Here is a 57,671-nt window from a genome sequence, read left to right as displayed (position 1 = left end):
TTATGATAAGATAGCTCATAATACATTAAAATTGGATTGGAATGAAATGAAAAGATGAAAGTAGTAAAATTTGGAGGTTCATCAGTTGCATCAGCTGAGCAACTGGTGAAAGTGAAAGATATTGTAATTGGTGACGCTGACCGTAAAGTGGTGATTGTTTCCGCGCCTGGTAAACGGGATAAGGATGATATCAAGGTGACCGATTTGTTAATCGACTTGGCTGCTGAAACCTTACACGATAGTGATAATGCATCAGCTACTTTTAATAAAATCGTAGAACGCTTTAGAGATACAGCTGAAGGGTTAGAAATGGATCTAGCCATTATTGATGACATTTCCAACCAATTAAATGAATTAATTAGTTCGGATATCACAGACCAGCCAGCTTATTTTGTGGATGCGATTAAAGCCTTTGGTGAAGACGCAAATGCGCAATTAATCGCCGCTTATTTCTCTGGATTAGGTTATGAGGCCTCTTACTTAAATCCTCAAGATGCAGGCTTGTTCTTATCAGATAATCCTGGTCAAGCGCGGGTCTTACCAGAGTCTTACCAAAATTTATATAAATTACGCGAACGTGATGGTATCATCGTCATCCCTGGTTTCTTCGGTTACACGAAAGATGGGAAATTAGTGACATTCTCTCGCGGGGGGTCTGATATTACTGGTGCGATTGTGGCAAACGGGGTCAAAGCTTCAATGTATGAAAACTTTACCGACGTTTCGTCTATTTATGCCGCAAATCCTGGAGTAGTCCATAATCCTGTCGCGATTGAGCAGCTGACATATTCAGAAATGCGTGAATTATCTTACGCTGGATTCTCCGTTTTCCATGATGAAGCTCTGCAACCAGCATTCATCGCTGATATTCCTGTAGCGGTAAAAAATACTAATGAACCACAAGCACCGGGTACATTTATTACCCGAACACGCCCAAAAAATAACCTAGCGATTTCAGGTATTGCATCAACAAGCGGATTTGCCTCTGTGTACATTAAAAAATATATGATGAATAGGGAGGTTGGCTTCGTTCGTCGCGTCTTATCTGTCCTTGAAAAATATGGCGTTTCATTCGAACATATCGTATCTGGTATCGATGACATCGATGTTATTTTTAAAGAAGATGCCTTATCGAAAAAAGAATTTGATGAAATGGTTGCTGAAATCAAAGCTGAAACAGCTGCGGATTCTATTGAAAAACGCGACAACCTAAGCTTAGTGATGTTAGTAGGGGAAGGTATGATTGAAAATATCGGGAATACTGCCCGTGCAACAAAGGCCTTGTCAGAAGCTGGGATCAACTTGGAGATGATCAACCAAGGTTCATCTGAGATTTCTATTATGTTTGGCATTATTGAAGAAAGGGAAGATGACGCTGTTCGCGCCATCTACAATGAATTTTTCAACTAAAATTCAATACGTACGAAAAAGGAGTGGTCAGGCCACTCCTTTTCATTTGGATGAAAATCCGAATATTATGAATTAAATAGTAAGAAGTACAAGATAACCACAATACCAAGGACAATACGGTACCAACCGAATACTTTGAAGTCATTAGCTTTAATGTATTTCAAGAATAGTTTAATAGTTAAGACTGAAATGACAAATGCTACAACCATACCAACTAGTAATAGCCAGATTTCTGTACCTGTGAATACGAAACCGTCTAAGAAAGCTTTGACTAATTTTAGTGCTGAAGCACCGAACATAATTGGAATACTCATAAAGAATGAGAAGTTGGCTGCTAATGGTCTAGACGTACCAACGATTGTTGCTCCCAAGATGGTTGAACCTGAACGAGATGTACCAGGAACTAGTGACAATACTTGGAACAAACCAATTTTGAAGGCGTCCATATATGTCATTTCTGCCATAGAGTTGATTTTTGCTAGTCTGTTTTTGTTGCGGTTTTCAATCCAGATGAACCAAATACCGTAGACAATTAACATAACTGCAACAACAAACCAATTCATTAAGTTTGCTTCCATCCAGGAGTCTAATAGTAGGCCGGCAATAGCAGCTGGAAGACACCCAACGATTACTTTAAACCAAGTCATCCAAGTTTCCTCTTTTTCTGCTTTGGATTTGCTTGGTGCGAATGGATTTAATTGGTTGAAGTTAATCCATACAACGGCTAAAATTGCGCCTAGCTGGATAACAACCAAGAAGATATCCCAAAATTCTCGGCGTGCATTTAATGTAATGAATTCTTCAAGAAGAATCATGTGTCCAGTTGATGAAATCGGTAACCATTCGGTAATCCCCTCAACGATACCAAATAAAATGACCTTTAATGTATCTAACATTTATCAATTTCCCTTCATTCAAAATAAAATAATTTCTCATTTCATTATAAATGAAAACAAGAAAGAAAACAAAGAACCATCATAACTTTAAAAAGTCTTTATATTTGAAATCTGTGAAATCGCTTCTGGGATAGATTGTCATTATTTTTACGAATGTGATATGATTAAAGTAGTCAGTAAAATGAATACTTAAGGAGCGAGCGATATGTTTGATTTTTTTAAAAAAGATAAGAAGAAGGAAACTACAAAACAACCGAATAGTTCTCAAGTAGCAGAAACTTTATTTGCTCCTGCAACGGGCGAATTTAAATCTATCGATCAAGTAGATGATCCTGTATTTTCACAAAAAATGATGGGTGACGGTTATGCTGTAGAACCTGAAATAGGTGACGTTTATGCACCAGTTGCAGGTACTGTAATGAGTATTTTTCCAACTAAACATGCTATCTATATCAAAACAGATGATGATGTAGAAGTTTTAGTTCATATGGGTATTGATACTGTTGAATTAGATGGTGCACCATTTAATGTCACGGTAGCTGAGGGAGACCAAGTTAGTGCTGGTACCCAAATCGCCATAGTTGATTTAGACCAATTAGCATCTGCAGGTAAAGGAAAATCAATCGTTGTCGTATTCACTAATTTAGAAGACTTTTCTAACTTACAATTAACTGGATCTGGCCAAGTTAAACATAGTGCAGAAGTAGGTTCGGTAACAGCAAACAGCTAGTTTAAATACAAATATTTATTCAAATCAAGGTCGGGGCCTATATGCCTCGGCTTTTTTTGTTATCTGAAAAATAGCGAAAGTACTGTGATAGCAATGTTTTCACAAGTCACTCCAAGATTATTAGAAAAACGTTCGTTTTTGAAACGATTACAACGATACGTTAAAATTGTAAAGTGAGATAAATGAATAAAAATACGAACTATTTTTATAAAAGAACTTTACTTTTTCTTAGTTATAACGTAATATAATTCTTGTAAGAAACGAACATTAAAAACTTTTAAAAATATAACATTCGTTTATTGGAGGAGTAACATGTCTACAAAATTTAAAAACATCGTTTTATTAGCTGGTTCTGTTTTTGCTTTAGCAGCATGTCAAGGGCAAAATGCTGGAACTGATACATCTAGTGAATCAGATTCTCAAGCAACATCTGAAGCTACTGGTGATTACGCTATTGGTATGATCACAGATGAAGGTGGGGTTGATGATCGTTCATTTAACCAATCAGCTTGGGAAGGTATGCAAGCTTGGTCAGAAGAAACTGGCAATAAAGTACAATATTACGAATCAACAGATTCATCTGATTTCGTACCAAACTTCAATACTGCGATTGCAGATGGTTATGACATCATCTTCGGTATGGGCTTCATGTTAGAAGATACTTTTAATGAAGTAGCACCTGCTAATCCAGACCAACAATTTGCCTTTATTGATGGACAAGTAGACCAACCAAACGTTGTATCAATGACTTTTAAAGACCAAGAATCTGCCTTCCTAGCAGGTATCGCAGCAGCAACAACGTCTGAAACTGGAAAAGTCGGCTTTGTAGGTGGAATGAAAACACCGGGTATTGACCGTTTTGAAACTGGTTTTAAAGCTGGTGTTGCTCATGTAGATGATTCAATTGAAGTAGATGCACAGTATGTTGAATCATTCGGTGATGCTGCAACAGGTCAACAAATTGCGAATGCTATGTATACAAGTGGCGCAGATGTCATCTATACTGCTGCTGGTGGTTCAGGTAATGGTGTTTTCACTGAGGCACGTAACCGTCTTGAAGCAGATAGCGAAGCAAATATCTGGGTAATCGGTGTTGACCGTGACCAAACTGAAGAAGGTGAATGGTCAGGTGGTAACTTTACCCTAACTTCTACAATCAAAGATACTGGTTCTGCTATCGTTGCCATTACTGAGCAAACAATGGATACTGAATTCCCAGGTGGCGAGTTGGTAGAATACGGTTTAGCAGATCAAACAGTTGATATCACAAGAGGTAACCTTGATGATGAAACTTGGGCAACAATTGAAGAAGCGAAACAATCAATCATTGATGGTGAAATTGACGTTCCAGAATTCTCTTATTCAGCAGAGTAAGCGAGTATAGAAAAGTAAATTGCGTCAGTCAAATTGGCTGACGCTTTTAATTTGGATAGGCGTCTAAGTTAGAAAAGAGGAAGATAGACATGCAAAATGAAAATGTCATTGAAATGCGTGATATTACAAAAATATTTGGTACATACAAAGCCAACGATAATATCAATTTCAATTTAAAAAAAGGTGAAGTTCATGCCTTACTAGGGGAAAACGGGGCCGGAAAATCGACCTTGATGAATATTTTGTCCGGTTTACTAGCACCAACATCTGGCGAGATTTTGGTGAACGGTCAAGCGGCAGTCATCAGTTCACCTGACCATGCCAATAAATTAGGTATCGGTATGGTTCACCAACATTTCATGTTGATTGATAAATTTACAGTAGCCGAAAATATTATGCTTGGTAAAGAATCTACAAAATTTGGATACCTTGACGAGAATGCAGCGTATACAAAAATCAAAGAGTTATCTAGCCAATACCATTTAGCCGTTGATCCAGATGCTTACGTACAGGATATTTCTGTTGGTCAACAACAAAGAGTTGAAATCATTAAGGCGCTATACCGTGGGGCTGATATTTTAATTTTTGATGAACCGACTGCTGTATTGACCCCTCAAGAAATCGAAGAATTGATGCACATTATGAAAGCTATGACGCTTGAAGGCAAATCCATTATTTTGATTACCCATAAATTAGATGAAATCACCTCAGTTGCTGATCGTTGTACAGTAATTCGTCGCGGTCAAAGTATTGATACGGTTGATGTCGCAAACACCAACAAGCAAGAGTTGGCGGACATGATGGTTGGACGTCATGTGAATTTCAAAGTTGAGAAAAAGCCAGCTGAGACAGGCGAAATTATTTTGCAGGTCAATGATTTAGTGGTCAATGAATCTAGGGGCTTACAGGCAGTGAAATCTGTAGATTTTGGGGTGCGGGCAGGTGAAGTTTTAGGCATTGCTGGAATCGATGGTAACGGACAAACTGAATTAATCCAAGCGATTTCAGGTTTAAGAAAAGTGGTGTCAGGAAAAGTGACTTTAGCTGGTAAAGATGTGACCAACAAGCGTCCACGTAAGATTACAGAAGCTGGATTAGGACATATCCCTGAAGACCGGCAAAAACATGGTTTATTCCTTGAATTATCGATTGCAGAGAATATGGCTATGCAGTCTTATTACCAAAAACCTTTCTCAAAAAATGGGCTCTTAAACCACAATTTCATCAATGACCATGCCAAAATTTTAATCGATGAATTTGACGTGAGAACTGAAAGTGAAGCAACGCTAGCAGGTGCCTTATCTGGTGGTAACCAACAGAAGGCCATTATCGCGCGCGAATTAGACCGAAATCCGGACTTATTAATCGCAGCTCAACCGACTCGTGGGTTGGATGTAGGGGCGATTGAGTTTGTGCACGACAGGTTAGTACAACATAGAGACGCAGGGAAGAGTGTGTTGTTAATGAGTTTTGAACTAGACGAAATTATGGGTGTTGCTGACCGCATTGCAGTGATGCATGACGGTAAAATAAATGCCATCGTCGATGCTGACGATACGAATGAAACGGAATTGGGCCTATTAATGGCGGGTGTAAGCTTAGAAGAAGCACGCGTGCAAAGCGTCTTACATCCAGTCGGTCAAGATACAATAGCGGAAGGGGTTGAACCAGTTGAAAGCATTTAAGACAAATACGCTTGTTGAAAAATTGGCTATTCCAGTGATTTCTATTTTAAGCGGCTTTATTCTAGGCGCCTTAATCATGTTATTTTTCGGCTACAATCCAATTGCTGCCTACGATGCCATGATCATGACCGTTCTATCTAGCCCATACTTCATTGGTGAAGTCTTAAGACAAGCAACAGTGTTAACGTTAACTGGTTTAGCCTTTAATGTCGCTTACCAATCAGGTTTCTTTAATATTGGTTTATCAGGTCAATTATTAGCCGGGTGGTTATCATCAGTAGCTTTCGCCCTGGCCTTTCCAGATTTACCGCAAATGATTATGGTACCTGCAATCCTCCTTATTGGGACCTTATCTGGTGCCTTATACGCCTCAATTGCTGGTGTTTTGCGCGCATACTTAGGGACAAATGAAGTTGTTGTGACGATTATGTTGAACTATATCATCTTGTATACGACCAATTACCTTATTCGTGAGGTGCTAGGGTCAGGGAATATGACTGATAAAGTTGGCGAGAATGCTTCCTTAGCTTTAGGTTTTATCTCAACATTAACAGGTGGGTCTCGTTTAAATATGGGGATTTTTATTGCTATCATCATGGTTATTCTATACGGATTTGTGATGAAACATACAACTATGGGCTTTGAATTAAAGGCCGTTGGATTAAATAAAAATGCAGCGGAATATGCAGGTATTCACGTGGAGAAAAATATCGTCTTAGCCATCTTCTTATCTGGTGGTTTGGCTGGTTTAGCGGGCGTCATCCATGGTATCGGGACTTTTGGTAACTTGTATACACTAACATCTCTACCATCTGAAGGGTTTAACGGAATTGCCGTTGGCTTGCTTGGAATGGGGACGCCAGTCGGGACTTTTCTAGCTTCTATCTTATTCGGTATCTTGAATATTGGGGCTTCATTTATGCCAAACCGTGCCGGTGTACCGGATGAATTGGCGAGTGTTATTACAGCTGCTATCATCTTCTTTATCGGTTCATCTTATATCATTTCATATGCAATAGATAAATTCGGTAAGAGTAAAAAATCGACAGTGGAGGGGGAACAATAATGGACTTTTCTACTATTTTACAATTAATTGTGTCTTCAACATTAATGTACGCAGCACCCCTTATGTTTACCGCAATCGGTGGTGCCTTCTCTGAACGGTCAGGTGTGGTGAACATTGGTTTGGAAGGGATTATGGTAATGGGCGCCTTTGCTTCAGCCGTTTTCAATATCGCCATGTCAGGCACTTTCGGGGCCATGACACCTTGGGTTGGTCTTTTAGTGGGTGGACTAGTCGGCTTGATTTATTCAGGAATCCATGCCGTATCATCTATCAACTTCCGCGCCAATCAAACCATTTCCGGTACAGTATTGAACTTAGCGGCTCCCGGATTATCTGTTTTCTTAGTGAGAGCGATTTATGGAGCGGCGCAAACAGGTCCATTAGCGAAACCTTTTGTGACTTATAATATTTTAGGTTTGAATAATATCCCAATTATTGGACCAATTTTCTTCCAAAATACTTCAGGCCCAGCCTATCTAGGTATCCTGTTCGCTGTAATCGCTTGGTTTGTCTTATTCAAAACTCGTTTTGGTTTACGCCTACGTTCAGTCGGCGAGCACCCAGAAGCAGCGGAAACACTTGGTATTAACGTAAACGCAATGAAATATGCTGGCGTTCTGATTTCTGGACTACTTGGCGGTATCGGTGGAGCAGTTCAAGCGCAGGCCGTACAGAATGAATTTTCTGTAATCACCGTAGCAGGACAAGGATTCATGGCCATGGCGGCAATGGTTTTTGGAAAATGGCATCCAGTCGGTGCACTATTTGCTGCAATATTCTTTGGCTTCGCGCAAAGCTTATCGGTAACAGCAAACTATATCCCCATTATTCAAGATGTACCATCAGTTTACTTAGATATTGCGCCTTACATTTTGACGATCATCGTATTAATTGTATTCATTGGTAGAGCCCAAGCGCCAAAAGCCTTAGGGAAAACCTTTGTTCAATCGAAATAGGAAAAATTATCAAGCATCCATTCAAATTTCAGAATAAACAAAAAAGGATTTGGCCGCTGCCAAATCCTTTTTTTGTTTATTCCGGTCGTTCTAATACATAAGGTTTTGTGATATCCGTATACAAGTTGCCGGCTAATCTGGCAACAGGGTCTAAGGCCTCGTACAAGACGTAGCCTTTTTCCTCGTCATATACCGATTCATCTAAATGATAGTCGGTAATTTCAAGGATGAACATATCGGTGATGATACAGTCCTCGCGGTCACGGATTGGGATATACTGGTAGACTTTTACTTCAAGGCGAATTAAAGCATCGGCCACACCTGGTGGGCTCACAGTCTTAGAATTAACCGTTTGAATGTCTGCTAGGGTCAATTCACTGACGTCTGCTGAAACTTTGGCCGCGGTAGCATTCATTTTATCAATGAAAGACTTGCTGACAATATTCAACACACCTTCAGGATGGTCTAATAAATTGCGGGCGGTATCTTTAATTGAAAAATCTTCTTTCCGAAGAATAGCCATTGAAATCAAGGGCATCTTTTGCCCGGCACCACTAGTAAAAGAAAAGGGCGCCAAATTGATGACACCCGTTTCTTTGTTCTCACTAGTAATCCAACCAATTGGTCGGGGTACAATGGCACCAGATAGCAATTTATATTGTAGCTTTTCATCCATTTGACTGGCTGCTAAATGATACATGAATGGTTAAACTCCTTTAAACTGGTGTAACACAAACAATTTCGTTAATGCTGGTATTATCAACGTAGGTTAATAAGCCACTTGCTTGATCACGGGTAAATAATGAAATTTGTGGTTGGAATTGGTGACCAACGATGACAAATGATTCATCTGCATTGAAATTGAAGTCACGCGGGAAATCGCCTTCAGTTGAAATGTTTTGAATTTCAGTTAAACTTTGACCATCTGCTGAAACCTCAAAAACAGTAATTGAGTTGTGACCACGGTTTGAAATGTATAAGAACTTGTTGTCACTTGATAAACGAATAGCTGCTGATGAGTTGAATTCAGTCCAATCGCTTGGAATCGTGTCATAACGGTTACCAGCAACTAAAGAACCATCTTCTTGAATGTTTAACACTTCAACTGTGTAGTCCAATTCCCCTAAAAGGTAAACGATTGGTTCTGAATGGTGGAAGGCAAGGTGACGTGGTCCAGTACCAGGCGCTGCTTTGTAGACACTCACTTCAGCTAACTTGTTATCGTCAGTAAGTGTATAAGTGTGAACTTCATCAGTTCCTAAATCACAAGAAAGAATGTATTTATGGTCATTTGTTGGATGGATAAAGTGGGCATGGGCAAAGTCTTGGTTTTCATGCGGGCCAACTGGTGAAGTATGTTGAATGACATCCGTTACAGTCAATGTACCATCTTCGTTGACTTTAATCACTGCTAACTCACCTTTTTTGTAGTTAGCGTTATAAAGAACATTTGCTTTTTCATCATATGTTAAGTAACAACCATTTTCGTTAAATACTTTCACACGGTCTTTAAAGGCAAATTGACCATCATTATTTTCGTAGTGGGCAACACCAGGCTCATCACCGTCGCTTAAAGTAAATAGGTGTTTGCCGTCTTTAGATAAAGTAATGTAAGTAGGGTTGTTTTCTTCAATAATCAATTCACTTGCTTCAAAAGCTTTCTTATCAGCATTTAGCGTTAAGGTATGAATACCCTTATTGTCTTCACGTGTATAACCAGATACATAAATCGTTTCCATAATAAAAATCCCTTCTTTCTTAAGTTAAACTCATTATACAAGAAAACGCTCTTATTAACATCAAAAATGGTTATGCTTTGATTGTTTAGGCACATATATATAGGAAGAAATATTTGCTATAATAGACGTATGCATTACAGGAGGGGACGTCATGAACGATAAAATCAATCCAGAAGAAACACCATCAACGAAAAACCAGACAGATTTTTCAAAATCCTGGTTTTTCAAATATATTTTAAATAATCGATATACCAGCGCCTTGATGGTCGGTATTTTAATTGTCATTTTCGTGAGCTTATTTACCCGAGTATCATACCTTTTAGACCCCGCCGTTTCCTTTATCCAATATGTTTCACTACCTATTGTCGTAGCAGCCATTTTCTACTATTTGACAGTACCTTTAGTGAATCAAATCGAAAAAGGGGGACTCAACCGAACTTGGGGGTCAGCAATCGTTTTACTACTGATTGCGGTGGTCGTTACAGGCCTTGTCGCCTTGATCCCAACAGTAGCGGATGAAGGGCGTAATTTGATCAATAACTGGGATACTATTTGGACAGACTATCAAAGTAGCTTACAAACCTTGATTCGTGGGGATTGGTACGACCAAGTGAACATGGTGGTCCAATCATCCATGAATAATGTATTAGACCTGTCATCATTTAATTGGGAGAGTATTGCCAATTCAGCTATCACAAGTGTCTCGTCTATCGTAGGGACAGTGACCAGGGTAACAGTAGCTATTTTTACCGCGCCGATTATCTTATTCTACATGTTACGCGACGGCCACAAATTGCCGACATATTTCGCACAATTTCTGCCTATTAAAATTCGTAAGTCGACTTTACACCTATTAAGCGATATGAACTTACAAATTAGCCAATATATCCGTGGGCAAATTATTGTCGCGATTGGGGTGGCGATTATGTTTGTAGTTGGTTACTCAATTGTTGGACTGCCTTATGGGGTAATTATTGGGGTTGCTGCAGGTTTCCTAAATATCATCCCTTATATAGGGTCATTCATAGCCATGGTGCCAGCCATTATTGTCGCGATTGTAATGGGGCCAATGATGATTGTAAAAGTCTTGATCGTATTCGCTATTGAGCAGACGATTGAAAGTCGTGTGATTTCACCACAAGTTTTGGGGTCTAATATGGCTATTCACCCGGTCACCATCATGCTTTTATTAATCTCAGCCGGATCAATTTTCGGGGTTGCGGGGGTTGTATTCGTCATTCCAATTTACGCTGTCATCAAAGTCATGTTTAGCCACTTCTTTGCTTGGTATAAAAGGGTTTCCGGCTTATATTTAGAAGATGAAGGCATCTTAGAAGACGCCATTTCAGAGGATACACCCGGCAAGTAATTTTTATTTGTGTATTGAGATAAAAGGGCGTATAATGCCCTCTTGAAGCAATATTCGCATTGTTTACATTATAAAACATAAAAGGAGGAATTAGATGTGGCGTTTAATTAAACGAATTCCCTTTTGGGCTATGTTCGGGGCAATTGTCTTTGCCTTAACACAGGCCATTGGGGAATTATTATTGCCAACGCAGACCGCTCGCATTATCGACGAGGGTGTTGCGGCAGGAGACATGCAGGCTATCTATAGGATTGGTGGTCAGATGATCTTGATTACCATCTTAGTCATCATTTCTGCAGGGATTTCAGTATATATTTCTGCCCGTACCAGCCAAAACTTGGGTAGAAAATTGCGTAATGAAATTTATACAAAAGTTTTGCAGTTTTCAAAAGAAAATATGGGGACCTATGGTGAGGCCTCATTGATTACGCGTTCTTCAAACGATATTCAACAGGTTGAAGTGACTGTTATGATGATTATGCGTATGGTCTTGCTTTCGCCAGCCATGCTACTAGCAGCTGTCGTGATGGCCGTATTAGCTAGTCCAGAATTGAGTTTAGTTTATGCAGTCTCAGGTCCAGTATTAGCCTTGTTAATTTTTATTATTTTACGCATTGTGTCACCATATTTTAAATCCATGCAAAATAAGGTTGATGATTTGAACCTTATTTTCCGAGAAGGATTGACAGGTGTACGTGTTGTAAGAGCCTTTAACAAATCAGATTTTGAAGTAGCAAGATTTGCTGAAGCCAATAAAGATTATGCGGATACAGCGATTAAAGCGATGTTCCGGATGTCTTTTTTAATGCCTATCATGACAACAATTTTATCACTAACAAACATTACTTTATCATGGCGCGGTGCCCATTTAGTGGCCGCTCAAAATCTAAGTGTTGGGGTCATCCTCTCATTCGTGAACTATTCATTCATTATCATGTTCTCATTCATGATGTTAGGGATGATTTTCGTGATCTTACCGCGTGCCCAAGTGTCCGCTCAACGGATCAACGAAATTTTGGATACTGAAATCAGTATTCATTCACCTGAAAACCCAGTATCTATTGACCGTCAAGCACCAGGTGAAGTGACATTCGAAGACGTTGCCTTTAGATTTGGTAACGCAGAGCATAATGTAGTGGACGACATCAACTTCCAAGTGAAACCAGGACAAACCTTAGCCATTATTGGGGGTACTGGTTCTGGAAAAACGACGATTGCCAACTTACTCTTACGTTTTTCAGACGTAACTAAGGGTGCTGTTAAAGTCAACGGTACTGATGTGCGCGACTTATTATTGAATAATTTGCGTGATTTGATCGGCTATGTACCGCAAAAAGCCAACTTATTCTCAGGGACCATTCGTGAAAACTTGAAGTATGGTAACGGTGACGCTACCGATGAAGAACTTTGGTATGCATTACGCATTGCCCAATCTGAATCATTCGTTCGAGAATTGCCGGATGGTTTAGATGCCCACGTGGCCCAAGGTGGGAATAACTTCTCAGGTGGACAAAAACAAAGACTTTGTATTGCCCGTGCCATCGTCAAACAAGCAAACATTTATCTTTTCGATGACTCATTCTCAGCCTTAGACTACACCACTGACCGTAATTTAAGAGGGGCTTTAAAAGAAGTGACTGAAAATGCGGCAACAATTATTATTGCGCAACGTGTTTCAACTATTCGTGATGCAGATACGATTGTGGTCCTTGATAAGGGTGAAATTTCAGGTATTGGTAGCCATGATGAATTGATGGCAAATGACATCTACCGAGAAATTGTCGAATCACAAATTAAGGGGGCGAACTAATGGCGAATAAAAGAAAAAAACTAGAAGGACGTCGTCATAAACCAAAAAACTTTTGGTCAACCCTAGGTCGCTTCATCAAATATATGGCTAGTCGGAAATGGACATTCTTATTGATTATTGTCCTGATTATACTAGCAACCACATTCCAAATTGTGTCACCACGTATTTTAGGTCAAGCAACTACTCTGATTACCGATGGGGTAAGTAATGGCTTGCAAAACGTGGATGGACAGCAAATGTACGTCATTGATTATGCTAGGTTAGTAAAAATCTTAACTAAAGTAGTCACTTTCTACTTAATTAGTGCCTTATTTAACTTCTTACAAGGAGCTTTATTAAGCCGTACTGCCCAACGCGTGATTGAAGACTTAAGAAATGATATGCGAGCGAAATTAAACCGTCTGCCGATCTCATTCTTAGATTCAACGCCAAATGGTGAAATCATGTCACGTGCCATTAATGATGTTGAAGCGATTGCTATGTCACTACAACAAACCTTGCAACAGGTCTTGATGTCTAGTACGCAATTTGTCCTAACTATTGTGATGATGACCTTAATCAGTTCAAAAATGACCTTAATTGCAGCAGGAACTATTTTATTATCTACAATTGTTATGCTGTCTATTACACCGGTATCGCAAAGACTATTCGCCACCCAACAAAGGGTGCAAGGGAATATGAATGCCTATATCGAAGAAAACTATTCTGGTCAAATTGAAAATAATGCTTTCAACCAAAATGAAGGTAAAATTGCTCAGTTTGAAGAGAAATCAGCAGAATACTATGCGGTTTCTTGGAAAGCCCAATTCATTTCGGGTATCTTAATGCCGTTGATGAACTTGGCGAAAAACTTTGGTTACGTAGCGGTAGCTATCGTCGGTGGTTTCTCAGTGGCTAACGGTACTATGGTAATTGGTGACGTTCAAGCCATGCTACAATACGCAGGGATCCTATCAGAGCCCCTAAAACAAACGGCCAACATGATAAACCAATTACAACGTATGGTAGCGTCTATCGAACGTATTTTTGAATTCCTTGACGTTGAAGAAATGGAAGAAGTGACTTCTGGTCAACCAGCTATTGAAACAGACTATAAGATGATTTTCGACCACGTCCAATTTGGTTATCAACCAGGCGAAGAGAACCTACTAATGACTGACTTCAACCTAACCGTTGAACCAGGTCAAATGGTGGCAATTGTAGGACCTACAGGGGCCGGTAAATCAACCATAATCAACTTAATCGAACGGTTCTATAATATTTCTGGTGGGTCTATTAAATATGACGGTGTAGATACAAGAGATATTGACCAAGAAGAATTACGTTCACGAATGGGTATGGTTTTACAAGATACTTGGCTATTTAATGGGTCTATTGCAGACAACATTGCTTACGGGTCAAACAATCCAAATGTGACCCGTGATGAAGTGATTCGTGCCGCAAAAGCTGCCCATGTAGATGACTTTGTACGGACCTTGCCAGATGGTTATGACACCATTATCAACCAAGATGGTTCTAATATTTCCCAAGGTCAACGTCAATTAGTGACGATTGCTCGGGCCTTTATGTCTGATCCAGAGATTTTAATCTTGGATGAAGCGACATCGTCAATTGATACGCGTACAGAAAAACTCATTCAAAAAGCCATGAATCAATTACTTGAAGGAAGGACTTCATTTGTTGTTGCCCACCGTTTATCAACCATTCAAGATGCAGATAACATTATTGTATTGAACCATGGTGACGTCATTGAAACAGGTAACCACGAGGAATTACTAGCTCAAGAAGGATTCTACTATAATCTTTATAATTCACAATTTGTGAAAGGTGAATTTGAATAAGCACGTATGTACAACAAAAAAGCGAGTCGTTTTAATCTAAACGGCTCGCTTTTTGAGTACATCTTATTGAAATGTCACGATACTTTTGTGGGTACTAATTGTTGGTGTGTAGGCTTTTGATAATTGAAGGCAAAGTCATCATCTAAAATCCATTTAGCAATATCTGCTTGTGGAATCAAAAGGGGCATCCGGTTGTGGATGGGGCTAACAACTTCATCAGGTTCCGTAGTGATGATAATAGACTCAGCTTGTTTTTGCCCAGTCTTTTTGTCAGGATAAATCCGGTAAAAACCACCCGCATAAATGACCCGACCAGAATCCGAAAAGGTATAAGCTTCCTTATCTTCAGAAAATTCAAAGAAGGCTGACATAGGGAAAACAATCCGTTGACCTTCAAATGGCCCTCTAAAAGTCTTCTTCTCGCGGAGGGTTTCAACCCGGGCGTTAATCATCAATTGACTGGGGTTGAAACCTGTAAATCCCCAACGCGTAATACCAGAAACGATTTCCCCGTCAGGATTAGCGCCAAGCGTCACCACCTGATTAGAAGGAAAGATCGTCCCATCCCTTAAGTCAGTCACATCAACACCGCGACTGGTAATTTCTTCGTAATAATCGACGAGAATTTGCTCATTTTTATCATATAAATAGCGACCACACATAACATAGCTCCTTTACTTTTAAGCAAAAGGGACTTCAAATTTAAGCTGACTGGTTTTCTTTCGCTAATCTGGCTTGCATATTTTTAATGGCTAGACCAACAATTTCATTGGTTAATTGTTCGTTACGTACTAATAAAGGGCCGTGGAAGTATGAACCAAAAGTATTTTTATACATAACACCTTCCGTTTGGTCTTCACCGTTGTTACCAAAACCAGTAACCACTTTACCTAAGGGTTGAGTATTTTCCCCTAAAAAGGTCCGGCCGTTATGGTTTTCATAGCCGTAGTAAGTCTGGCCAAAACGGTCATTTTCAATGACGATATCACCAATAAAGCGGTTATTGTCTTGATTTAATGTGTAGTGGTCTAAGGCACCAATACCTTCTAACCGGTCGCCAGCAGCATTGATGTAGTACTTTCCAAGCAATTGGAATCCACCACAGATACCGATTGTTACACCGTCGTTTTCAATATACTGGGTTAAAGCTTCTTTTTTTGATTGGATGTCACGGGCTACAATTTTTTGTTCATAATCTTGGCCACCACCAAAGAAGACAAGGTCAAATTGGCTAGGGTCAAATTCATCACCGATAGAGACTAATTGGGTTTCAACATTGACCTTTTGTGCTTTCGCTGCATGTTGTAACATCAACAAGTTACCGTTATCACCATATGTATTCATTAAGTTCCCATATAAATGGGCAATTTTTAAAGTTTGTTCCATTAACTCATGCGCTCCTTCACGTAACCTAATTCAGCCAATTCTTTTCTAATAGCAAGCATAGCTGTATAAGTCGCTAGAATATAGACTTTTTCAGTCGGTGCATTTTTCACTGTTTCAATAATGGCTTTAGGATCTTCTAACTGGATTAATTGGTCTTGGTTAAAGCCAGCGACTGCCATACGTTTAGACAAGTCAGCCACACGAATACCTGCCACATAAGAAGCTTCAATATTGTCCATTTCGGCTAGTTTTTCAAAGTTACCATCCCAAATCCAAGATACATCTTGGCCGTCAGCGGGACGGTCATTTAAAACTGAAATCAGGGTATATGGTGCTTTTTCTAAAAGACATAATTCGATGATTTGGTTTAGACCTACAGGGTTTTTGATAAGGTTAATCCGTAAGTCGTGACCTTCCACGTTGATGGCTTCTTGACGCCCGAAAATACGTTTAGCCCCTTGCAATCCTTCAGCGATATCTGCTTGGCTAACACCAAAATACCGGCCTAGTGAATAGGCTGATAAGGCGTTGTAGACATTATATAAACCAGCAACTGGAATACTGTATTGGTAGCCATCAATTGTAAAGCTAGCTGATTCCGGTGTTAGTTCATTAATTTCTTCTACTTGATAAGTTAATTCTGGACGACTCACGCCACAGTTTGGACAGAAATAGTCACCAAGGTTGCTGTAGGTAATGCTATGATAATGTAAAACATGTTCACAGTTCGGACAGATAACACCGTCAGTATTGTTGTCTGCTAGGAAGTCTTTTGACTGGTCTTCTGTGTTGAAACCGAAAAAAACTTGCTTGTTGTCTACTTTACGTGATGAGAAAATTGGCGCATCACCGTTTTGCATTAGAATAGCGTCTTTCGCTTTTGCAGCACCTTGTAGGATAAAGTCATAAGTGGTGTAGATTTCACCATAGCGGTCCATTTGGTCGCGGAAGATGTTGGTGGTTAAAATCACTTCTGGTTTAATATGTTCAGTGATATGACGTAAAGATGCTTCGTCCACTTCAAGAACAGCCACTTTATCCTTGGACTTTGTACCAGAGTCTTCAATGAAGGATGAGGTGATACCTTGCAGCATGTTTGACCCTGAATTGTTAGTCATGACATGGTCAAATTTTTGTTTCAAAATATTGACAGTTAGGGCAGTGGTCACTGTTTTACCGTTGGTACCCGTAATAATGACTACACGGTAATTCTCACCTAAGGCTTTTAGGATCTCAGGATCAATTTTCTGTGCAATTTTACCGGGTAGAGAAGTACCACCGCTTGTAAATCTCTTTAATAATTGTTGGCTTGTACGGCCAGCTACTGTTGCTAGTTGACTCTTAAATTTCATTTTTGGCACTCCCCTAATCATTTGCTATCCGCTACTTAGGCGAACTCTTAATGAACTAATTTTACCATAGGTGAGCAAAATTCTATAAAATTTCCTGTCATTTAAAATTTCTTTAAACTTTTACCGGGAATTTGACTTGCAAGCAGGAAATAAAATTGACTAGTGACGGGAATAAAAGTAAAATGAATAGCTGAGTAAATCGATATTAAAAAGTATGGGAGTGTTTAGATGGCTCAGTTATTTTTCCGTTACGGTGCAATGAATAGTGGTAAGTCTTTTGAAATCATTAAGGTAGCACATAACTATGAAGAACAAAACAAACATGTCTTGGTTTATACCAGCGCTGTTGATAACCGTGCAGGTGTCGGGAATGTGTCTAGTCGTGTGGGTGAAGAAAGATTAGCACGTGCAATTGCGACGGAGACGGATGTGTATGAGGATTTAACCACTTATATGCGAGAGAACGACCAAAAAATTTATTGTGTGTTAATTGATGAAGCCCAATTTTTATCAAAAGACCACATCTACCAATTGGCACGTATTGTTGACGAATTAGATATCCCAGTTATGGCCTTTGGCTTGAAAAATGACTTCTTAAATAACTTGTTTGAAGGATCTAAATACCTATTACTTTTAGCTGACAAGATTGAAGAAGTGAAAACCATCTGTTGGTTCTGTGCCAAGAAGGCTATTATGAACATGCGTGTAGCTGACGGGAAACCGGTGTATGAGGGTGAGCAAGTGCAAATTGGCGGAAATGAAGCCTATTACCCAGTTTGTCGTAAACATTATCACCATCCACCATTGAAAGATGGTAAAATCTATATTGAGCGCAATAATGGTGAATAGCAAGTAGGTGTAAGTGAAATAACTTTTGCCACACCTAGATTAATATCGAGAATAGACTGTAAGTTTTACATAAAGAAATAGAAAAGAGTTGAGAGCATGTTTACAGACCAATTAGATTCATTTATTGCCCGCTATGCGGAAGTAACTGAGTTAATGAGTGACCCGGACGTGATTAATGATAATCAACGGTTCCGTGCTATCTCTAAAGAAGAAGCTGATTTAAGACCGAAAGTAGAAACATTTAGTCACTACAAAGATGTGATTCAAGCTATTGAAGATACTGAGGAATTATTAGCAGAGTCATCAGATGATGAAATGACCGAATTAGCAAAAGAAGAATTGAAAGAATTAAAAGCAGAACGTGACAGTCTTGAAGAAGAGATTAAACGTTTAATGATTCCTTCAGATCCAAATGATGACAAAAATATCATCATGGAAATCCGTGGTGCAGCGGGTGGGGATGAAGCCCAATTATTTGCGGGTGACTTGTATGAAATGTACAATCGTTATGCAACTAGCCAAGGTTGGCGCGTTGAAGTTGTTGAATCATCTAGTAATGATATCGGTGGTTTCAAAGAAATCACTCTACAAATTCAAGGGGACAATGTATATTCTAAATTGAAATTTGAATCTGGCGCTCACCGTGTACAACGTGTACCAGATACAGAGTCTCAAGGTCGTGTCCATACTTCTACTGCTACAGTGGGTGTCATGCCTGAACTTGAAGATATCGACTTCGATTTAGATGATGGTGATATTCGTATTGATATTTACCGCGCCTCTGGTGCCGGTGGTCAGCACGTTAACAAGACGTCTTCTGCCGTTCGTTTAACCCACGAACCAACAGGTATTCAAGTGGCTATGCAAGACCAACGTTCACAACAACAAAATAAAGATAAAGCAATGATGATCTTACGTTCGCGCGTATACGAAAAAATTGCTTCAGAGCAACAGAATGAATATGACTCACAACGTAAGAACTTAGTAGGTACCGGGGACCGTTCAGAACGTATCCGTACATACAACTATCCTCAAAATCGTGTGACTGATCACCGAATTGGTTTAACTATTCAAAAATTAGACCGTATCATGACCGGCGAATTGGATGAAATCGTTGACGCTTTATTATTAGCCGATCAAGCCAATAAGTTAGAGGAGTTAAATGATTAATCAAACGTATCTAGAGGTCCAGGTTTGGGCCTCTTCTTTTTTAGAAGAAAATAACCAAGACGCTGAAATTGCTTATCATCTCTTGCTTGATTTAGCCGATTTTTCAGTGTCAGATTGGGCCCTTAAACGTAAGGACATCATGCCCATTAACCTGAAAGAAGCCTATCAAGCGGCTATTGAGAAGGTGGCTAAAGAAAACTATCCTTGGCAGTATATTGTCGGGAAAGCTTGGTTTTACGGTGAAACTTTCAAGGTTTCACCAGCTACCTTAATCCCAAGACAGGAAACGGAAGATTTGGTGTCTTATGTGGCCGATTTAATCAAAAAAGAACATATCGCGCAAGATGCAAGGGTACTTGATATTGGTACTGGTACGGGGATTATTGCGATTACCTTAAAACAACTGTTCCCAAACCTGCAAGTCACGGCGACAGATATTTCACCGGATGCCTTAAATATTGCCCGTGAAAATGCTGCGGATAAAAAATTTGTTATTGATTTTCAACTTGGTGATTTATTTGAACCAGTTCTTGGCCAAGAATTTGATTTAATCATTTCAAACCCACCTTATATCGGCTCAGATGAAACGGATGTGATGTCCAAATCAACGGTCCTATATGAACCAGATTTAGCCCTTTTTGCAAAGGAAAATGGCTATCAAATTTATTGGCGCTTATTCGACCAAATCCATGATTATTTGGCTAAGCCGGGTTACTTTATTGGGGAATTTGGTTACCAACAAGGGCCATCCTTGCTTGCTGGCGCTAAAGACCGCCTGCGAATGACGGACGCCGAGGTAAACATTATCCAAGATTATGCGGGCAATGACCGAATTCTAGTCATCCAAAATCCATATAATACAACAATCTAACAAAACCATAGAAATAAGAAAGGAGTTCAACCAATAATGACAAAACTCATTCAAGCAAGTGAAATTGAAGAAGGCGCAGCCTTACTGCAGGATGGCCAATTAGTGGCTTTTCCAACTGAAACAGTCTTTGGTCTAGGGGCTATCGCCAATAATGTGGATGCTGTTAAATCAGTCTATACAGTAAAAGGCCGTCCAAGCGATAATCCTTTGATTGTCCATATCGCTGATCCAGAAGATATTTTTGACTATATGATTGACAATGACCCGGAGAGACATGACTTAATTGAAAAATTAACAGCACAATTTTGGCCAGGTCCTTTGACCTTGGTTGTACCTGTTAAACCAGATACCTTCCCAAGTGTCGTAACTGGTGGCATGGATACAGTAGGAATTCGCTTACCGGACCATGGAACGACCCGCGATTTAATTCGCGCAACTGGTTTTCCAATCGTTGGCCCATCAGCTAATATTTCGGGTAAACCGAGTCCAACCCAAGTTGCTCATGTGATGCATGACTTTGATGGGGTCATTGGTGGCGTTGTGAATGCTGAACCAACGCGTATTGGGGTTGAATCTACGGTCTTAGACCTGACGGATTTAAGAGGGTTAATCATTTTGCGACCTGGATACATCACCAAGTCCATGCTAGCTGAAGTGGTGACAGATATGCCGATATATATTGGTGGGACCATTGCCAATAACGCGGAAGAGGCGCCAAAAGCACCAGGTATGAAATATGTTCACTACAGTCCTAACCAACCTGTGATGGCCGTTTCGTCTGACAAAATGGCGAATGTGCTAGCTTATCTATCTAGTCAATCGATCAAGGTGGCATTAGCAACTAGTGAAAATAATTTTGAAAAGTACAAAACGTCAGTTGCCTCGATTGTATCACTGGGACCGACAATAGAAACCGCTACACAACAACTTTTCGCAGCTTTAAGAACGTTTGATGACCAAGAAAATATTCAACAAATTGTCGTAGAATTGTACCCTGATACAGAAAAAAATGGGGCATATCGCAATCGTTTGATCAAAGCGAGTTCAACCGTGGTAGAATAGACCTAGATAAATAAATTGGATAAGGTAGACCCCAAGGAATATTATCAAAAAATAAAGCTGGAGGCAGATGCATGAGTAACGACATTATTTTTGATTTATTAGATGAGGAAATGGACCGCCAACAACATGGGATTGAGTTGATCGCAAGCGAGAACTGGGTATCGGAGGATGTACGCCGTGCGCAAGGATCAATTGCAACCAATAAATACGCTGAAGGGTATCCGGGTAAACGTTACTACGGAGGCTGTGAAGTCGTGGATAAGATTGAAACATTGGCGATCGACCGCGCTAAAGAATTATTTGGTGCAGCATACGCAAATGTACAACCACATTCAGGCTCACAAGCCAACATGGCCGTATATGACGCTTTCTTAGAGCCAGGTGATTTAGTTTTAGGGATGAACTTAACTGATGGTGGGCATTTGACTCATGGGTCAAAAGTAAATTTCTCTGGTAAGAAATATAACTTTATTGCTTACAATGTCACAAATGATGAAGAATATATTGATTATGCTGAAATCGACCGCCTAGCCAAAGAACACCAACCTAAATTAATCGTTGCCGGTGCTTCAGCTTATGCGCGCACGATTGATTTTGAAAAAATTGCTGAAACTGCTAAAGCAGTTGGTGCATACTTTATGGTTGATATGGCTCACATTGCTGGTTTAGTTGCAGCGGGTCTACATCCAAATCCAATTCCTTATGCAGACGTTGTGACTTCTACAACGCATAAAACTTTACGTGGCCCTCGCGGTGGTTTAATCCTAACTGCGAACGCAGATTACGGTAAGAAATTAAACTCTGCTATTTTCCCTGGCATTCAAGGTGGCCCTTTAGAGCACGTGATTGCTGCCAAAGCTGTTGCCTTCGGTGAAGCCTTACAAGACGACTTTAAAGACTACCAAGCACAAATTATCAAAAATGCCAAAGCCTTTGAAAAAGTCTTCAATGAAGAAGGCATTCCAATGGTATCTGGTGGAACAGACAATCACTTGTTATTACTAAAAGTTATCGGTTTTGACGTGACAGGTGCTGAAATCGAAACAGCCTTAGATGAAGTTGGTATTACTGTAAATAAAAATACTATTCCAAACGAAACTTTAAGTCCATTTAAGACAAGCGGTATCCGTATTGGTACGCCTGCCATCACCACTCGTGGATTTAAAGAAGCGGAGTCTGAACAAGTGGCTCGATTGATTGCTACAATCATCAGAAATCCTCAAGATGAAGCTGTTCGTGCTGATGTTCGTGCATCTGTTAAAGCCTTAACTGAAGCAATTCCATTAAAATAATCTCATTTATAGGACTTGAAGGCCTAGCTTACTTGCGCTAGACTTTCAAGTCCTATATAATATCTAGAGTTTGAGCAAAATTAATTGGCTGCATAAAATTTAAAAGTGAGGTAAATATTCATGAGTAAATTAGTTGTAATTGATCACCCTTTAGTACAACACAAGATGGCTATGTTACGTGATAAAGATTTAGGCACTAAAGGTTTCCGTGAATTGGTAAATGAAATTACAATGTTTCTTGGTTACGAGGTAACGCGTGATTTATCAATGGAAGAAGTTGAAATTGAAACACCTTTAGTTAAAACAACCCAAAAAGTTATTGCTGGTAAAAAATTAGCGATTGCCCCAATTTTACGTGCTGGTTTAGGAATGGTTGATGGCATGCTATTATTGATGCCTGCAGCAAAAGTAGGTCACATTGGTATGTTCCGTGACGAAGAAACTTTACAACCACAAGAATACTTCTTCAAAATGCCTCAAGACATTGAAGAGCGTGAAGTAATCGTAGTAGACCCAATGTTAGCGACTGGTGGATCTGCCATCATGGCCATTGATTCTCTAGTGAAACGCAATGTTAAAGCAGAAAGCATTAAATTTGTATGTTTAGTTGCAGCGCCAGAAGGTGTTAAAGCTTTACAAGATGCTTACCCAGAAGTTGATATTTTTTCGGGTGCATTAGATGAGAAGTTAAACGAAGATGGCTACATCTTACCAGGTCTTGGTGACGCTGGTGACCGTCTATTTGGTACCTTATAATTGTCATCAATTACATGTATATGCTACTCTTGATATACAAAACCAAGCATAGAAATTTGAAACAAATAAATTAATATTAGATAGGTGATAATAAAAATGACGGAAAACATGATTGTTAAGGGTGGCCGTAAGTTAAATGGGCATGTAAGGGTTGATGGTGCAAAAAACGCTGTTTTACCTTTATTAGCAGCCACTTTATTAGCAGACCAAGGGAAAAGTCGCATTACCAATGCATCATTACTATCAGATGTATATGTAATGAACGATGTATTGCGTAACTTGAATGCGCAAGTTGATTTCGATGAAGAAAACAATGAAATTATCGTGGACGCTTCTGGTGATCTAACGACTGAAGCACCATTTGAACTTGTCAGCAAGATGCGTGCTTCAATCGTTGTAATGGGGCCATTATTGTCTCGTTATGGTCACGCTAAATTTGCTATGCCAGGTGGTTGCGCTATTGGTTCGCGTCCAATTGACTTACATGTCAAAGGATTTGAAGCTTTAGGTGCCAAAGTAACAACTACAGCAGGTTATGTTGAAGCAAGCGCTGATAAATTAGTGGGTGCCAACATTTATTTAGACTTCCCAAGTGTTGGGGCAACACAAAATATTATGATGGCTGCTGCATTAGCTGAAGGGACAACAATCATTGAGAACGTTGCTCGCGAACCTGAAATCGTTGATTTAGCCAACTTTATCAATAAAATGGGTGGTCGCGTTCAAGGTGCCGGCACAGATACCATTAAAATCCGTGGGGTTGAAAGCCTTGAAGGAACTGAACATTCTGTCATCCCTGACCGTATTGAAGCAGGAACATTTATGGTAGCTGCAGCCATTACTGAAGGTGATGTCTACATTGAAGACGCGATTTCAGAACACAACCAACCATTGATTTCTAAATTAAAAGAATTAGGTGCGACAATTACTGAAGACGTGTCTGGTGTCCGTGTGCAAGGTTCTACCGTTTTGCATCAAACAAAAGCAAGAACTTTGCCATATCCTGGTTTCCCGACTGATATTCAATCACCATTTACAGTTGCCCAAGTTTTAGCAGAAGGTACTTCAGAAATGGAAGAAACTGTTTTTGAAAATCGCTTTATGCACTTGGAAGAATTGCGTAGAATGAACGCTAACTTTAATATTAACGGCAATACAGCTATTATGAACGGTCCTGCTAAGTTGCAAGGGGCAGCAGTAGCTGCTTCTGATTTACGTTCAGCAGCAGCCTTAATTTTGGCTGGTTTGAAGGCTGAAGGGATGACCAAAGTGTCTGAATTGAAATACTTAGACCGTGGTTACCACTCATTCGACAAGAAATTACAAGCCTTAGGCGCAAATGTACTTCGCGTGGATGTGGATGGTAAAACAGACGCAGAGCTTGCTAGTTTACTAGATTAGAATGGTCGTGACGAAATGAAATATTATCATCAATATATTAATGAACCATGGAAGAAAATTGTATTTTGGGGACTACTGTTATTGATTGTTGGCTTCCTTCTATTCATTATCGGTGGTTTAATTGGATACAGCATATCGTCTGACCAATCAGCCTTCAATTTCTTAAACCCAGCTAGCTGGAACCATGTCTTCTCATTTATACGTTAACATGACTATAAGCAATTTGAGGGGTGATTCTGTTATCACCTCTTTTTTTATATGAAAATGACAAGTGGATAGTCAAGCTAACTAGCAATAGGTGTTTACTTTCGTAGCCAACTACTGGTTGACGAGGTCTTTTTTAAGATCGCCTTATTTTTGGACTAGGATTTTTCAGGTTCAAATAATGATTCGCCACAATTTGAATCAGTTTTTTAGTGGGTCATATGTTACAATATGCTAGATATGAGGTGAGTTTATGGATGGCATTTTGCCTTTATGGAAAGAACGTGGCATGACTAGTCACGACTGTGTATTTAAAGTAAGAAAGATTTTAAAAATGAAGAAAGTCGGCCATACAGGGACCTTAGACCCGAATGTTGACGGGGTTTTACCGATTTGTTTAGGTAAGGGGACTAAATTGGTTGAATTGTTGATGGACAAAACCAAAGTCTATACTGGAGAAATCACCTTAGGGTTTGCGACGACTACTGAAGACCTGGACGGTGAAGTGGTTGCTGAAGAATCTTTAGCGAATCCTTTTGAAGATGACTACATTCAAGCATTCATGCAAGAATTAACAGGTCATATCGTTCAGATTCCACCCATGTATTCGGCGATTAAAGTCAAAGGGAAACGCCTGTATGAGTATGCCCGTGAAGGCCTTGAAGTTGAACGACCTGAACACCCGGTATTTGTCCACGAATTCAAGTTAATGGGACCATCTCGTTTTGAGGACAACAAGCAAGTTTTTGCTTTTGAAGTGGTATGTGGCAAGGGGACCTATGTCCGCACTTTAGCCAGTGACTTAGGGCGAAAGCTAGGGGTGCCAGCGACGATGACTAGCCTAACTCGGGAAGGATCAACCCCTTTTTCAAGGGAAGATTGTCTGACCCTATCACAATTGGCAGAGGCTGTTGAAGCTGAGGATTATAATTGGTTGGTACCAGTTGAATCGACCTTATCAGCATATCCAGTTTGGCAGGTTCCGACTGAGGATAGCCACTTAGTGAAATTGGTGGAAAATGGGTCGGTCCTAGAATTAGCGACGTTACCTGCTGATTTAAGAGACCAATTACCGGTGACGGCTTATATCGACGACAAGTTAAAGGCGCTTTATGATGTCCATCCAAGTAAAGATGGTAAAATAAAACCAAGTAAAATGTTTTAAAGATTGGACGATACTGAATGAAAACGATAAATTTACACCATCCCTTTGAACAATCAACGATCTATGCGGGCGATGTTGTCCTAGCTTTGGGTTTTTTTGATGGGGTCCATAGAGGCCACCAGGCGGTTATTCAAGCTGCTCGTGATGAGGCTGACCGTTTGCAATTACCACTAGCTGTGATGACTTTTAATATGGCGCCACGCATCATGTATCAACAAATACACCCTGAAGAAGTGACTTATTTAACCACTCTAGTCGAAAAAGAGCGGTTAATGACTCAGATTGGTGTGGACTATCTTTATGTTACCCAGTTAACGTCATCATTCTCCGCTTTGAAACCGCAAGAATTTGTGGACCAATATATGGTAGGCTTGCATGCCAAATCGGTTGTAGCGGGCTTTGACTATACCTACGGCAAAAAGGACATCGCCAACATGCGGACCTTAGCTAGCCATGCAGCTGGTCGGTTTAACATTATTGAAGTGAATAAATTATCGGAAGATACCAGCAAGGTGGGGTCAACTGAAATTCGCCATGACTTGAATACTGGTCAAATTGACAAAGCTAACCAACAATTGGGCTATATCTATTCAATTGACGGGATCGTTGTTCATGGAGAGAAACGCGGCCGTGAGCTAGGGTATCCAACAGCTAATTTAATGGTTGCAGCAGAATCATTGATTCCAGTTGAGGGTGTCTACGTGGTTGAGATGTTGTTGAATGGGCAATTCTACCCAGGTGTTGCTTCAATTGGGACTAATATTACCTTCGGGGAAAACCGCAAGCGTACAGTAGAAATCCATCTTTTAGATTTTAAAGGGGAAATCTACGGTGAATACGTAACGGTTTATTGGCATAAATACTTGAGACCTGAACTTAAATTTGATGGCATTGAAGGGTTGATTAAACAAATGGATCAAGATGTGGTTGATGCTGAAAGTTATTTAGAAAGTTTGCATAAATAGTATTTTTGTAAAATACGTGAAATATGACTTTGAAATGAGCGCTAGGGACTTGTCTGTGGCGTTTTTTTTGACAAAAAGCGTGCAAGTATAATCAAGAAAATGGGGAACGTTGATATAAAAGGTTTTTAGTTGAGCGTTTTTATAGATTCGATTAGACAATTTTTAGAATAGTAGTAGAATGGAATAGGAAATAAAAACTATTGGAGGAATGTCAAAATGGCATATTTGGATCGTGCTAAAGAAATTTTTGATGATGCAGTAAAGGTTCGTCGTCATTTACACGAAAACCCTGAAGTTGGTTTTGAATTACCAAAAACAACTAAACTTGTGAAATCAAAACTTGATGAGTTTGGAATTGCATACGAAAACGTAGGTGATACATACGGAATTACAGGTACATTGGGTGATTCTGCTAAGGGTAAAACTTTATTGTTACGTGCAGACATGGATGCATTAGCAATTACCGAAAAATCTCAATCAGCATGTACATCTAAAAATGAAAATGGACACTTATGTGGTCATGACATGCACACCACTATTTTACTAATGGTTTTAAAAATGTTGAAAGAAAACGAAAACCAATTAGAAGGTCAAATCAAATTCTTATTCCAACCAGCAGAAGAAACTTTAAACGGTGGACGTGTCATGGTTGAAGAAGGTATTTTAGAAAACCCCGCACCAGATGCTGGTATGGCTTTACATATGTGGCCAAATGGAGACAAAGTGGACGTTGAGATCCACCAAAAAGAAGCTTTAGCATCTGCTTTAAACTTCCGTATCACTATTAAAGGTGTGGGTGCTCATGGTGCAATGCCAAACAACGGTATCGACCCAGTATTTGTGGCTAGCCAAATTATTAATGGGGCGAACGGTATTTTAGCTCGTGAATTACCATCTAACAAAGGTGCTTCTTTATCTATGGGTTACATTAATGCGCCAGGTGGTGCTATCAACGTGATCCCTGATACAGTTGTCTTAGAAGGTACTTCTCGTTCATTATTCCCAGAATCAGCAGACCACGTTTCAAAACGTTTACCAGAAATTGTTGAACATATTGGTAAAGCATTCCGTGCTGAAACTGAATATGAGGTAATGGCTGACTGTCCGTCATTAACCAACTCTAAAGAAATGTCTGAACAAGTGATGGCCTCTGCTAAAGAAGCTTTAGCGGATAAATATGACGTGGTGAACGTACCACCATACTTAGCTTCAGAAGACTATGCACACATTGCTAGCAAATTGCCAGAATCAACATACTTCTTCATTGGTTGTCCATTACCAGATGACAATGGTGAAGTATACCCTGTTCACCACCCATTAGTACAATTCAACGAAGAAGCATTAATTGTTGGATCTGCTACCTTAGCAACATCAGCGACTAACTGGTTACGTGACAACAAATAAGCGTATCGATAAAATATACAAGTCGAAAGGGCAACGGACTATTACAAATAGTTTGTTGTCCTTTTCTCTATTGTAAAAGGGATTGAAATGGCTTTTCCTGCAAGCGTCAAAAGCCCAAATTTTAAAGGAAGGTTTAAATGTCAAAAAAAGTCAAAAAAAGTTTGACTATTATTGACAAAAGAAATGATAGGTGCTATATTATAAACATGTTAGCAGTCAGAGTTGTTAAGTGCTAATGAGGTGATAAGATGTTAACAAAACGACAAAGTTTAATTTTACAGGCGGTAATTGACCATTATTCAAAATACCAATTACCAGTCGGTTCGAAAACTTTATCTCAACATCAAGAAATAAACGCAAGTTCAGCTACAATACGTAATGAATTAGCCAGACTTGAAGATTTATCATTGATTTCTAAAACCCATTCATCATCTGGACGAGTGCCAGCTGAGGCGGGTTATCGTTACTATATTAATCACATCATGCCATATTATGGTGGATTGATTGATTTAGAGCTTGAGGAAGAGGAAGATGCTTTACTTAGAGAGATATTCCACGATCCTTATAACGATTTGAGTCAAGTGATTCGAAAAACGGCTGCGACTTTAGCCTCGCTTTCAGAAAGCGTCGTTATTTCGATGGGGCCAGATATTGCAAGGCAACGATTGGCCAATTTTCAAGTATTGTCTTTAACCGCTGACCAAGCAATGGTCATATTGGTGACAGATAAAGGTGTCATTCGCAATCAAATTGTGACATTCAATGAGGTGGTTACACCGCGATTGATTGAGGGTATTGCAGAGATTATGAATCAAGAACTTGTGGGCCTTGAGCTTGCAACGGTGATTGAAAGGCTGCAAACACACTATTTAAAAGATATTGAGCAAATGAATCGGTCCGATGAAGATAGTAGTCATTTGATACACCGGTTTATGAATCAATTCAATAGTGATGGCATGAGGGTAAATGGTCAAAATTATTTATTTTCTTCATTAGCTGATTCAGCTAATGGGACTAGTATTGCACAATTAAGTCAATTACTAGAAGACCGATCAGTGATTGCTTCACTGATTAATATCACAGACCAAGGTATCCAAGTGAGAGTGGGTAAAGAACTTAAAGATCCGACACTGGAGAATATGAGTTTAATGTCTACTAGCATGGGTACTGTAAAATCAGGTAAGTTAATTACTTTTGCGGTACTTGGTCAGGAAAGTATGTCCTACATTCGTATGGCGCAGCTTTTCCAAAGTATTTCAAAAGAAATGGCTAGATACCTGGACAATTATTATAAATCTTAGGAGGTCTATCAATTGACAAAAATGGACGACAATCAACAAGATTTAAATGTTGATGAAGAAATCAATGAAACTGACGTTCAAGACGAGCAAGTTGAAATAGTAAATGAAGAAGATAGCGAATTAGCTTCTCTTCAAGCTGAATTAGCGGCTAAAGATGACCAAATTATGCGTCTATCTGCTGAAATTCAAAACATGCATCGTCGTAACCAATCTGAACGTGAATCTGCTTCAAAGTATCGGTCACAGAATTTAGCTAAGGGTATTTTACCAGCTATCGATAACTTGGAACGCGCTTTAGAATTAGCTAAAGATGATGAGTCATCTCAGCAATTAGTGAAGGGTATCGAAATGGTACATGCAAGCTTATTACAAGCTCTAGCAGAGGAAGGCGTTGAAGTGATTGACCCTAAAGGTGAACTCTTCGATCCAAACTTCCACCAATCTGTAAGTGCGGTGCCGGCTGAAGATGGCCAGCAAGCTGAAGAAGTGGTGGCTGTTTTCCAAAAAGGGTATGTATTAAAAGATCGTGTACTAAGACCTGCAATGGTTTCTATTGCACAATAATTCATTTAACATAGATTTTAACCACAGATAAATTCATTTAAATTGATAGATTAATTAAAAAAGGAGACGTGTTTTATTATGGCAAAAATTATCGGAATTGACTTAGGTACTACTAACTCTGCAGTCGCTGTATTAGAAGGTGGCGAACCTAAAATTATCGCTAACCCAGAAGGTAACCGTACAACACCTTCAGTTGTTTCATTCAAAAATGGCGAGCGCCAAGTTGGTGAAGTAGCAAAACGTTCAATGGTAACAAACCCTAACGCGATTGCTTCAATCAAACGTCACATGGGTGAAGACAACTACACTGTAGAAATTGAAGATAAAAAATATACGCCACAAGAAGTTTCAGCAATGATCTTACAATACTTAAAAGGTTACGCTGAAGACTACTTAGGAGAAAAAGTAACAAACGCAGTAATTACTGTTCCTGCTTACTTCAACGATGCACAACGTCAAGCAACTAAAGATGCTGGTAAAATCGCTGGTTTAGAAGTTGACCGTATCGTTAACGAACCAACAGCAGCCGCATTAGCTTACGGTTTAGACAAAGTTGACGCAGACGAAAAAGTCTTAGTATTTGACCTTGGTGGTGGTACTTTCGACGTTTCTATCCTTGAATTAGGTGACGGTGTCTTTGAAGTATTATCTACTTCTGGTGACAACAACTTAGGTGGGGACGACTTTGATAACGCCATCGTAAACCACTTAATCGCTGAATTTAAATCAGAAAACGGTATTGACCTTTCTTCTGACAAAATGGCTATGCAACGTCTAAAAGATGCTGCTGAAAAAGCGAAAAAAGACTTATCTGGTGTAACGTCAACACAAATTTCATTACCATTCATTACGGCGGGTGCTGAAGGTCCACTTCACTTGGAAGTTACTTTATCTCGCGCGAAATTTGACGAATTAACTTACGACTTAGTACAACGTACAAAACAACCAGTTAAAAACGCCTTATCTGATGCAGGTTTATCTAAATCAGATATTGACCAAGTTATCTTAGTTGGTGGTTCTACTCGTATCCCGGCTGTTATCGACATGGTTAAAGCTGAAACTGGTAAAGAGCCTAACCGTTCAGTTAACCCTGATGAAGTAGTAGCTATGGGTGCTGCAATCCAAGGTGGGGTTATCTCAGGTGACGTTACAGACGTCGTATTACTTGATGTAACACCATTATCATTAGGTATCGAAACAATGGGTGGCGTGTTCACTAAATTAATCGACCGTAACACAACAATCCCAACATCTAAATCACAAGTATTCTCAACAGCTGCTGATAACCAACCTGCTGTAGATGTACACGTATTACAAGGTGAACGTCCAATGGCTGCAGATAACAAGACATTAGGTCGTTTCCAATTAACAGATATTCCTGCAGCACCACGTGGTGTACCTCAAATCGAAGTAACATTTGATATCGACAAAAACGGTATCGTAAATGTTAAAGCGACTGACAAAGGTACTGGTAAAGAGCAACAAATTACCATCCAATCTAACTCAGGTTTATCAGACGACGAAATCGATCGTATGATGAAAGATGCTGAAGCGAATGCTGAAGAAGATAAAAAACGTAAAGAAGCAGCAGATCTTAAAAACGAAGTTGACCAATTAATCTTCCAAGTTGAAAAAACAACTGGTGAGTTAGAAGGTAAAGTTGATCAAGCTGAACTTGACGAAGCTAACGCGCTTAAAGATGAATTGAAAGCAGCGCAAGAAGCTGACGATGTTGAAGCAATGACAGCTAAAAAAGATGAATTAAATGAAAAAATTCAAGCTTTAACTGTTAAATTGTACGAACAAGCAGCGCAAGAAGCTGAAGGTCAAGAAGGCGCAGACGACTCTTCAGACAATGATGGCGATGTAGACGCTGACTTCGAGGAAGTTAACGACGATAAATAATCCATAAGTTTCAAACCCTGTCTTCTATGAGGGCGGGGTTTCTTATGTTATGATGGACTGCATAACGCATGATTCAAGGGGGAGTACAGTGTGGCTGAAAAAAGAGACTACTATGAAGTCCTTGGCGTGTCAAAGACCGCAAGTAAGGATGAAATAAAGAAAGCCTATCGAAAATTATCAAAAAAATATCATCCAGATATCAACAAAGAAGCGGATGCGGAAGACAAATTTAAAGAAATTTCTGATGCATACGAAGTCTTAAGTGATGAGCAAAAACGTGCAGCCTATGACCAATACGGTCACGCAGCTACTGACGGTGGCTTCGGTGGAGGCGGCGGATTTGGTGGTGGTAGTTACCAATCTTACGGCGGCTCTGGCTTTGAAGACATCTTTGAGCAATTCTTTGGTGGCGGAGGCGGTGGCTTCAGCGGTTTCGGTGGTGGCTTCGGTGGAGGCGGCCGTACGGCTAACCCTAACGCACCGCAACAAGGTGATGACTTACAATACAACATGGACCTAGAATTTGAAGAAGCTATTTTCGGAACTGAAGAAACTATTTCTTACCGTCGTGAAGTAGACTGTACAGTATGTGAAGGATCTGGTGCTGAACCAGGTACAGCGGTCCATACCTGTCCAACATGTTCTGGTTCCGGTGTTGAAAAAGTTTACCAACAAACACCATTAGGTCGTGTGGTTTCTCAATCTGTATGTCATGAATGTTCAGGTAAAGGGAAAGTATTCGACCAAGCTTGCCACCACTGCCACGGTGCTGGACGTGAAACTGAAACACATAAAGTGAAAGTAAGCGTACCAGCCGGTGTTGAAGATGGCCAAAGCATGCGTCTTAACGGCCAAGGGAATGCTGGTAAAAATAATGGACCAGCAGGAAGCTTGTATGTCGTTTTCCGTGTGAAACCTTCTGAAATCTTCGAACGTGAAGGGGCAGAAATCCGCTATGTCTTACCAATTAACTTCGCCCAAGCGGCTTTAGGTGCTGAAATTGAAGTCCCAACTGTTCACGGTAAAGTATCGATGAAAGTGCCAGCTGGTACACAAACAGGTACGAAATTCCGTCTACGCGGAAAGGGTGCACCTAAATTAAATGGTAATTCAAACGGTGACCAAACAGTGGTTGTTAAGGTGGTTACACCTAAGAATCTGAATGAAGAACAAAAAGCTTCATTGAGAGCCTTCGCTAAAGCTTCAAATGACGAAGTGAGTGAAGAAGATAGAGGATTCTTTGATAAATTGAAAGACGCATTTTCTTAATAAATGAAAAATAGTAGCACTAGTCGACATGACTGGTGCTACTATTTTTGCGTTATTCGGTTAGGAGGGCTTAATTTTGAGGCTTAAAACAAGAAAGAGAACCCCATATTGCCTAGTTCATAGCAGATGTCGCCGCTAATCGCGATTGTTTTCTTGACTACTTTCAATTGGTCATCGAAATTTCATCAACATAATTTAAGAAGGTATAGTAGTGTTTCTGGGTTGTTTTATAAGAAGAAAAAGCCGCCTTAGAACTTGCGATATATTTTGTAACGATAAAATTACTCAACACTCCTCGACAATATCAAATTTATCTGTCGCATCAACAGGTGTAGTTAAGACATACTATCGCAAATATGTCTGTATGAAAGTATTTACTCTATCTTGGTGTTTGCGGACACTTTTTGGTTCCAATCCCTTCACTTTTTCTAGATATTCGCCAAAGGCATCAAGAACCATTGCATTAGTGTCTTCCAATTCCATGGATTTGAATTCAGTCACTATATTAATTGATACGGAATCTTTATTGAGGCTAGGATGCCATACTTTTGAACTGATTTTAATTTGAAAAATAGCTGACACATTCAATTTAGCATTTGCCTATTACTACAGATGGACTTGTTGATCTTAAAGTGGGCAAAATGTTGTGGTGGTAGGGTAATTTTGCTATAATGATAATTGCTGAACATAAGAGGGGGATGGAAAATGAATATCCAAGAAATGAAAGACAGACAAGAAAAAATCAGAAATTTTTCCATCATCGCGCACATTGATCATGGTAAATCTACTTTAGCGGACCGCATCCTACAAAATACAGGGACGGTTTCTGATCGCGAGATGCATGACCAAATGTTAGATTCTATGGATCTTGAACAAGAACGTGGTATCACGATTAAGTTGAATGCCATCGAGTTAGAATATAAAGCGAACGATGGGGAAACTTATATTTTCCATTTAATTGATACACCAGGACACGTAGACTTTTCATACGAAGTTTCACGTTCTTTGGCAGCCTGTGAAGGGGCCGTATTAGTTGTGGATGCAGCACAAGGGATCGAAGCCCAAACACTTGCTAACGTATACCTAGCTGTTGAAAATGATTTAGAAATTGTACCAGTAATCAATAAGATTGACTTACCAGCAGCTGATCCAGAAAAAGTGAAACAAGAAATCGAAGACGTGATTGGTTTAGACGCTTCCGATGCTGTATTGGCTTCAGCTAAAGCTAACATCGGTATCGATGAGTTATTAGAACAAATCGTTGAGAAAGTACCTGCACCAACTGGTGAAATTGAGGCACCTGTTCAAGCTTTGATTTTTGACTCTGTATACGATGCCTACCGTGGGGTTGTTTTGAGTGTCCGGGTGGAAAATGGTGTTATCCGTAATGGTGACCGAATTCAAATCATGTCAAATGGGAAAACGTTTGATGTCACTGAAGTTGGGATCTTGTCACCAAAACCAATTCCGCGTGACTACTTGATGGCCGGGGATGTAGGTTATATCACAGCATCTATTAAGACTATCCAAGATACACGAGTTGGGGATACGGTCACTTTAGCGACAAATCCTGCAACCGAACCATTAGCTGAATATAAACAAATGAACCCAATGGTCTATTGTGGTTTATATCCAGTGGATTCTTCAGACTATGTTGACTTGCGTGAAGCCTTGGAAAAATTACAATTAAATGATGCTTCATTAGAATTCGAAGCGGAATCTTCTCAAGCTTTAGGTTTTGGTTACCGCTGTGGTTTCTTAGGTATGTTACATATGGACGTTATCCAAGAGCGTATTGAACGTGAATTCAATATTGACTTGATTGCGACAACACCATCGGTAATTTACCATGTGTATAAAACAGACGGTACAATGGTTGAAGTTGCTAACCCATCTGAAATGCCAGATCCAACTTATGTTGAATCTATTGAAGAACCTATTGTAAAAGCTAATATCATGGTTCCGCAAGAATATGTTGGTGCCGTAATGGAATTAGCCCAACGTAAACGTGGAAATTTTATCACTATGGACTATTTGGATGATATTCGTGTTGATGTTAAATATGAATTGCCATTATCTGAGATTGTATTTGACTTCTTTGACCAATTGAAATCAAATACTAAAGGTTACGCTTCTTTAGATTATGAATTAGGTGGCTACCAAAAATCTAACTTAGTGAAATTAGATGTCTTATTAAACGGTGACGTTGTCGATGCCTTGTCAATTATTGTACATAGAGATTTCGCTGAAAGCCGCGGTCGTACTTTAGTTAGCAAGTTGAAAGACGTTATCCCAAGACAACAATTTGAGGTACCAATTCAAGCAGCGATTGGCCATAAAATTATTGCCCGTACAAATATTAAAGCCTTACGTAAAGACGTTACGGCTAAGTTGTATGGTGGTGACGTTACCCGTCGTCAAAAACTATTGAAGAAACAAAAAGAAGGTAAGAAACGTATGAAGGCTATAGGTTCAGTCGAAGTACCGCAAGAAGCCTTCTTAGCCATCTTAGATATGGGCGAAGAATAAAATTTAAAACGGTATACTTATGATACCAATCACTTTGGGACTAATGACGATAAATGTCATTAGTCTCTTTTTTTATAATTTTTGATTTTTCCATTATCATTAGCTTATCTGCTATAAACCGCCCAAAATTTTTCTATTGGCAAATTTGCAGATTTAATATAGACATATCACTTGCTATGGAGTCCACTCCAGGGTTTAGACTATGGTTTGTAAGGAAGTATGATCGGTGAATGACTTACTCAGATTGTTTCGAAACCTGGGTCAGATGGTATTAATGTTTGATTTACACTTGTTTAGAAATACATCGATGAAAAATTTGGAGGTAGAAAAATGACTAAGAAAGTATTAATTATGGTAGCCAATGGTCAAATTGCTCAATTCATTGAAGAACGTGTATTATCGTAGGGAATCATTTTCCAAATTTCATTTACCTTTTTTTTACGGAATAAATCCCGATTAAGTCACTATGCCAATAATGACCATGTCACATTAATTGAGATAGTTTAGATAGTCCAGTTGATATCCAAGCAGCAGGCGTGGACCGTTTAGTCTATACCAACGTCTTGGGTATTTACGATGAAGTGCCTGGTGAATATGGACGCTAGAATAAAGTAATGATTAGCAATGGTTTGCCATCGGCGTTAATTTCCGATGAAATCATGGTGAGGTCTGATATAAATTATACAACCCTTAGATTACCTTGGTTAAATGACCGAGGAATTAAATACGTAATTACCCATAAAAAACCCTATCTTGGTGTATCTGGTTCATGAAAAAGTATGACAGGTGTAGTTTTACAAATTATCGCTGATTCAAGTTTCCTATCATACGACAGTGCAGGTATTCCTGATCCAGATATTCACGGGGGAGACCGTCCAGTATATTAACATTAGAAATAAAAAAATAATGAATAGGGGTGAATAGAAGTGAATATAAAAAAAGCTGCGGAAATGTTTGATTTAACTGTAGATACTTTAAGATACTACGAACGTGTTGGTGTTATACCACCCGTTCACCGTAATGAGAGTGGTTATCGAGATTTTACAACCAATGATTTAAATTGGATTTTTCTAGCAAAAAGTTTGCGAACTGCTGGCTTGTCGATTGAATCATTAATCGAATTTGCCCAGTTGGCCCAGTTGCGTAAAACAGAAAATGTCGAATTTGCTCAGAAACAAATATTAGCCGATCAGTTAGGAGAATTAGATGCCAAATTGGCAGAAATGAAAGAGGTTAGAGATTTACTCGTATATAAAATCGATACTTATGATGACCACATCGCAAAATTTAAATCCGGAGAAATAACTGCTGATAAAGTTGAAAAAATTTGGGAACGTAAAAAGTAGAATGTTTTACTTGCTATGGACTTCACTTCAAGGTTTAGGATACAAGATGTAAAGAAAATTTGAGGAGGAACGTGAAATGCAAACAATCACTTTAAATAATGGTGTAGAAATACCACAACTAGGATTTGGGGTCTATCAAATTCCCTTAGAGGAAACAGCAGAAGCTGTTTATCAAGCAATAAAAGTTGGTTATCGTTTAATCGATACTGCAACTATTTATGGTAATGAAAGAGAAACAGGTCAAGGCATCAAACGAGCAATCGACGAAGGGTTGGTTAGGAGAGAGGACCTTTTTGTAACTTCCAAATTATTTATTCTTCAAGCCCCCGAAGAAAAGGCGGCTGAAACGATTGAACAATCTCTTAATGTAATGGGATTAGAGTATCTAGACCTATATTTGATTCACCAACCATATGGTGAAATATACGGTGCTTGGCGTGCATTAGTAGCTGGTCAAAAGTCTGGTAAATTACGTGCTATTGGAATTTCAAATTTTAAATCTTCAAAAATGATTGAATTTGTTGGCTTAAATGAAGTAACACCTCAAATCAATCAAATCGAAGTGAATCCATGGAATCAACGAATTGAAGATCAAGAATGGCATGAAAAATATGGCGTTCAAGTTGAAGCATGGGCACCATTTGCAGAAGGTCGTCATGATCTATTTACTAATCCTATATTAGCTGAAATTGGTAGACAATATGGAAAATCAATTGGACAAGTGGTTCTTCGCTGGTTAATTCAAAGGGGGATAGTGGCCTTAGCCAAATCAGTTCGCCCTGAACGGATGGCAGAGAATATAGATATTTTTGATTTTGAACTTTCATCAGAAGATGTAGAAAAAATCACAGCTTTAGACATGAAAGAATCTGCCTTCTTTGATCATGATGACCCGCAACAAGTAGAATGGTTCATGAATAGAATGGTGGATACAGAAGAATAATGATGAAGTTACTCAATTTACACACGAATATATAGCCAAGCGGTGAATAATAGACTGTGGCATCAGACATGTGAGATTGATGCTACAGTTTTTCTATGAAAATTAGCTGGCTACTTTCTATAATTACTTCTTAATACATAGATTAAACCTAATCTCGTGACGCAATAATCACAGTTTTTGTTAGGGTTTTTAAAATGAAAGATGTACTATTGTTAGTTGGCGCTGGTCAGTTAGGGATGGCCATTGCCGGTCGTGTAGGTTTTAACTATAAGATTCTAATTGGTGACAAAAAAATTGACAATGTCATCGCGATTGCGGATACTTTGAAGGGGGCTGGATATGATATTGTAGCCACTGAAATTGGTAAAGCGGATAAGGATTCAATCGCCACTTTTATTGAAAAAGGGCAATCCTACGGTGAAATTGACCTGTTGATTAATGCAGCAAGTGTGTCCCCAAATCAAGGATTCATTAAAACCATTCTCAAGGTAGATTTGTATGGGATAGCCGTTTTGCTAGAAGAAGTGGCTAAACTAGCGTCAATCTTAATGAGTAGTGATGGCGCCTTTATTACCGGATCAGAATTCTTGATTGACGGCGTGGTAACAGAAACTTTTCATTATGGCAGTTGATATAGCGAATAATCAAACGAAATCATTTTGATAAAGAACATTGTAAAATCAGAAAGGGCGTAATAATATGAAAGCAGCAATTTTTAATGAACCAGGAAATATGACCGTCACTAACATGGATCGACCGCAAATTCAAGCACCACACGATGCCATTATCCGCGTTGTTCGTGCATGTGTTTGTGGATCCGACTTATGGTGGTACCGAGGTATTAATGATAAGGCTTCAGGCTCGCAAACAGGTCACGAAGCGATTGGAATTGTCGAAGAAGTTGGGGAAGCAGTTAAAAATGTCCAAGTAGGTGACTTTGTTATCGTACCATTTACCAATGGCTGTGGCCACTGCGCTGCATGTAAGGCAGGATTTGACGGCGATTGCACGACTTTCACTGGTGGCGCCTTAGGTTTCCAAGCTGAATACCTACGTTATGTATCAGGAGACTGGGGGCTTGTGAAAATTCCTGGCCAACCTAGTGACTATTCTGCAGATATGTTGAAGTCATTTACCACCTTGGCAGACGTTATGGCTACCGGTTATCATGCCGCTGTCACTGCTGAAGTGAAAGCTGGCGATACAGTAGTCGTTGTGGGTGACGGGGCAGTTGGTTTGTGTGGTGTTATCGGGGCTAAATTATTAGGCGCTGAACGCATTATTATCATGAGTCGTCACAAAGACCGCCAAGATTTAGCCCTTGAATTTGGGGCAACTGACATTGTTGCTGAGCGTGGAGACGAAGGGATCAACCGAATCATGGAATTGACTGGCGAAGGTGCTGACGCTGTTTTAGAGTGTGTCGGTTCACAATTAGCCGTTGAAACTGCCGTTCAATTGGCGCGTCCAGGTGCCGTCGTTGGCCGGGTTGGTGTGCCACATATCGATGAATTAGATACCAATAAATTATTCTGGAAAAACATCGGCCTTCGTGGTGGCCGTGCAGCTGTGACAACCCATGACCGTGCAGTCTTATTAGATGCAGTTCTTGATGGGCGCATCAATCCAGGTAAGGTATTCAACATGTCCTTTGATTTAGATGACGTGCAAGAAGCTTATGCAGCAATGGACGAACGCCGTGCCATTAAATCTTTACTCGTTATTTCTGACTAACTAAATTACCATTTCCCCCTAAATGATTCACCTGTATACGGTCTGAATAGTCTTTGACAAGGATTAGATTCATATGATATATGTGATAAAAACTTAGGGAGTTTTATTTTGGAAAAAGAACAACGAATTCAACTCTTGCAAGATATTGTGAAAATTAAATTGGTCAATGTCAATGCCAATGAGAAAGAAGTGGCTAATTACCTATCTGACCTGTTTGCAAGATATGATATTGAAACCCAACAAATGGTAGCATCCGAGTCCTTGGTACAGTTGGTGAAGAAAAATTACCCATCAATTAAACGAATATGTATGTGTTGAAGACTATTTAGGAAAAATCGTTTTATTCAAAGATGCTATCAAAGCCTATTTAAAATAATAAATGTTGTTAGCCGGAAGTGAATAGCTTCCGGTTTTTGCATGCACGGCTCATCTTCTTAGAAATCACCAGATCGAAACCGTCTTTCTTTTTGCCAAATTAAGGGTATAATGAAATAAAATAGTGAACAAAGGGTGAGTGTATGATTTTATCAGGGAAGAAAATTGCTGAGGAGCAAGGAACTGGCATTAAAATAACGCCATTTAATGAAAGTCAGGTTAATCCCAATTCTTATAACTTGAGACTCTCAAATGAATTGGCTTATTACGAAGATGATGTGTTGGATATGAAGAAAAAACCAACCTTAAAATCGATTCAAATTCCTGAAGAGGGTTATTTATTAGAACCAGGCAAATTGTATTTAGGCCGGACAGTAGAATATACTGAAACGGATAAATATGTACCCATGCTTGAAGGCCGTTCTTCAATCGGTCGATTAGGTTTATATATCCATGTAACGGCTGGTTTCGGGGATGTTGGTTTCTCTGGTTACTGGACCTTAGAAATGCACTGTTTACAGCCAATCCGCATCTATCCAAATGTTGAAATTTGTCAGATCTACTATCATACAATTAACGGTGAATATGATTTATACTCTTCTGGAAAATATGCTAATAACCAAGGGATTCAAGAATCCCGTTTATACCAAGATTTTATCAAATAAAGCGTCAGTCCAATTGTGAATATTTTGTGAAGAAAAGCCATGAATATGGCTTTTTTTGTGAAAGCAAGTATACTTTGACCAAACCTGACTTTGTATGCGTTATAATATATTTGTAGTTAAGGAGTGTAGAATCTGACAAGGATGTCAGGTCTAAATAACTTATATATTTTTGACAAAATGAGTAGGAGTGAATATATGAGCAAAAATAGAAAACAGAATAAAAATCGGAAGAAAGGGTTTAATTTTGGGAACTCACCTAATGGTGGTGGTTATTTCAACTTTATGAATGCCTTCTGGTGGATAATATTGGTAATCCTTGGTTTGAATTTATTATTCCCAGCCATTACTGGGATGCAGGTAGAAGAAGTTCCTTATTCTTCATTTGTGAGCCAAGTAGATGCTGGCCAGGTAGAAAGTGTTGAAATTAATCAATATGATTTAACTTGGACCGCTGAAACGGACGGCGAAACGCAAGTATATACCACTGGTAAGGTGGATGATCCTGATTTAGTTAACCGTTTGGAATCGAACAATGTGACTTACCAAACGGAAATCTATCAACCAACGTCACCATTTATCTCATTCTTACTGACCTTTATTTTACCGTTTGCTGTGATTTATTGGTTAATGCGTAAACTAATGCAGAAGATGACAGGTAGTTCTGATTCTAAGATTGACCTTTCAGGTGGTGGTGGCTTTGGTGGCATGAACTTTGGTAAATCAGATGCCAAAATTTATGTGAAATCAGATAATTCACGAAACTTTAAAGATGTGGCTGGTCAAGATGAAGCCAAAGAGTCTTTGGTTGAAGTGGTAGATTACTTGAAGGAACCGAAGAAATACCAAGAAATTGGTGCCCAAGCACCGCGTGGTGTCTTACTAGTAGGTCCTCCTGGGACAGGTAAAACTTTGATGGCCAAAGCCGTTGCTGGTGAAGCTGGTGTCCCATTCTTCTCTATCGCAGGTTCTGAATTTGTTGAGATGTTTGTTGGACGAGGGGCAGCTAAAGTGCGTGACCTCTTTAAACAAGCCAACGATAAAGCGCCATGTATCGTATTCATTGATGAGATTGATACTATTGGTAAATCTCGTGATAATTCTTATTCAACCAATGACGAACGTGAGCAGACTTTAAACCAGTTGCTTACTGAAATGGATGGGTTCGAAGGCGACAAGGGTGTTATCATCCTAGCTGCAACTAACCGCCCTGAATCATTAGATAAAGCCTTGTTACGTCCTGGCCGTTTTGACCGTCAAGTGTCTATGGAATTGCCCGACTTAAAAGGCCGTGAAGAAATTCTTCGTGTCCACGCTAAAGAATATAAGATGGGTCAAAATATCGATTACCGTTACATCGCCCGTGCGACTGCCGGGGCATCCGGAGCGGACCTTGCCAATATCATTAACGAAGCGGGGCTGCGTGCCGTTCGTAACAAGCACAAGGAAATTAGCCAAATTGACTTGGATGAATCGGTAGATGTTGTCTTAGCTGGTCAAATCAAGAAGAACGATATCTTATCGCCAGAAGAACGTCGCGTCGTTTCTTACCACGAAATTGGTCACGCCCTTGTTGCGGCCCAACAATCTGGTTCAGCGCCAGTTGAGAAGATTACGATTATACCGCGTACGTCAGGTGCCCTTGGGTATACCATGCAGGTTGAAACGGGAGAGAAATCACTTTACACCAAACAAGAGTTGTACAATCAATTGATGACCCTTGCAGGGGGACGTGCCGCTGAAGAAGTGGTCTTTGGTGAAATCACTACCGGGGCTTCAAATGATATTGAAAAAATGACGAAAATTGCCCGTTCTATGGTCACTCAATACGGGATGTCGGATACTTTCGGCATGATGCAATTGGAAAGTCGTACCAACCGTTACTTGTCTGACAATACACAGAGTCAGGTATCCGGTGGTACCGCTGAAAAAGCAGATCAAGAAGTCATTGAATTGATCAAACGTGCCCATCAAGAAGCCGGCGAAATCTTGATGAATAACCGCGAAAAATTGGACGAGCTGTCTGAATACTTAATTCAGGAAGAAACCATTACCGGTCAACAATTCATGCAAATTTTAAATAAATAACAAGTAATATAAAAAACGTTCGTGAGATTTTCACGAACGTTTTTTAAGGTTTATTTTGAAAGATTTCAACTACATTATAGTAGGTAGCCAATTAATCAAGACATTTCCCAAACCTGTAGCACCTGCAAAATAGATGAATGTAGGCAGTGGTTTAGAGAAGGACAGAACAGATTTTTGGTAAACTCGCTCAGGAATAAAAGCTTGGACGAATAGGTCGCCGTAATGCCTAAAGATTAAAAAGCATAGGATGGACCCGATGATAAGAAAGGTCACGGATGCGGCAAAGCCAGCAACTGGTCCGTAGGCTAGAACATGACTAAACCGGGTAAGTTACATGGAATAACAGCGACAATGTTATTTAGAAGGAATCCGGTCCAGCCCATATTGAGGGCGAAGTTTTTAAGTGATTCGGCAGAACCAAACCAGAGTAGCCAGTAGCCAGCGAATAAAACAAGGGCTAGCAAGGCAATGACCACATAAGTAATCTTTCGGATGGTTTCTTTCAATTTTACGCTTATATTTGGGACTGGTATTCTTCAGTGTTAGTGGATATATCTTTATTTTGCATTCTAATGCCTCCATACTATAGGTATTTCATTAGTAATAGGGCTATGATGATACCGGCAATTGATGTGAAAATTCTTTGTGTATGGTAGTCTTTTGCTTGATTATCTGGCGCTTCGATGGGTTCGATGACGCCATCAACTTCGATAAAGCCGCCAGCTTGTGCATGCTTGTCCTTTTTCCGCCATTGCCATAAGTTATAAATACTGCGGACTAGTAAGATGATTGACAGAATCAATAATAATGTCGGGAAGAGTTGGATAAATAATTTCGTGAAGAATATGAATAGGAAAATGATTAGGGCTAATACCAGAATCAGACCGAGACAGCCTAAACCTGAGGACCCGTTGTATACATAGACACGACGTTTGTTATTCATGAGTGGTCACCTCCAATAGGAATTAATTGGTTTATTATACCGGATTATTGCAATTTTGGAAAATGATAGTCATTATTTATCAGCCTTAAAGATAAGAATTGCTAAAGCATTCTGAATACCCTTGTTATATGGTAAAATAAAACAGAATGAACGGAGAGGACTAGGTTATATATGAAAGATTATAAAGCGTTAAATTGGTCAAAAACATATGGCATGAAACAACTATTAAATGATGTTTCCTTTTTAATTAGAGAAGGGCAACACGTTGGTTTGGTTGGGGCCAATGGTTCAGGTAAGACCACCTTATTAAATATTATTGCGGGGAAATCTAGCCTAGATCAAGGGCAGATCGAACATCCAAAAGATTTTACAGTGGGCATTGTCACTCAAGATCCAGAGCTAGATGAAAGCCAAACGATTTTTGAGGCTGTTTATCACTCTGAAAGTCCTATCGTCCAATTAGTTGGTCGGTATGAAGAAATTACCTTAGACTTGCAATTAGATCCAGAAAATAGCCAATTACAAAAGAAATTTCAGCAGATTGAGCAAGAAATGAATGCGCAAAACGCTTGGACTTTGGATACGACAATCCAAACGATCTTATCTAAATTGGGTATTCATGACCTAACCCAAGAAGTGAAAGTCTTGTCTGGGGGCCAACGGAAACGGGTCGGTTTGGCTAAAGTTTTGATTGAAGAACCGGATTTGTTACTGATGGACGAGCCTACCAACCACTTGGATTTTGAAATGGTGGAATGGTTAGAAAACTACATTGCTAATTACAAGAAATCAGTCCTAGTTGTAACCCATGACCGGTACTTCTTAGACCAAATCACGACACATATCTTTGCTTTGGACCGGGGTGACTTGAAGCAATACGAGGGTAATTACCAAATTTATTTGGAAAAATTGCAGTCTGAGCATGAAATTGAAGCAGCAACTATGGCAAAACAAAAGAAATTGTACAAGAGTGAGTTGGCTTGGATGCGTAAAGGGGCTAAAGCTAGAACCACTAAACAACAAGCCCGCATTCACCGGTTTGAAAACTTGAAAGAAAAAGTAAGCCAAACAACAGATGATAGCGAATTGACAGTGGACTTGGATACTCAACGGTTGGGTAATAAAGTCCTTGAATTCGATAACTTAACGGTAGGTTACCCAAATAAGCCCTTAATCACCAATATCAATCTATTATTACAGAATAAAGAGCGTATCGGGATAATCGGGGATAATGGGGCTGGTAAAACGACCTTCCTAAACACCATTGCTGGCATACAAGCGCCACTTTCAGGTGAAGTAAAAATGGGTGAAACGGTCCGTATCGCCTACTTCCAACAAATCCCTACTGACCTACCAGAAGACAAACGGGTGATCAACTACGTGCAGGAAATCGCTTCTGAGTACGTTTATGATGACGGGAGCCAAGCATCTGCAGCGCAAATGCTAGAGCAATTCTTGTTCCCCCGTGAATCGCATGGCATGTTAATTGGCACGCTATCAGGTGGGGAAAGAAAACGACTGTACCTATTGAAGATATTGATGACTAGACCCAATGTCTTACTTTTAGACGAACCGACAAACGATTTAGATATTGATACCTTATCTGTCTTAGAAGACTACCTAGAGACCTTCCAAGGAGCTGTGATTACCGTTTCCCATGATCGGTATTTCCTAGACAAGGTGGTTGAGAAGCTTATCATTGTGGACAGCTTGGACAATACAGTACAATTATTCTATGGTAACTACCATGACTATAGAGACGCAATGAAACAAGCAAAAAATCAACCCAGTCAATCGCAAAAAGTGTCCAGTCAAAGTAAGCCAAACAACCAAGCTACTGAGTCAGTGACAGAAGAGTCACCAAAAGCTAAGCGAATGTCTTGGCAAGAGAAGAAAGATTGGGCCGTTATTGAGAGTGAAATTGAACAATTAGAAATGGATATTGAAGACATTGACCAGGCAATGAACGAAAACGGAAATGATTACGGCAAACTATCCGAATTGCAATTAGAGAAAGATAGCAAAGAAAATGATTTGCTTGAAAAAATGAGCTACTGGGAATACCTATCTACATTAGAAAATTAGTATCAGAAAATTTATGATGAAATAAAAAAACAAGAAGTTGATTCAAATTAAATTAGGGGGCAATGAGTTTGGCAAAGCAATACTTAGATTTTCTACAACACATTTTAGATAATGGACAAGATAAGAGCGACCGCACGGGTGTAGGTACCAGATCAGTTTTTGGTTACCAAATGCGCTTTGATTTAAGCGAAGGATTTCCTTTATTAACGACTAAAAAAGTACCTTTTGGTTTAATCAAGAGTGAATTGTTATGGTTCCTAAAAGGGGATACCAATATCCGCTATTTATTAGAAAATAACAATCATATCTGGGATGAATGGGCCTTTAAGCGTTGGGTTGAATCTGATGCTTATCAAGGACCAGATATGACGGACTTTGGTTTACGAGCTGACGCTGACCCAGAATTTAAAAAGATCTATCAAGAAGTGAAACAAGAATTTTGCCAACGCGTCTTAGAAGATGATGATTTCGCTAAAGAATTTGGTGAATTAGGGAATGTTTACGGTAAACAATGGCGTCATTGGAAGACACGTGAGGGTGATGCCATTGATCAAATTGCTAATATTATCGACCAATTGAAATATAACCCAGATTCACGTCGGATTATCCTTTCAGCTTGGAACCCAGAAGATGTGCCAGATATGGCTTTACCACCTTGTCATACAATGAGTCAATTCTACGTTCAAGATGGTAAGTTATCTTGCCAACTCTACCAACGTTCTGGCGATGCCTTTCTGGGTGTACCATTTAATATCGCCTCTTATGCTTTATTGACACATTTATTGGCACGTGAGGCAGGATTAGAGGTTGGTGACTATGTTCATACCTTTGGCGATGCGCATATTTACAACAACCATTTTGACCAAGTTAATGAACAATTAAGTCGTCAACCACTTGACCTACCAACTTTAGAAATTGGTGGCGAAGGTAAATCCATCTTTGATCTAGAAAAAGATGATATTAAAGTTAAAGGTTATAAAGCACATGATGCAATTAAGGCACCAGTAGCGGTATAATAATAGATAACAATCAAGACCTATTTCTGTCACAAGTTGATAAGGAGGAATTACTATGTTAATTGCAATCTGGGCACAAGATATCAACCATTTAATTGGAAAAGGTGGCAAACTACCTTGGCACTTACCAAACGACTTGAAGTTCTTTAAAGAACAAACAGTTGGTAAGACTGTTGTGATGGGGCGTAAGACATACGCAGGTTTGGATTATAAGCCGTTACCAAACCGTCACAATATTATTATTACCCGCCAAAAATCACCTTTTGAATCAGACTATGACCAAACGGATGTTGAATTAACCGATTCTATCGATAACATCTTGGCGCTAGCTGAAAAAGAAGATGTGATTATTATGGGTGGCCAGTCTATTTACCGCCTATTTTGGCCTTATATTTCTGAATTACGCGTGACAACAATTAACCATGAATTTGATGGGGATGTCCATTTTGACCCGAATCTAGATGACTTTGAAGCTTACGAGGTGATCGAAGGGGTGGTGGATGAGAAGAATGCCTACCCACACAAATTTGTATTCTACCGAAAAGAGGACGAGGACTAGAAGAAGGAGTAGGTTATTTGGCTAAACAAAATAACACTAAGACGAAGAGGCCATTAAATCCTTGGAAGTGGGCTTTTTGGTTATTACTATTGGCAATTTTGGTACCTGTAATTGCTTTATACCTGTATATACAAACAGCTGATCAAGAAACTGCCAGCGTGGGTGAACCAGCAACGACAGAAGAAGTGAGTGATGAAACGATCATAGCAGAAGCCAACCTGTCGACTGTTTCCTTCAACCGACTAGTATCAGCAGTGATCGGTGGGGATGATGTGCCTTATCAGTTAACGGTGGATGAACAAGTGTCATTTGCTGGTACGATAGACGCTTTGGGGACTAAAGTGGCTTATACCATGCAAGGGCAGCCGTCAGTCATGGAAGATGGGAATATCGCCATTGATGTGACCAATATTGAATTAGCGGGCTTACAATTGCCAACTTCAACAGTATTGGCTATCTTCCAATTGACCTTACCTACAGATTTACCGCTACAAGTGTTATCCGGTGAAGAGCAAATTATTATCCGATTGGACCAAGTGTCTCAAGACATGGATTTCGCTATCCGGGCCAGCGACATTGACTTAGCTAACGATGAAATCAACATCTTACTGGATGTGCCATTGAACTATATCGAGGAACAAATCGAGACACAGACGGAAGGTAACCAGTAATATAGTCAACAATAAGAAAGAGTGATGATTACGCAGTCCTTTTATCATTATGTACAAATATTTAGAAATGCCGATTTACTAGATAGTGACCAGCAGGCGCAGTTTGCTGAGCTGGTCTTTTTAGATGGCGATTTTCCGAAATCAGCTAGCGATTTTGAAACAATTAGCAATTATATTGAATTAAACCAGCGCTATTCTGACTACGTATCGACATTTGATGAAGTTTGGCAATCCTACGCCGATAAATACCAAGTGTAGGAGGAAATATTGGGTAAATATTTGAAACCAACATGTCTATCAGAAAGTAGTGAATCATATGTCAGAAAATGAAGATTTAAAAAACAAAGAAAATAATAAAAATAGCAATGAAGAATCAGATAAAATAGCAGTTACTGAGGAAGAAGTCCATTCAAGTGGTCGAGACGGACATGAGCTGGGTAATGACCAAAAACCTAAAAAACGCGGGGTTTCTTGGCTAGTATATATCCTGACCATCCTTATCGTTGGTGGGGGAACTTTTGTTGGGACATCTTACGTCTTAACTGGCCGTTTACCTGGTCAAAGTGTTATTACAGGGTCCTCAGGTACGGCTCTAACCACCAGTGAAATCCAAAAAATCCAAGCTGCCTTCTCTACAATTGTGGGAGACTACGTAGAAGATGTGGACCGGGATGCGGTTGTTGACGGGGCTATTTCTGGGATGACGCAAATCCTTGAAGACCCATATTCTCAGTATTTAACCGATCAATCAGCTCAACAATTAGATGAGACCATCGAAGGGTCATTTGAAGGTATCGGGGCTGAGATCATGGAAAAAGACGACTACATTCAAATTGTCAGCCCAATTAAAGGGTCCCCTGCTGAGGAAGCCGGCTTAATGGCTAATGATATCATCACAGCTGTAAACGGTGAATCCATCCAAGGTTATACCGCCACAGAAGCAGTCGCTTTAATCCGCGGTGAAGCAGGCAGTGATGTTGTTTTAAAGATTCAACGTGGTGAAGATACTTTTGACGTAACAGTCACTAGAGATACCGTTCCAATTCAAACCGTTTATTATGAAATGTTAGAAGGGCAAGATAACACTGGTTATGTTCAAATTACTAGTTTTTCGACTCCAACATACGACGAATTGGTTGCAGCTATTGAAGATTTAAGATCACAAGGAGCTGAGAAATTTGTCCTAGACGTTCGCAGTAACCCAGGTGGTTTATTAACTTCTGCCCTACAAATCGCCAATATGTTCCTAAATGATGGGGATACCATTATGCAAGTCCAAGAAAAAGATGCGGATCCTTACGTATATGAAGCATCAGACGCTGATTACGGCGACTTCCAAGTTGATGAAGATGTGGTCTTATTAGTAGACGAAGGGTCTGCTTCAGCTTCAGAAATCCTAGCTGCAGCTCTACAAGAATCTGCAGGTGTACCAGTAGTTGGTAGCCAAACATTTGGTAAGGGGACCGTGCAAAATGTCTTCTCCCTTGAATCTGATTCAGAACTGAAAATTACTATTGCCAAATGGTTAACACCAAATGGTACTTGGATCAATGAAACAGGGGTAACGCCGGATGTTGAAGCTAGCTTACCGGATTATGCATCTCTAACCTTAATTGATACGAGCCAAACTTACCAAGAGGGCGATGTTTCAGAAGCGATTCAAAATATTGAAGCGATTCTAGTGGCTTTAGGCTACCAAGATAGCCAAGTGGATGCTGTTTTTGCAGAGGATACAACTAGCGCTGTGCTAGCTTTCCAAGCGGACCAAGGACTCGCTGAAACAGGTGTGATTGATACGGAAACAGCAAGTGCCATGATTTCGGCTATCCAAGCATTAATCGCTTCTAATGACACCCAACTAGACAAAGCAGTAGAAGTTCTGGAATAATAAGGACAAAAGCGCTAAAATAGTAGGGTGCTATAGGTACAAATGACTATGCTAAAAGAATGGGTAATAGAACCCAGTGAAAAGGATTGACCTTATGAAAAAGTTTTTTGATGAAGTATTTTCAGTTGTGATTTCTGTTGTGATCGCGCTTGTTATCTTCTGGGTGGTTAAAACTTATTTTTTCTATCCCTTTAGAGTAGACGGCGATTCGATGGCTAACACAATGATAGATGGGGACCGGTTTGTCCTAAGTTTAACGGATGATATTGACCAGTCAGATATTGTCGTTTTCCCTGCACCAGATGGGTCTGGCGACGAGTATGTGAAACGGATTATTGGGGTTCCAGGTGACACGATTGAATACAAAGATGATGTTTTATATATCAACGACGAAGCAATCGATGAGCCTTATTTAGATTCTATTAAAGAAGACTACTTTGAACGATTCCCAGATGATTCTACTTTCACTAATGACTTCACGCTTGAAGAAATTACCGGTGAAACAACTGTCCCAGAAGGTATGTACTTCGTATTAGGAGACAACCGTGAAGTGTCTCATGACTCACGATACTTCGGCTTTATTGATGCTGATAGCGTGGAAGGAACTACCCACTTTAGATATTGGCCATTTTCCGACTTCGGTAGTGTACAATAAAGTAAATATAGAGTAAAAATAGATTTGAGATGTAAAAACAGTAGCAAATATGCATTAAAAAGTTGGCGCACTTAGCCAACTTTTTTACATGAAAGGAGCTTAACCATGGCACATATTCAATGGTATCCTGGCCATATGGCTAAGGCAAAAAAAGAGGTTCAAAGTCAACTGAGCGCTGTAGATATCGTCCTTGAAATTAGGGACGCTCGTATTCCAACAGCCAGCATGAACCCCATGTTAGATGAAATCATTAAAAATAAACGCCACATGATTGTTTTAAATAAACAAGATTTGGCCGACCCCCAACAAACCAAAGAGTGGGTCAAAGCTCTGAGCGGTGAAAACAAATTGGCCATTGCTTTGGATTCTAAAAAATTAGGGGACATGAAAATTTTCCGCCAAGCCCTAAAAGATTTCACCCAAGACATCCAAGACAAATGGCGCAACAAAGGTATTCTACACAAGTCGATCCGAGTAATGGTTATCGGGATTCCAAACGTTGGTAAATCAACCTTTATCAACCAGTTTACCAAGCAAAAGAAAGCCCAAGTAGGGAATAAACCAGGGGTTACTAAAGGCCAACAATGGATTAAAATAGATAAAGATTTTGAACTATTGGATACACCAGGTATTTTATGGCCGAAATTTGAAGACCAAGAAGTAGCTGACAAATTGGCCCTAACTGGTGGGATTAAAGACACCCATTTCTACAAGGATGATGTGGCTTTATTCGCCCTAGAATTCTTCCTACATCATTACCCGGATGCCATCAGCAACCACTACCCAATCAATGCCGAAGACGTCCATCCGCCTTATCCTGACCTACTGATGGCCTTAACCAAGCGTATGGGCATGTTAGAAGACTACGACCGCGCTTCAGACAAGATTATCCGTGACTATCGAGACGGTAAATTGGGCCGCATGACCCTAGACCGGATTGAAGAATACCAAATTTCAGAAAATATTGAGGTAAGTGATTAAATGACTGAGGAGAAAAAGACAGCCTTTGACCTCGCTGACTTAGGTAATTTAAAAATCGACCAAATTCAAGCCTACTTGGCCTCAAGTGAGGTTGATCCAGTCTACGTACAGGCCTTACGAGAAGATAGCCGCAAAGGGGTGCAAAACGCTTTATTACGCTATGACAAGGCCATAGTTAAGCAACAAGCCATCTTAGACCAGATTGAACAGCTGAAAACACGAGAAAACGAATTGCATCAACAAGGCTACCAATTGATAGCTGGGGTAGATGAAGTTGGACGTGGTCCTTTAGCTGGCCCGGTTGTGACAAGTGCCGTTATTTTGCCTAGTGACATGCCTCCTGTCTACTTTAATGATTCCAAACAGTTATCCCATGCAAAACGCCAAGCCTTGGTGGCGGACATTGAAAAATATGCCATTGCTAAGACAATCGGGATCCAAACAGCCCAAGAAATTGATCAAACCAACATCTTAATTGCCACAAAGCAAGCCATGATGTCTGCTTTAGATCAATTGAATCCGGCACCTGATTATGTCTTAATCGATGCTGTTCATTTGAATGACTACAAGAAGACGCCTCAAGAAGCTATTATCAAGGGCGACGCGACGGTTTATGCCATTGCAGCAGCCTCCATTTATGCTAAGGAATACCGGGATAAATTGATGGCAGAATACGCAGACTTATATCCAGGTTACGGCTTTGAAGCCAATGCTGGGTACGGGACTAAACAACACCTAGATGGCCTAGAAAAATACGGTCCAAGTCCTATTCACCGCAAGACTTTTGCGCCAGTGAAAAATTATGTATAAAAATCAATCAATCTAAATGGTCAAATTCAACCACCTCCTACGTATATACATGTAAAGGGGTGGTTTTTTGTTATTTGAAATTGAAAATCCGTATATGGATATGATGCTCAAAAATGAGGAAGATGTTTTAGCTATGACAGAATCTATGCTGGTTTATGCCTTTGAATCTGGTGTATTTACCTACCGGGAATTGGCCGATATGATTCAAGCCCAAGTGACTACACTTGAAGAATTAGACAGGCATATCCAAGGGCTTCAAGATACACAGAAATTAAAGGCCTGGGGTCGATTTAAGCAAAAGTATTCACTTGCTTATTTTAGAAAATTGTACAAAAGGTACCATATTCATCCGGTGACCATCCTTAGTACGCAAACATATCCAAAGGCCTTACTGCAAACCTACCAACCTAATTTAGTTTTATTTTGTCAGGGTGATTTAGCTATTTTTCAAAAACCTGCTATGGCTGTTGTAGGATCAAGAAAGATGTCTGTCTACGGTAAAGCAGCTATTGACCAGCTAATCCCTGAATTAAGTGAAGCCTTGGTCATTGTCTCTGGTTTAGCCAAAGGGGTGGATGCCTATACCCACCAAGCAGCCATGTCTGGGGGCGAAACCATTGCGGTTATCGGGACGGGCTTGCTGACTTCATACCCAAGTGACCACCACAAGTTGCAGGCAGAAATTGCCCATAATCATTTACTCGTTTCACCACTACCTAACCACGCTAAAATTCAACGCTGGCATTTCCCTTACCGAAATCTAGCTATTGCTGGACTCAGTCAAGCGACTATAGTTATTGAGGCGGCAGAAAAATCTGGTTCTTTAATTACGGCTAATTATGCATTACAAGAAAATAGACTAGTTTTTGCAGTGCCAGGACCTATTTCGAACCCTTTATCTGTAGGGACCAACCAATTAATTTACTACGGTGCAACACCGGCATTACAGGCTTCAGAAATCTTGCGCGACTTATTTTTCAATGTATAGAAAAACTTAATTTTTGCCTGTGAATTTTCCAACAAACAACTTTCTTCTATATATAATGTGCATATATTGCTTGCTTATTTTATCTTTAGGTTATATATTCATTTGTAGCTATTAATTTTCATATTTGACAAAAGCTATTCTTCTAGCATAATATGTAAAGCGATTTAGAAATGGATATCAGAAAGGAGCTTGTCGTTGGCATATAAATATTTAGTAATCGTAGAATCTCCGACGAAAGCCAAAACTATAGATAAGTACTTAGGCAGAAATTATAGAGTTGTAGCTAGCAAAGGTCATCTACGTGATTTACCAAAATCGCGTATGGGAATTGATCTTGAAAATGACTATGAACCGGACTACATCAACATCCGTGGTAAAGGGCCTTTAATCAAAGAGTTACGTAAAGATGCAAAGAAAGCTGAAAAAGTCTTTCTTGCGAGTGACCCGGACCGTGAAGGGGAAGCAATTGCTTTCCATTTAGCCCACATTTTAGGCTTAAACCCTGAAGACCCAATCCGTGTAACCTATAATGAGGTAACCAAAGAAGCTGTTAAAGAGGCGATCGCAAACCCACGTCCGATTAATATGGATCTAGTAGACGCCCAACAAGCACGTCGTGTGTTAGACCGTTTAGTAGGTTACAATTTATCCCCGATGTTGTGGAAGAAAGTGAAGAAAGGTTTATCCGCTGGTCGGGTACAATCCGTTGCTTTACATATGATTATCAATCGGGAAAATGAAATCCGCGCCTTCAAACCTGAAGAGTACTGGACAGTTGAAGGGTCATTTATTAAAGACCGTAAGACCTTTAAAGCTAACGCTTCAAAATTCAAGGGTAAAAAACTTGATTTGAAAAATGAATCGGATGTTAAAGCGTTCATGGCGGAAATTAAAACCCAAGACTTCACAGTTGAAAACGTAACGGAAAAAGAACGTAAGCGGAACCCGCAAAAATCTTTTACCACGTCATCAATGCAACAAGAAGCGGCGAAAAAATTAAACTTCCGGACTCGTAAAACTATGATGGTGGCCCAACAACTATATGAAGGAATCAAACTAGGTAGCGGAGCGCCAGTAGGTTTGATTACTTATATGCGTACCGATTCAACCCGTATCTCTGATTCAGCTAAAGCCGGTGCAAAAGCATATATTACCAATACTTATGGTAAGGAATACTTAGGTTACCAAGCAGCAAGCAAGAAAGCCCAAGGGTCTCAAGATGCCCATGAAGCGATTCGTCCTTCATCAGCTGACCGGACACCGGATGCTGTTAAAGATTACTTATCTCGTGATCAATTCCGCTTATATTCATTGATTTGGTCTCGTTTTATGGCCAGTCAAATGGCACCAGCCATCTATGACACTGTATCTGCTGATTTGGTACAAAACCAAGCGACTTTTAGAGCAAATGGTTCTAAAATTAAGTTTGAAGGTTACCAAAAAGTTTATACAGAAGCCAACAACAAAGATAATATCTTACCGGAATTAGTTAACGGTGAAACAGTGAAGTCTAAAGACTTAGAACCAAGTCAACACTTCACCCAACCACCAGCTCGCTATACTGAGGCTTCTTTAATCAAGAAACTAGAAGAAGATGGCGTTGGCCGTCCGTCAACATACTCACCAACCATCGAAACACTGATCAAGCGCTACTACGTAAAATTAGAAGCCAAACGATTTGAACCAACTGAACTAGGTGAAATTGTTGATAAGATGATTGCTGAATTCTTCCCAGAAATCGTGGATACGTCATTTACAGCTGATCTTGAAAAAGAATTAGATGAAATCGAAACGGACCAAAAAGAATGGGTTGAAGTTATCGATGCCTTCTTTAAACCATTCCATAAAGAGCTGGAAAAAGCTGAAGTGGAAATGGAAAAAATTGAAATCAAAGATGAACCAGCTGGCTTTAAATGTCCTATCGATGGCGGTGAAATGGTCATTAAAATGGGTCGTTTCGGGAAATTCTATGCCTGCGCCAACTTCCCAGACTGTCGCCACACCGAAGCTATTGTGAAAGAAATCGGTGTAACTTGTCCGAAATGTCATGAAGGTCAAGTAGTTGAACGTAAATCGAAGAAAAATCGTATCTTCTACGGTTGCTCTAGATACCCAGACTGTGACTTTACTGACTGGAACAAACCAGTCGCTCGTGCATGTCCAAAATGTGACCATTACTTGGTTGAAAAGAAAATCCGTGGTGGTAAACAAATCGTTTGTCCAAACGGTGACTATGAAGAAGACGTGCAAAAAGGTGAAGCAGTAGAAGCTTAAGACTTCTAAAAATAGTGACAAAATTTGAAAACATCCTTTTCATTGTGGTATATTTTAGCCACTACTAGAGAGGGTGTTTTTTAATGCCAACAGATGACTTTAAAGGCTTATTCAGCGACTATTTAGCCCATGAAAGACAGTATTCACCGGAAACCATCAAGGCCTATATGTCTGATTTAGAGAACTTTCAAGCCTTTATGAAGGATGCGGGTATAGACCAATTAGACCAAGTGGCTTACAGGGATATCCGGATCTATTTAGGTAATTTGCAGCGAGACGGTCTGTCAAGGAAATCTATTTCCCGCCACCTATCCAGTTTGCGTTCTGCGTACAATTTGCTGCTTGACCGTGAATTAGTCAGTGAAAATCCCTTTAATTATGTGAAAACTGCTAAAACAGGCCTTAAATTGCCTGATTTTTTCTATGAATCAGAAATTCAGTCATTATTTGATTCGGTTCAAGGAAACGATCCGATTGCCCTTAGAAACCGCGCCTTATTAGAATTCTTATATGGAACAGGAGCCCGGGTTTCTGAAGTAAGAGACTTAGCCATCAATCAAGTCGACCTAACAGCAGATATGGTCCTCTTACGCGGGAAAGGCAACAAAGACCGTTATGTACCAATCGGGTCATTTTGCCACGATGCCTTAGTAGATTACCTGGAAAATGGCAGAAGCCAACTCATGGCTAAGGGCCATTTTGATGATACAGAACACGCGTTCGTATTCGTCAACTACAAGGGCGAACAGTTGACTAGCCAAGGGATTGCTTACATTTTAGACCAAATTGTCAAAAAGTCAGCCACTACTTTGTCCATCCATCCCCATAAATTGCGGCATTCATTTGCCACTCATTTACTCAACAATGGGGCGGATATAAGAACTGTTCAAGAACTACTAGGCCATGCTTCCTTATCCACGACACAAATCTACACCCATTTATCAAAAGAAAAATTACGGGATAACTACCTACAGTTTCACCCCCATGCCAAACAGAAAAAAGAGCATCCCAAAGATTAGCTTGTTGAAGTGCTAATCTGGGATCGCTCTTTATTTTATTGATTTTGATTCATTTATTTTTTCTTGGCTTTGTTTAAACCAAAGGGCACTTTTGACTCTGTCCCTTGACGAATCCGTTTAATGTTATCTTTATGACGGACAACAACCAGGATTAAGACTAAAACAGCCGCAATTGTTAAGCCCAAGTCTTGGTAGAATAAGCTTAAAATCGTTGCAAAAATCACCGCAAAGATAGAAGAGAAGCTTACCATACTCGTGATGAATAAGGATACAAAGAATGATGCGATTGAAATCAAGGCAAATACCGGATGAT

53 protein-coding genes and 1 pseudogene (1 of these 54 only partly in view) are annotated in these 57,671 nt (G+C 39.7%); 45 read left to right on the top strand and 9 right to left on the bottom strand.

Annotated features, from left to right (window positions below; all coding sequences use genetic code 11):
* Nucleotides 1-54: 54 nt before the first annotated feature.
* Nucleotides 55-1,410 carry an aspartate kinase gene (locus AC973_RS03740; protein WP_048727479.1) on the top strand — a complete coding sequence of 452 codons (1,356 nt, stop codon included), beginning with the start codon at nt 55-57 and terminating at the stop codon, nt 1,408-1,410.
* 65 nt (nt 1,411-1,475) lie between these two features.
* On the opposite strand, the gene AC973_RS03735 is transcribed toward AC973_RS03740, so the two are convergent.
* Nucleotides 1,476-2,306 carry an undecaprenyl-diphosphate phosphatase gene (locus tag AC973_RS03735; protein ID WP_048727477.1) on the bottom strand — a complete coding sequence of 277 codons (831 nt, stop codon included), beginning with the start codon at nt 2,304-2,306 and terminating at the stop codon, nt 1,476-1,478.
* Between the two features lie 205 nt (nt 2,307-2,511).
* Here AC973_RS03735 and AC973_RS03730 point away from each other — a divergent pair, with 205 nt between their 5' ends.
* The 5 genes from AC973_RS03730 to AC973_RS03710 all read left to right on the top strand — a co-directional run bounded on the left by AC973_RS03730 (nt 2,512) and on the right by AC973_RS03710 (nt 8,117).
* Complete coding sequence (locus tag AC973_RS03730) at nt 2,512-3,036, top strand: PTS sugar transporter subunit IIA (protein WP_048727475.1); 525 nt, start codon at nt 2,512-2,514, stop codon at nt 3,034-3,036.
* Nucleotides 3,037-3,348: 312 nt separating this feature from the next.
* Nucleotides 3,349-4,410, top strand: a complete 1,062-nt coding sequence (locus AC973_RS03725; RefSeq protein WP_048727473.1) for a BMP family lipoprotein — start codon at nt 3,349-3,351, stop codon at nt 4,408-4,410.
* Between the two features lie 89 nt (nt 4,411-4,499).
* Nucleotides 4,500-6,095, top strand: coding sequence for an ABC transporter ATP-binding protein (locus AC973_RS03720; RefSeq protein WP_048727471.1), 1,596 nt, complete (start codon nt 4,500-4,502; stop codon nt 6,093-6,095).
* On the top strand, nt 6,082-7,161 hold the full coding sequence (locus AC973_RS03715) for an ABC transporter permease (RefSeq protein WP_048727468.1): 1,080 nt from the start codon (nt 6,082-6,084) through the stop codon (nt 7,159-7,161). The genes AC973_RS03720 and AC973_RS03715 overlap by 14 nt, the downstream gene beginning before the upstream one ends.
* The gene (locus AC973_RS03710; RefSeq protein ID WP_048727466.1) at nt 7,161-8,117 is read left to right on the top strand and encodes an ABC transporter permease; all 957 of its coding nucleotides are present in this window, start codon (nt 7,161-7,163) and stop codon (nt 8,115-8,117) included. Before AC973_RS03715 ends, AC973_RS03710 begins: the two co-directional genes overlap by 1 nt.
* A gap of 76 nt (nt 8,118-8,193) precedes the next feature.
* Here the strand turns inward: AC973_RS03710 and AC973_RS03705 are convergent, their stop codons facing one another.
* Both AC973_RS03705 and AC973_RS03700 read right to left on the bottom strand, forming a co-directional pair.
* Entirely contained in the window at nt 8,194-8,817 is a 624-nt protein-coding gene (locus AC973_RS03705) for a flavin reductase family protein (RefSeq protein WP_048727463.1), read from the bottom strand.
* 16 nt (nt 8,818-8,833) lie between these two features.
* Nucleotides 8,834-9,856 carry a lactonase family protein gene (locus AC973_RS03700; RefSeq protein WP_048727461.1) on the bottom strand — a complete coding sequence of 341 codons (1,023 nt, stop codon included), beginning with the start codon at nt 9,854-9,856 and terminating at the stop codon, nt 8,834-8,836.
* 151 nt (nt 9,857-10,007) lie between these two features.
* On the opposite strand from AC973_RS03700, the gene AC973_RS03695 reads away from it, so the two are divergent.
* The 3 genes from AC973_RS03695 to AC973_RS03685 all read left to right on the top strand — a co-directional run bounded on the left by AC973_RS03695 (nt 10,008) and on the right by AC973_RS03685 (nt 14,876).
* Nucleotides 10,008-11,225: an AI-2E family transporter gene (locus tag AC973_RS03695; RefSeq protein ID WP_048727460.1), complete on the top strand. Its 1,218-nt coding sequence runs from the start codon at nt 10,008-10,010 to the stop codon at nt 11,223-11,225.
* A gap of 94 nt (nt 11,226-11,319) precedes the next feature.
* On the top strand, nt 11,320-13,035 hold the full coding sequence (locus tag AC973_RS03690; RefSeq protein WP_048727451.1) for an ABC transporter ATP-binding protein: 1,716 nt from the start codon (nt 11,320-11,322) through the stop codon (nt 13,033-13,035).
* On the top strand, nt 13,035-14,876 hold the full coding sequence (locus AC973_RS03685) for an ABC transporter ATP-binding protein (protein WP_016897067.1): 1,842 nt from the start codon (nt 13,035-13,037) through the stop codon (nt 14,874-14,876). The genes AC973_RS03690 and AC973_RS03685 overlap by 1 nt, the downstream gene beginning before the upstream one ends.
* 74 nt (nt 14,877-14,950) lie before the next feature.
* Here the strand turns inward: AC973_RS03685 and AC973_RS03680 are convergent, their stop codons facing one another.
* The 3 genes from AC973_RS03680 to AC973_RS03670 are packed head-to-tail and all read right to left on the bottom strand — an operon-like array spanning nt 14,951 to nt 17,614.
* A complete protein-coding gene (locus tag AC973_RS03680; protein WP_048727449.1) occupies nt 14,951-15,538 on the bottom strand; it encodes an SOS response-associated peptidase family protein in 588 nt (195 codons plus the stop codon).
* A 40-nt stretch (nt 15,539-15,578) separates the two neighbouring features.
* Complete coding sequence (locus AC973_RS03675; RefSeq protein ID WP_048727447.1) at nt 15,579-16,262, bottom strand: type 1 glutamine amidotransferase; 684 nt, start codon at nt 16,260-16,262, stop codon at nt 15,579-15,581.
* Nucleotides 16,262-17,614, bottom strand: a complete 1,353-nt coding sequence (locus AC973_RS03670; protein WP_048727445.1) for a Mur ligase family protein — start codon at nt 17,612-17,614, stop codon at nt 16,262-16,264. Before AC973_RS03670 ends, AC973_RS03675 begins: the two co-directional genes overlap by 1 nt.
* Before the next feature lie 228 nt (nt 17,615-17,842).
* Here AC973_RS03670 and AC973_RS03665 point away from each other — a divergent pair, with 228 nt between their 5' ends.
* The 24 genes and pseudogenes from AC973_RS03665 to ftsH all read left to right on the top strand — a co-directional run bounded on the left by AC973_RS03665 (nt 17,843) and on the right by ftsH (nt 43,469).
* On the top strand, nt 17,843-18,463 hold the full coding sequence (locus AC973_RS03665) for a thymidine kinase (protein ID WP_016897071.1): 621 nt from the start codon (nt 17,843-17,845) through the stop codon (nt 18,461-18,463).
* Between the two features lie 96 nt (nt 18,464-18,559).
* Nucleotides 18,560-19,633: a peptide chain release factor 1 gene (prfA, locus tag AC973_RS03660; protein WP_048727442.1), complete on the top strand. Its 1,074-nt coding sequence runs from the start codon at nt 18,560-18,562 to the stop codon at nt 19,631-19,633.
* Nucleotides 19,626-20,504 carry a peptide chain release factor N(5)-glutamine methyltransferase gene (gene prmC / locus AC973_RS03655; protein ID WP_048727440.1) on the top strand — a complete coding sequence of 293 codons (879 nt, stop codon included), beginning with the start codon at nt 19,626-19,628 and terminating at the stop codon, nt 20,502-20,504. The genes prfA and prmC overlap by 8 nt, the downstream gene beginning before the upstream one ends.
* Nucleotides 20,505-20,540: 36 nt before the next feature.
* On the top strand, nt 20,541-21,566 hold the full coding sequence (locus AC973_RS03650) for an L-threonylcarbamoyladenylate synthase (RefSeq protein WP_048727437.1): 1,026 nt from the start codon (nt 20,541-20,543) through the stop codon (nt 21,564-21,566).
* 71 nt (nt 21,567-21,637) lie between these two features.
* Entirely contained in the window at nt 21,638-22,858 is a 1,221-nt protein-coding gene (gene glyA / locus AC973_RS03645; RefSeq protein ID WP_048727433.1) for a serine hydroxymethyltransferase, read from the top strand.
* Nucleotides 22,859-22,978: 120 nt separating this feature from the next.
* Entirely contained in the window at nt 22,979-23,614 is a 636-nt protein-coding gene (upp, locus tag AC973_RS03640; protein ID WP_026466100.1) for a uracil phosphoribosyltransferase, read from the top strand.
* A 96-nt stretch (nt 23,615-23,710) separates the two neighbouring features.
* Nucleotides 23,711-25,015 carry a UDP-N-acetylglucosamine 1-carboxyvinyltransferase gene (gene murA / locus AC973_RS03635; protein WP_026466099.1) on the top strand — a complete coding sequence of 435 codons (1,305 nt, stop codon included), beginning with the start codon at nt 23,711-23,713 and terminating at the stop codon, nt 25,013-25,015.
* 15 nt (nt 25,016-25,030) lie between these two features.
* Complete coding sequence (locus AC973_RS09625) at nt 25,031-25,222, top strand: DNA-directed RNA polymerase subunit beta (protein ID WP_016897078.1); 192 nt, start codon at nt 25,031-25,033, stop codon at nt 25,220-25,222.
* Between the two features lie 250 nt (nt 25,223-25,472).
* Complete coding sequence (gene truB, locus AC973_RS03630; RefSeq protein WP_048727428.1) at nt 25,473-26,384, top strand: tRNA pseudouridine(55) synthase TruB; 912 nt, start codon at nt 25,473-25,475, stop codon at nt 26,382-26,384.
* 17 nt (nt 26,385-26,401) lie between these two features.
* Complete coding sequence (ribF, locus tag AC973_RS03625; protein ID WP_048727425.1) at nt 26,402-27,349, top strand: riboflavin biosynthesis protein RibF; 948 nt, start codon at nt 26,402-26,404, stop codon at nt 27,347-27,349.
* A gap of 216 nt (nt 27,350-27,565) precedes the next feature.
* Entirely contained in the window at nt 27,566-28,753 is a 1,188-nt protein-coding gene (locus AC973_RS03620; RefSeq protein WP_048727422.1) for a M20 metallopeptidase family protein, read from the top strand.
* 248 nt (nt 28,754-29,001) lie between these two features.
* Entirely contained in the window at nt 29,002-30,054 is a 1,053-nt protein-coding gene (gene hrcA / locus AC973_RS03615; RefSeq protein WP_016897082.1) for a heat-inducible transcriptional repressor HrcA, read from the top strand.
* 12 nt (nt 30,055-30,066) lie between these two features.
* Nucleotides 30,067-30,618: a nucleotide exchange factor GrpE gene (gene grpE / locus AC973_RS03610; protein ID WP_182022994.1), complete on the top strand. Its 552-nt coding sequence runs from the start codon at nt 30,067-30,069 to the stop codon at nt 30,616-30,618.
* A gap of 78 nt (nt 30,619-30,696) precedes the next feature.
* Nucleotides 30,697-32,523, top strand: coding sequence for a molecular chaperone DnaK (gene dnaK / locus AC973_RS03605; RefSeq protein WP_048727418.1), 1,827 nt, complete (start codon nt 30,697-30,699; stop codon nt 32,521-32,523).
* Nucleotides 32,524-32,613: 90 nt separating this feature from the next.
* Nucleotides 32,614-33,792, top strand: coding sequence for a molecular chaperone DnaJ (dnaJ, locus tag AC973_RS03600; RefSeq protein WP_048727414.1), 1,179 nt, complete (start codon nt 32,614-32,616; stop codon nt 33,790-33,792).
* A gap of 705 nt (nt 33,793-34,497) precedes the next feature.
* Nucleotides 34,498-36,321, top strand: a complete 1,824-nt coding sequence (gene lepA, locus AC973_RS03590) for a translation elongation factor 4 (RefSeq protein WP_048727409.1) — start codon at nt 34,498-34,500, stop codon at nt 36,319-36,321.
* 408 nt (nt 36,322-36,729) lie between these two features.
* Nucleotides 36,730-37,208, top strand: a pseudogene (locus AC973_RS09620) (NAD(P)H-binding protein).
* Nucleotides 37,209-37,247: 39 nt separating this feature from the next.
* On the top strand, nt 37,248-37,667 hold the full coding sequence (locus tag AC973_RS03585; protein ID WP_048727406.1) for a MerR family transcriptional regulator: 420 nt from the start codon (nt 37,248-37,250) through the stop codon (nt 37,665-37,667).
* A 76-nt stretch (nt 37,668-37,743) separates the two neighbouring features.
* Nucleotides 37,744-38,610, top strand: coding sequence for an aldo/keto reductase (locus AC973_RS03580; RefSeq protein WP_048727403.1), 867 nt, complete (start codon nt 37,744-37,746; stop codon nt 38,608-38,610).
* A gap of 194 nt (nt 38,611-38,804) precedes the next feature.
* On the top strand, nt 38,805-39,242 hold the full coding sequence (locus AC973_RS03575) for a hypothetical protein (protein ID WP_053083816.1): 438 nt from the start codon (nt 38,805-38,807) through the stop codon (nt 39,240-39,242).
* A 67-nt stretch (nt 39,243-39,309) separates the two neighbouring features.
* Nucleotides 39,310-40,344 (top strand): zinc-binding dehydrogenase, encoded by a 1,035-nt coding sequence (locus tag AC973_RS03570; protein ID WP_048727399.1) that lies wholly within the window; start codon nt 39,310-39,312, stop codon nt 40,342-40,344.
* 108 nt (nt 40,345-40,452) lie between these two features.
* Nucleotides 40,453-40,662: a hypothetical protein gene (locus AC973_RS03565; RefSeq protein WP_048727397.1), complete on the top strand. Its 210-nt coding sequence runs from the start codon at nt 40,453-40,455 to the stop codon at nt 40,660-40,662.
* A 200-nt stretch (nt 40,663-40,862) separates the two neighbouring features.
* Nucleotides 40,863-41,384 (top strand): dCTP deaminase, encoded by a 522-nt coding sequence (dcd, locus tag AC973_RS03560; RefSeq protein WP_026466087.1) that lies wholly within the window; start codon nt 40,863-40,865, stop codon nt 41,382-41,384.
* A 195-nt stretch (nt 41,385-41,579) separates the two neighbouring features.
* Nucleotides 41,580-43,469: an ATP-dependent zinc metalloprotease FtsH gene (gene ftsH / locus AC973_RS03555; protein ID WP_225968925.1), complete on the top strand. Its 1,890-nt coding sequence runs from the start codon at nt 41,580-41,582 to the stop codon at nt 43,467-43,469.
* Between the two features lie 305 nt (nt 43,470-43,774).
* Here the strand turns inward: ftsH and AC973_RS09890 are convergent, their stop codons facing one another.
* Entirely contained in the window at nt 43,775-43,975 is a 201-nt protein-coding gene (locus tag AC973_RS09890; protein WP_154836827.1) for a hypothetical protein, read from the bottom strand.
* Between the two features lie 77 nt (nt 43,976-44,052).
* On the bottom strand, nt 44,053-44,412 hold the full coding sequence (locus tag AC973_RS03550; RefSeq protein WP_048727392.1) for a hypothetical protein: 360 nt from the start codon (nt 44,410-44,412) through the stop codon (nt 44,053-44,055).
* Between the two features lie 171 nt (nt 44,413-44,583).
* Here AC973_RS03550 and AC973_RS03545 point away from each other — a divergent pair, with 171 nt between their 5' ends.
* From AC973_RS03545 to xerC, 12 genes are all read left to right on the top strand, one after another.
* Nucleotides 44,584-46,497: an ABC-F family ATP-binding cassette domain-containing protein gene (locus tag AC973_RS03545; RefSeq protein WP_048727389.1), complete on the top strand. Its 1,914-nt coding sequence runs from the start codon at nt 44,584-44,586 to the stop codon at nt 46,495-46,497.
* Nucleotides 46,498-46,559: 62 nt separating this feature from the next.
* Nucleotides 46,560-47,513, top strand: a complete 954-nt coding sequence (locus AC973_RS03540; RefSeq protein ID WP_048727386.1) for a thymidylate synthase — start codon at nt 46,560-46,562, stop codon at nt 47,511-47,513.
* 55 nt (nt 47,514-47,568) lie between these two features.
* Nucleotides 47,569-48,072, top strand: coding sequence for a dihydrofolate reductase (locus AC973_RS03535; RefSeq protein ID WP_048727384.1), 504 nt, complete (start codon nt 47,569-47,571; stop codon nt 48,070-48,072).
* A 17-nt stretch (nt 48,073-48,089) separates the two neighbouring features.
* Entirely contained in the window at nt 48,090-48,743 is a 654-nt protein-coding gene (locus tag AC973_RS03530; RefSeq protein WP_048727382.1) for a YpmS family protein, read from the top strand.
* A gap of 24 nt (nt 48,744-48,767) precedes the next feature.
* Nucleotides 48,768-49,001, top strand: coding sequence for a YozE family protein (locus AC973_RS03525; protein WP_016897095.1), 234 nt, complete (start codon nt 48,768-48,770; stop codon nt 48,999-49,001).
* A gap of 58 nt (nt 49,002-49,059) precedes the next feature.
* On the top strand, nt 49,060-50,631 hold the full coding sequence (locus AC973_RS03520; protein ID WP_048727379.1) for a S41 family peptidase: 1,572 nt from the start codon (nt 49,060-49,062) through the stop codon (nt 50,629-50,631).
* 94 nt (nt 50,632-50,725) lie between these two features.
* Nucleotides 50,726-51,286 (top strand): signal peptidase I, encoded by a 561-nt coding sequence (lepB, locus tag AC973_RS03515; protein ID WP_048727376.1) that lies wholly within the window; start codon nt 50,726-50,728, stop codon nt 51,284-51,286.
* A gap of 105 nt (nt 51,287-51,391) precedes the next feature.
* Nucleotides 51,392-52,267, top strand: a complete 876-nt coding sequence (gene ylqF / locus AC973_RS03510) for a ribosome biogenesis GTPase YlqF (RefSeq protein ID WP_026466079.1) — start codon at nt 51,392-51,394, stop codon at nt 52,265-52,267.
* Nucleotides 52,268-53,077, top strand: a complete 810-nt coding sequence (locus tag AC973_RS03505; RefSeq protein ID WP_082148226.1) for a ribonuclease HII — start codon at nt 52,268-52,270, stop codon at nt 53,075-53,077.
* A gap of 67 nt (nt 53,078-53,144) precedes the next feature.
* Nucleotides 53,145-54,065 (top strand): DNA-processing protein DprA, encoded by a 921-nt coding sequence (gene dprA, locus AC973_RS03500; RefSeq protein ID WP_225968924.1) that lies wholly within the window; start codon nt 53,145-53,147, stop codon nt 54,063-54,065.
* Nucleotides 54,066-54,260: 195 nt separating this feature from the next.
* Nucleotides 54,261-56,339, top strand: a complete 2,079-nt coding sequence (topA, locus tag AC973_RS03495; RefSeq protein ID WP_048727369.1) for a type I DNA topoisomerase — start codon at nt 54,261-54,263, stop codon at nt 56,337-56,339.
* Between the two features lie 83 nt (nt 56,340-56,422).
* On the top strand, nt 56,423-57,358 hold the full coding sequence (gene xerC, locus AC973_RS03490; RefSeq protein WP_048727367.1) for a tyrosine recombinase XerC: 936 nt from the start codon (nt 56,423-56,425) through the stop codon (nt 57,356-57,358).
* Between the two features lie 53 nt (nt 57,359-57,411).
* Here xerC and plsY read toward each other — a convergent pair whose 3' ends face one another.
* Nucleotides 57,412-57,671, bottom strand: the end of a protein-coding gene (plsY, locus tag AC973_RS03485; protein WP_048727364.1) for a glycerol-3-phosphate 1-O-acyltransferase PlsY. The gene runs 343 nt beyond the window's last position; the window shows 260 of its 603 coding nt (coding positions 344-603); its start codon lies beyond the right edge, outside the window; its stop codon occupies nt 57,412-57,414.

Origin of the sequence: Carnobacterium sp. 1290_CSPC (assembly GCF_001053265.1) — a bacterium.
Taxonomy (GTDB): Bacteria; Bacillota; Bacilli; order Lactobacillales; family Aerococcaceae; genus Aerococcus; species Aerococcus urinaeequi.
The sequence above is the reverse complement of the archived record's forward strand: the minus strand, read 5'-3'. Positions and strand labels throughout refer to the sequence as shown.

Bases quoted from the DNA above. Each gene is read 5' to 3' on its own strand.
- AC973_RS03725 (WP_048727473.1), top strand. From the start codon at position 3,349: ATGTCTACAAAATTTAAAAACATCGTTTTATTAGCTGGTTCTGTTTTT.
- glyA (WP_048727433.1), top strand. From the start codon at position 21,638: ATGAGTAACGACATTATTTTTGATTTATTAGATGAGGAAATGGACCGC.
- AC973_RS03620 (WP_048727422.1), top strand. From the start codon at position 27,566: ATGGCATATTTGGATCGTGCTAAAGAAATTTTTGATGATGCAGTAAAG.
- AC973_RS03550 (WP_048727392.1), bottom strand. From the start codon at position 44,412: ATGAATAACAAACGTCGTGTCTATGTATACAACGGGTCCTCAGGTTTA.
- AC973_RS03580 (WP_048727403.1), top strand. From the start codon at position 37,744: ATGCAAACAATCACTTTAAATAATGGTGTAGAAATACCACAACTAGGA.
- AC973_RS03535 (WP_048727384.1), top strand. From the start codon at position 47,569: ATGTTAATTGCAATCTGGGCACAAGATATCAACCATTTAATTGGAAAA.
- AC973_RS03650 (WP_048727437.1), top strand. From the start codon at position 20,541: ATGACAAAACTCATTCAAGCAAGTGAAATTGAAGAAGGCGCAGCCTTA.
- dnaK (WP_048727418.1), top strand. From the start codon at position 30,697: ATGGCAAAAATTATCGGAATTGACTTAGGTACTACTAACTCTGCAGTC.
- AC973_RS03710 (WP_048727466.1), top strand. From the start codon at position 7,161: ATGGACTTTTCTACTATTTTACAATTAATTGTGTCTTCAACATTAATG.
- ylqF (WP_026466079.1), top strand. From the start codon at position 51,392: ATGGCACATATTCAATGGTATCCTGGCCATATGGCTAAGGCAAAAAAA.
- lepB (WP_048727376.1), top strand. From the start codon at position 50,726: ATGAAAAAGTTTTTTGATGAAGTATTTTCAGTTGTGATTTCTGTTGTG.
- AC973_RS09625 (WP_016897078.1), top strand. From the start codon at position 25,031: ATGAAATATTATCATCAATATATTAATGAACCATGGAAGAAAATTGTA.
- truB (WP_048727428.1), top strand. From the start codon at position 25,473: ATGGATGGCATTTTGCCTTTATGGAAAGAACGTGGCATGACTAGTCAC.
- AC973_RS03665 (WP_016897071.1), top strand. From the start codon at position 17,843: ATGGCTCAGTTATTTTTCCGTTACGGTGCAATGAATAGTGGTAAGTCT.
- AC973_RS03720 (WP_048727471.1), top strand. From the start codon at position 4,500: ATGCAAAATGAAAATGTCATTGAAATGCGTGATATTACAAAAATATTT.
- AC973_RS03520 (WP_048727379.1), top strand. From the start codon at position 49,060: ATGTCAGAAAATGAAGATTTAAAAAACAAAGAAAATAATAAAAATAGC.
- AC973_RS03570 (WP_048727399.1), top strand. From the start codon at position 39,310: ATGAAAGCAGCAATTTTTAATGAACCAGGAAATATGACCGTCACTAAC.
- prfA (WP_048727442.1), top strand. From the start codon at position 18,560: ATGTTTACAGACCAATTAGATTCATTTATTGCCCGCTATGCGGAAGTA.
- hrcA (WP_016897082.1), top strand. From the start codon at position 29,002: ATGTTAACAAAACGACAAAGTTTAATTTTACAGGCGGTAATTGACCAT.
- ribF (WP_048727425.1), top strand. From the start codon at position 26,402: ATGAAAACGATAAATTTACACCATCCCTTTGAACAATCAACGATCTAT.
- AC973_RS03670 (WP_048727445.1), bottom strand. From the start codon at position 17,614: ATGAAATTTAAGAGTCAACTAGCAACAGTAGCTGGCCGTACAAGCCAA.
- AC973_RS03730 (WP_048727475.1), top strand. From the start codon at position 2,512: ATGTTTGATTTTTTTAAAAAAGATAAGAAGAAGGAAACTACAAAACAA.
- AC973_RS03575 (WP_053083816.1), top strand. From the start codon at position 38,805: ATGAAAGATGTACTATTGTTAGTTGGCGCTGGTCAGTTAGGGATGGCC.
- AC973_RS03685 (WP_016897067.1), top strand. From the start codon at position 13,035: ATGGCGAATAAAAGAAAAAAACTAGAAGGACGTCGTCATAAACCAAAA.
- AC973_RS03700 (WP_048727461.1), bottom strand. From the start codon at position 9,856: ATGGAAACGATTTATGTATCTGGTTATACACGTGAAGACAATAAGGGT.
- AC973_RS03690 (WP_048727451.1), top strand. From the start codon at position 11,320: ATGTGGCGTTTAATTAAACGAATTCCCTTTTGGGCTATGTTCGGGGCA.
- upp (WP_026466100.1), top strand. From the start codon at position 22,979: ATGAGTAAATTAGTTGTAATTGATCACCCTTTAGTACAACACAAGATG.
- AC973_RS03680 (WP_048727449.1), bottom strand. From the start codon at position 15,538: ATGTGTGGTCGCTATTTATATGATAAAAATGAGCAAATTCTCGTCGAT.
- AC973_RS03695 (WP_048727460.1), top strand. From the start codon at position 10,008: ATGAACGATAAAATCAATCCAGAAGAAACACCATCAACGAAAAACCAG.
- AC973_RS03740 (WP_048727479.1), top strand. From the start codon at position 55: ATGAAAGTAGTAAAATTTGGAGGTTCATCAGTTGCATCAGCTGAGCAA.
- AC973_RS03735 (WP_048727477.1), bottom strand. From the start codon at position 2,306: ATGTTAGATACATTAAAGGTCATTTTATTTGGTATCGTTGAGGGGATT.
- AC973_RS03705 (WP_048727463.1), bottom strand. From the start codon at position 8,817: ATGTATCATTTAGCAGCCAGTCAAATGGATGAAAAGCTACAATATAAA.
- AC973_RS03525 (WP_016897095.1), top strand. From the start codon at position 48,768: ATGATTACGCAGTCCTTTTATCATTATGTACAAATATTTAGAAATGCC.
- prmC (WP_048727440.1), top strand. From the start codon at position 19,626: ATGATTAATCAAACGTATCTAGAGGTCCAGGTTTGGGCCTCTTCTTTT.
- lepA (WP_048727409.1), top strand. From the start codon at position 34,498: ATGAATATCCAAGAAATGAAAGACAGACAAGAAAAAATCAGAAATTTT.
- murA (WP_026466099.1), top strand. From the start codon at position 23,711: ATGACGGAAAACATGATTGTTAAGGGTGGCCGTAAGTTAAATGGGCAT.
- AC973_RS03540 (WP_048727386.1), top strand. From the start codon at position 46,560: ATGAGTTTGGCAAAGCAATACTTAGATTTTCTACAACACATTTTAGAT.
- AC973_RS03545 (WP_048727389.1), top strand. From the start codon at position 44,584: ATGAAAGATTATAAAGCGTTAAATTGGTCAAAAACATATGGCATGAAA.
- xerC (WP_048727367.1), top strand. From the start codon at position 56,423: ATGCCAACAGATGACTTTAAAGGCTTATTCAGCGACTATTTAGCCCAT.
- AC973_RS03675 (WP_048727447.1), bottom strand. From the start codon at position 16,262: ATGGAACAAACTTTAAAAATTGCCCATTTATATGGGAACTTAATGAAT.
- dcd (WP_026466087.1), top strand. From the start codon at position 40,863: ATGATTTTATCAGGGAAGAAAATTGCTGAGGAGCAAGGAACTGGCATT.
- AC973_RS03505 (WP_082148226.1), top strand. From the start codon at position 52,268: ATGACTGAGGAGAAAAAGACAGCCTTTGACCTCGCTGACTTAGGTAAT.
- ftsH (WP_225968925.1), top strand. From the start codon at position 41,580: ATGAGCAAAAATAGAAAACAGAATAAAAATCGGAAGAAAGGGTTTAAT.